This is a genomic window from Gordonia aichiensis NBRC 108223 (genome assembly GCF_000332975.1).
In the GTDB taxonomy this organism is placed as follows: domain Bacteria; phylum Actinomycetota; class Actinomycetes; order Mycobacteriales; family Mycobacteriaceae; genus Gordonia; species Gordonia aichiensis.
In genome coordinates, this window is sequence record NZ_BANR01000025.1 from 1 (window position 1) to 57,671 (window position 57,671).

At 66.9% G+C, this 57,671-nt stretch carries 42 protein-coding genes, 1 pseudogene and 1 riboswitch (1 of these 44 running past the window's edge); of the genes and pseudogenes, 22 read left to right on the top strand and 21 right to left on the bottom strand.

The features are described from left to right. The first annotated feature begins 67 nt into the window (after positions 1-67). The gene (dmpG, locus tag GOACH_RS18855; RefSeq protein WP_005178286.1) at positions 68-1,114 is read left to right on the top strand and encodes a 4-hydroxy-2-oxovalerate aldolase; all 1,047 of its coding nucleotides are present in this window, start codon (positions 68-70) and stop codon (positions 1,112-1,114) included. 74 nt (positions 1,115-1,188) lie between these two features. Here the strand turns inward: dmpG and GOACH_RS18860 are convergent, their stop codons facing one another. The 5 genes from GOACH_RS18860 to GOACH_RS18880 all read right to left on the bottom strand — a co-directional run bounded on the left by GOACH_RS18860 (position 1,189) and on the right by GOACH_RS18880 (position 7,940). Continuing rightward, complete coding sequence (locus GOACH_RS18860) at positions 1,189-2,145, bottom strand: R2-like ligand-binding oxidase (RefSeq protein WP_005178287.1); 957 nt, start codon at positions 2,143-2,145, stop codon at positions 1,189-1,191. Between the two features lie 89 nt (positions 2,146-2,234). Next, entirely contained in the window at positions 2,235-4,469 is a 2,235-nt protein-coding gene (locus GOACH_RS18865; protein WP_005178289.1) for an MMPL family transporter, read from the bottom strand. A 135-nt stretch (positions 4,470-4,604) separates the two neighbouring features. Further along, complete coding sequence (locus tag GOACH_RS18870; RefSeq protein WP_005178290.1) at positions 4,605-5,147, bottom strand: potassium channel family protein; 543 nt, start codon at positions 5,145-5,147, stop codon at positions 4,605-4,607. Further along, positions 5,131-7,125: a M13 family metallopeptidase gene (locus tag GOACH_RS18875; protein ID WP_040519134.1), complete on the bottom strand. Its 1,995-nt coding sequence runs from the start codon at positions 7,123-7,125 to the stop codon at positions 5,131-5,133. Before GOACH_RS18875 ends, GOACH_RS18870 begins: the two co-directional genes overlap by 17 nt. Positions 7,126-7,157: 32 nt before the next feature. Beyond that, entirely contained in the window at positions 7,158-7,940 is a 783-nt protein-coding gene (locus tag GOACH_RS18880; protein WP_005178292.1) for a pirin family protein, read from the bottom strand. Between the two features lie 333 nt (positions 7,941-8,273). Here GOACH_RS18880 and GOACH_RS18885 point away from each other — a divergent pair, with 333 nt between their 5' ends. Then, positions 8,274-9,926 (top strand): NTF2-like N-terminal transpeptidase domain-containing protein, encoded by a 1,653-nt coding sequence (locus tag GOACH_RS18885; RefSeq protein WP_083859108.1) that lies wholly within the window; start codon positions 8,274-8,276, stop codon positions 9,924-9,926. On the opposite strand, the gene GOACH_RS18890 is transcribed toward GOACH_RS18885, so the two are convergent. Both GOACH_RS18890 and GOACH_RS18895 read right to left on the bottom strand, forming a co-directional pair. Beyond that, on the bottom strand, positions 9,902-10,345 hold the full coding sequence (locus GOACH_RS18890; protein WP_005178295.1) for a DUF3054 domain-containing protein: 444 nt from the start codon (positions 10,343-10,345) through the stop codon (positions 9,902-9,904). The two genes, GOACH_RS18885 and GOACH_RS18890, sit on opposite strands and share 25 nt — an antisense overlap. A gap of 89 nt (positions 10,346-10,434) precedes the next feature. Beyond that, positions 10,435-11,622 (bottom strand): lysylphosphatidylglycerol synthase transmembrane domain-containing protein, encoded by a 1,188-nt coding sequence (locus GOACH_RS18895; protein WP_005178296.1) that lies wholly within the window; start codon positions 11,620-11,622, stop codon positions 10,435-10,437. Positions 11,623-11,725: 103 nt separating this feature from the next. Between GOACH_RS18895 and GOACH_RS18900 the strand changes: the two genes are divergently transcribed. From GOACH_RS18900 to GOACH_RS18910, 3 genes are read left to right on the top strand one after another with little or no spacing between them, the layout of a single operon-like run. Then, entirely contained in the window at positions 11,726-13,054 is a 1,329-nt protein-coding gene (locus GOACH_RS18900) for an AI-2E family transporter (protein WP_040519137.1), read from the top strand. Beyond that, a complete protein-coding gene (macS, locus tag GOACH_RS18905; RefSeq protein ID WP_005178298.1) occupies positions 13,051-14,184 on the top strand; it encodes a MacS family sensor histidine kinase in 1,134 nt (377 codons plus the stop codon). Before GOACH_RS18900 ends, macS begins: the two co-directional genes overlap by 4 nt. Before the next feature lie 13 nt (positions 14,185-14,197). Next, positions 14,198-14,863, top strand: a complete 666-nt coding sequence (locus GOACH_RS18910) for a response regulator (RefSeq protein ID WP_005178300.1) — start codon at positions 14,198-14,200, stop codon at positions 14,861-14,863. Between the two features lie 45 nt (positions 14,864-14,908). Here the strand turns inward: GOACH_RS18910 and GOACH_RS18915 are convergent, their stop codons facing one another. From GOACH_RS18915 to trmB, 3 genes are all read right to left on the bottom strand, one after another. Further along, entirely contained in the window at positions 14,909-18,034 is a 3,126-nt protein-coding gene (locus GOACH_RS18915; protein WP_005178301.1) for an MMPL family transporter, read from the bottom strand. A 134-nt stretch (positions 18,035-18,168) separates the two neighbouring features. Continuing rightward, complete coding sequence (locus GOACH_RS18920; protein ID WP_005178302.1) at positions 18,169-18,945, bottom strand: NYN domain-containing protein; 777 nt, start codon at positions 18,943-18,945, stop codon at positions 18,169-18,171. Further along, a complete protein-coding gene (trmB, locus tag GOACH_RS18925; protein WP_052004073.1) occupies positions 18,942-19,775 on the bottom strand; it encodes a tRNA (guanosine(46)-N7)-methyltransferase TrmB in 834 nt (277 codons plus the stop codon). Before trmB ends, GOACH_RS18920 begins: the two co-directional genes overlap by 4 nt. Positions 19,776-19,890: 115 nt before the next feature. On the opposite strand from trmB, the gene GOACH_RS18930 reads away from it, so the two are divergent. The 8 genes from GOACH_RS18930 to GOACH_RS18965 all read left to right on the top strand — a co-directional run bounded on the left by GOACH_RS18930 (position 19,891) and on the right by GOACH_RS18965 (position 30,033). Further along, positions 19,891-20,730, top strand: coding sequence for a hypothetical protein (locus GOACH_RS18930; RefSeq protein WP_005178304.1), 840 nt, complete (start codon positions 19,891-19,893; stop codon positions 20,728-20,730). A 1-nt stretch (position 20,731) separates the two neighbouring features. Then, positions 20,732-22,078 carry a hypothetical protein gene (locus tag GOACH_RS18935; protein ID WP_157227850.1) on the top strand — a complete coding sequence of 449 codons (1,347 nt, stop codon included), beginning with the start codon at positions 20,732-20,734 and terminating at the stop codon, positions 22,076-22,078. Next, positions 22,075-22,413: a DUF6802 family protein gene (locus tag GOACH_RS18940; RefSeq protein WP_005178307.1), complete on the top strand. Its 339-nt coding sequence runs from the start codon at positions 22,075-22,077 to the stop codon at positions 22,411-22,413. The genes GOACH_RS18935 and GOACH_RS18940 overlap by 4 nt, the downstream gene beginning before the upstream one ends. Positions 22,414-22,630: 217 nt before the next feature. After that, entirely contained in the window at positions 22,631-24,457 is a 1,827-nt protein-coding gene (locus tag GOACH_RS18945; RefSeq protein ID WP_005178308.1) for a phosphoenolpyruvate carboxykinase (GTP), read from the top strand. A gap of 44 nt (positions 24,458-24,501) precedes the next feature. Continuing rightward, positions 24,502-25,524, top strand: a complete 1,023-nt coding sequence (locus GOACH_RS18950; RefSeq protein ID WP_005178309.1) for an esterase-like activity of phytase family protein — start codon at positions 24,502-24,504, stop codon at positions 25,522-25,524. A gap of 99 nt (positions 25,525-25,623) precedes the next feature. Beyond that, positions 25,624-26,532, top strand: coding sequence for an ABC transporter ATP-binding protein (locus GOACH_RS18955; protein ID WP_005178310.1), 909 nt, complete (start codon positions 25,624-25,626; stop codon positions 26,530-26,532). 3 nt (positions 26,533-26,535) lie between these two features. Continuing rightward, positions 26,536-29,094: an ABC transporter permease gene (locus tag GOACH_RS18960; protein WP_005178311.1), complete on the top strand. Its 2,559-nt coding sequence runs from the start codon at positions 26,536-26,538 to the stop codon at positions 29,092-29,094. Between the two features lie 126 nt (positions 29,095-29,220). Then, complete coding sequence (locus GOACH_RS18965; protein WP_040519139.1) at positions 29,221-30,033, top strand: hypothetical protein; 813 nt, start codon at positions 29,221-29,223, stop codon at positions 30,031-30,033. A gap of 51 nt (positions 30,034-30,084) precedes the next feature. Here GOACH_RS18965 and GOACH_RS18970 read toward each other — a convergent pair whose 3' ends face one another. Further along, complete coding sequence (locus GOACH_RS18970; protein WP_005178313.1) at positions 30,085-30,813, bottom strand: class I SAM-dependent methyltransferase; 729 nt, start codon at positions 30,811-30,813, stop codon at positions 30,085-30,087. A 98-nt stretch (positions 30,814-30,911) separates the two neighbouring features. Here GOACH_RS18970 and GOACH_RS18975 point away from each other — a divergent pair, with 98 nt between their 5' ends. Next, complete coding sequence (locus GOACH_RS18975) at positions 30,912-32,054, top strand: glycosyltransferase family 4 protein (protein ID WP_005178315.1); 1,143 nt, start codon at positions 30,912-30,914, stop codon at positions 32,052-32,054. A 32-nt stretch (positions 32,055-32,086) separates the two neighbouring features. Here the strand turns inward: GOACH_RS18975 and GOACH_RS18980 are convergent, their stop codons facing one another. Both GOACH_RS18980 and GOACH_RS18985 read right to left on the bottom strand, forming a co-directional pair. Further along, positions 32,087-33,880: an MmpA family trehalose lipid delivery protein gene (locus tag GOACH_RS18980; protein WP_005178316.1), complete on the bottom strand. Its 1,794-nt coding sequence runs from the start codon at positions 33,878-33,880 to the stop codon at positions 32,087-32,089. A 29-nt stretch (positions 33,881-33,909) separates the two neighbouring features. After that, positions 33,910-34,875, bottom strand: coding sequence for an HpcH/HpaI aldolase/citrate lyase family protein (locus GOACH_RS18985; protein ID WP_005178318.1), 966 nt, complete (start codon positions 34,873-34,875; stop codon positions 33,910-33,912). Positions 34,876-35,039: 164 nt separating this feature from the next. Between GOACH_RS18985 and GOACH_RS18990 the strand changes: the two genes are divergently transcribed. Further along, on the top strand, positions 35,040-36,266 hold the full coding sequence (locus GOACH_RS18990) for a polysaccharide biosynthesis protein (RefSeq protein ID WP_005178319.1): 1,227 nt from the start codon (positions 35,040-35,042) through the stop codon (positions 36,264-36,266). Here GOACH_RS18990 and pgfA read toward each other — a convergent pair. Continuing rightward, positions 36,157-37,428 carry a cell envelope lipid trafficking protein PgfA gene (pgfA, locus tag GOACH_RS18995; RefSeq protein WP_005178320.1) on the bottom strand — a complete coding sequence of 424 codons (1,272 nt, stop codon included), beginning with the start codon at positions 37,426-37,428 and terminating at the stop codon, positions 36,157-36,159. The two genes, GOACH_RS18990 and pgfA, sit on opposite strands and share 110 nt — an antisense overlap. Before the next feature lie 58 nt (positions 37,429-37,486). On the opposite strand from pgfA, the gene GOACH_RS23490 reads away from it, so the two are divergent. After that, positions 37,487-38,881 (top strand): acyltransferase family protein, encoded by a 1,395-nt coding sequence (locus tag GOACH_RS23490; protein WP_005178321.1) that lies wholly within the window; start codon positions 37,487-37,489, stop codon positions 38,879-38,881. Positions 38,882-39,753: 872 nt separating this feature from the next. Here the strand turns inward: GOACH_RS23490 and GOACH_RS24375 are convergent. From GOACH_RS24375 to GOACH_RS19010, 3 genes and pseudogenes are all read right to left on the bottom strand, one after another. Next, a pseudogene (locus tag GOACH_RS24375) lies at positions 39,754-43,233 on the bottom strand (alpha-(1->3)-arabinofuranosyltransferase domain-containing protein); the annotation flags it as partial. Then, positions 43,175-43,372, bottom strand: a complete 198-nt coding sequence (locus tag GOACH_RS19005) for a DUF2613 domain-containing protein (protein ID WP_005178324.1) — start codon at positions 43,370-43,372, stop codon at positions 43,175-43,177. The pseudogene GOACH_RS24375 and the gene GOACH_RS19005, both read right to left, overlap by 59 nt. Before the next feature lie 31 nt (positions 43,373-43,403). Next, on the bottom strand, positions 43,404-43,994 hold the full coding sequence (locus GOACH_RS19010; protein WP_373279113.1) for a universal stress protein: 591 nt from the start codon (positions 43,992-43,994) through the stop codon (positions 43,404-43,406). A gap of 29 nt (positions 43,995-44,023) precedes the next feature. Between GOACH_RS19010 and GOACH_RS19015 the strand changes: the two genes are divergently transcribed. Next, a complete protein-coding gene (locus GOACH_RS19015; RefSeq protein WP_174320851.1) occupies positions 44,024-45,229 on the top strand; it encodes a glycoside hydrolase family 3 N-terminal domain-containing protein in 1,206 nt (401 codons plus the stop codon). A gap of 125 nt (positions 45,230-45,354) precedes the next feature. Continuing rightward, entirely contained in the window at positions 45,355-45,999 is a 645-nt protein-coding gene (locus tag GOACH_RS19020; RefSeq protein WP_005178329.1) for a TetR/AcrR family transcriptional regulator, read from the top strand. A gap of 66 nt (positions 46,000-46,065) precedes the next feature. Here the strand turns inward: GOACH_RS19020 and GOACH_RS19025 are convergent, their stop codons facing one another. Both GOACH_RS19025 and GOACH_RS19030 read right to left on the bottom strand, forming a co-directional pair. Beyond that, positions 46,066-46,968 (bottom strand): MaoC family dehydratase, encoded by a 903-nt coding sequence (locus GOACH_RS19025; protein WP_005178330.1) that lies wholly within the window; start codon positions 46,966-46,968, stop codon positions 46,066-46,068. After that, on the bottom strand, positions 46,968-48,332 hold the full coding sequence (locus tag GOACH_RS19030) for a 3-oxoacyl-ACP reductase (protein WP_005178332.1): 1,365 nt from the start codon (positions 48,330-48,332) through the stop codon (positions 46,968-46,970). Before GOACH_RS19030 ends, GOACH_RS19025 begins: the two co-directional genes overlap by 1 nt. 165 nt (positions 48,333-48,497) lie before the next feature. Between GOACH_RS19030 and GOACH_RS19035 the strand changes: the two genes are divergently transcribed. The 4 genes from GOACH_RS19035 (at position 48,498) to GOACH_RS19050 (ending at position 54,220) form a co-directional block, all read left to right on the top strand. Beyond that, a complete protein-coding gene (locus tag GOACH_RS19035; RefSeq protein ID WP_005178334.1) occupies positions 48,498-49,793 on the top strand; it encodes an acetyl-CoA C-acetyltransferase in 1,296 nt (431 codons plus the stop codon). A 230-nt stretch (positions 49,794-50,023) separates the two neighbouring features. Further along, positions 50,024-51,727, top strand: coding sequence for a VanW family protein (locus GOACH_RS19040; RefSeq protein ID WP_005178336.1), 1,704 nt, complete (start codon positions 50,024-50,026; stop codon positions 51,725-51,727). Positions 51,728-51,801: 74 nt separating this feature from the next. Then, complete coding sequence (locus GOACH_RS19045; protein ID WP_005178341.1) at positions 51,802-52,578, top strand: SDR family NAD(P)-dependent oxidoreductase; 777 nt, start codon at positions 51,802-51,804, stop codon at positions 52,576-52,578. A 132-nt stretch (positions 52,579-52,710) separates the two neighbouring features. Further along, positions 52,711-52,856, top strand: a riboswitch (cobalamin riboswitch). Positions 52,857-53,008: 152 nt separating this feature from the next. Continuing rightward, positions 53,009-54,220, top strand: a complete 1,212-nt coding sequence (locus GOACH_RS19050; RefSeq protein ID WP_005178343.1) for a cobalamin-independent methionine synthase II family protein — start codon at positions 53,009-53,011, stop codon at positions 54,218-54,220. Between the two features lie 45 nt (positions 54,221-54,265). Here the strand turns inward: GOACH_RS19050 and GOACH_RS19055 are convergent, their stop codons facing one another. Together GOACH_RS19055 and GOACH_RS19060 are read right to left on the bottom strand one after the other, a co-directional pair. Then, complete coding sequence (locus GOACH_RS19055) at positions 54,266-55,960, bottom strand: hypothetical protein (RefSeq protein ID WP_005178345.1); 1,695 nt, start codon at positions 55,958-55,960, stop codon at positions 54,266-54,268. A gap of 268 nt (positions 55,961-56,228) precedes the next feature. Continuing rightward, positions 56,229-57,671, bottom strand: partial view of an acyl-CoA dehydrogenase gene (locus tag GOACH_RS19060; RefSeq protein ID WP_005178347.1) — the 3' portion only. 387 nt of this gene lie beyond the right edge of the window; the window shows 1,443 of its 1,830 coding nt (coding positions 388-1,830); its start codon lies off the right edge, out of view; it ends in the stop codon at positions 56,229-56,231.

Below are 57,671 nucleotides of genomic sequence, written 5' to 3' on the forward strand. Positions count from 1 at the left end.
TTATGACGTCCGCGGCCCTTCAAGTGGCCGAACGGCTTGCAGGACGATTCGAACTGGAGCCCACCTCATGACTACTCACACAGCTCGCCCGACAGTGGCTGAAGGCGCGCCGCTCTACATTCAAGACGTCACCTTGCGTGACGGGATGCATGCCACCCGCCATCGCATCACTCCTGAGCAAGTCGCCAAGGTCGCCCGTGCTCTCGACGCAGCCGGCGTTGACGCCATCGAGGTCACACACGGGGACGGACTTGCCGGACACAGCCTCACCTATGGTGTTGGCAGCAATACCGATTGGGAGTGGATCGCTGCTGCTGCCGAAGTCGTGAACCGGGCAACTCTCACCGCGCTACTGCTGCCGGGTGTCGGGACGGTCGCCGAACTGGCTCGCGCCCACGAACTGGGTGTTGAATCGATTCGAATTGCGACGCATTGCACTGAAGCCGATGTCGCCGCACAGCACATCTCTACTGCGCGCGAACTGGGCATGGATGTGTGTGGCTTCCTCATGATGTCTCACCTTGCAGAGCCCGCCACTCTAGCCGAACAAGCGAGGCTCATGGAATCGTTTGGAGCACAGTGCGTTTACGTCGTCGACTCGGGCGGACGGCTGACCATGGACGGCATTCGTGACCGGGTTCGCGCATATCGCGACGTGCTAGACGACACAACCCAGGTCGGGATCCATGCCCACCAGAATCTGTCTTTGGCGGTGGCCAACAGCGTGGTCGCAGTAGAGGAAGGAGCGATTCGCGTCGACGCGTCGCTCGCAGGGCACGGTGCGGGCGCGGGCAACTGCCCGATCGAAGCCTTTATCGCCGTCGCTGAACTCAACGGGTGGAAACAGGGTTGCGAACTCTTCGCTTTGCAGGATGCAGCCGACGACATTGTTCGACCGCTTCAAGATCGCCCAGTCCGGGTTGACCGCGAAACACTCACGCTAGGCTACGCGGGCGCCTATTCCAGCTTCCTTCGCCATGCCGAAACTGCAGCCGAGAGGTACGGATTGGACACCCGTGACATCCTTATGGCAGTCGGCCGACGGGGCTTGATCGGCGGACAGGAAGACCTCATCGCCGATATCGCCCTGGACCTGGCGGCAGAGCATGCTTAGTCATCGTCGCCCCATCTGATCCGCACGCGACTGGTGACAGCGCGGGGCCACACGAACGGACTCGAGGCGGAAGGTCAGGTGCCGAGCGCTTCGGCGTCCTCCTCGCCGAAGCGTTCCTCGAGAAGTTCCGGCGAGACGTCGAGGTCGATCTCCTCGACCGGCCGGCCACGCGCGGACTCGATGGCGCTGAGTCGACGCTGCGCCCGGTCGGCGGCGTAGGAGAGGAACTCGGAGTTGTCGATGCCGAACGGCGGTTCGTCGAACTGGGCGTTGACCCACTCGATCATGCCGAGCGCGAGGGGCATCAGTTCGCCCATCCGGACGCCGATCGCCTCCCAGAGGCTGTCGTCGGCGGCGACGTGGCGGCGGCAGGTGAAGGTGCCCCAGGCCATGTGGCGGCGTTCGTCGTCGCCGATGAACTTGATGATCCGCTGCATGCCGGGGAGGATTCCGCGCTGTGTGCAGATTCGCTGCCATGCGTAGTAGCCGGTGAGTGCCAGCGATCCCTCGATGACGTGGTTGTAGGTGACACTGGCGCGCACCTGGTTGAGCGGCGACGGATCGGTGTCGAGTCGGTGCAGTGAATCGGGGAGCTCCTCGTAGAAGAGCTGGCGATAGTAAGGGTTCTCGGCGACGTAGGGATTGAGGTCGTCGGTCAGGCCGACGGCATCCATCCAGAGGCGGAAGACCTCGGTGTGCTTGGCCTCTTCAAAGCAGAACTGCGACAGGTACATCTCATCGCCGAACCGGCCTTCGGCGGCCATGGCCTTCATGAAGGGCTGGATGTCCTGCGTGACCGCTTCCTCGCCCGCCACGAACTGGGCGACGAGGAACGTCGCACTGCGTTGCTGCTCTGCGTCGAGTTCGTACCAGTCGGCAGCGTCGCGGGTCATGTCGATGGCAGTGGGATCCCAGAACCGCGCGTTGCCCTTCATGAACAGACGCAACGGCAGTGACTGCCAGTTGAGGCCGCCGCGTCGCAGGGACGCGAAATCCTGACGAGTGACGGGTTGGTGGTCGGCGAGAGTCATGACGCACCGATCAAGGATCGTTCGGGACTCATGAACTGACGTTAGCCCCGCGATCGACCGAAATCGGTTCATTTCGGCGAACTCTCAGGTTACTCGTGCGTCACTTGCGCCACCGCGTCGTCGGACGCCGCGGTCGTCCCGGTGTCGGTCTTCCCGGTGTCGGGATCGTGCTTGCGGGACAGGGCGCTCGGCCACCAGATCCACCGGCCGATGTCGATGGAGAGGGCGGGTACCAACAGCGTGCGGACGATGAGTGTGTCGATGAGGACACCGAACGCCACGAGGAAGGCCACCTGGGCGAGGAACAGCAACGGGATCACCGCCAGCGACGCGAACGTCGCGGCGAGCACGACGCCAGCGGAGGTGATGACACCTCCGGTAGCGGTGAGGCCGCGGATCACCCCGTCACGCGTGCCGTGTCTCTTCGACTCCTCTCGCACCCGGGTCATCAAGAAGATGTTGTAGTCGATGCCCAAAGCCACCAGGAACACGAACGCGAACAGCGGTACGACGGGGTCGGCCCCGGGGAAGCCGAACGGCCCGTTGAACAGCAGAGCCGCGACACCGAGCGTCGTCGCGAACGACAACACGGTGGTGCCGAGAAGAATCACCGGGGCCACGATGCTCCGCAGCAGCAGGATCAGCACCGCGAGGACCACGAGCAGAACGATCGGGATGATCAGGTTGCGGTCGTGCTGTGCGGTTGTCCTGGTGTCGAGGTCGGTGGCCGTGGTCCCGCCGACGGTTGCGTTCGCGTCGGCGATGGGGTGGACGCGCTCACGGATGCGGACGACGGTGTCCTGTGCGGCGAGCGAATCCGCATTGTCGGTCAACGTCGCCTGGATGGCGACGCGGTTGTCGCGGACGAGGGGAGCCTGGTCGGCCATCGGGTTCTGGCTCGCGGTGTAGAACTGCGCTTCGGCGACGCCGTCGACGGACCGCACGGCGTCGAGGACAGCGGTGGACTGTGGGGCGTCGGCGATGATCCAGGTCGGCGAACCGCTACCGGCGTCGAAGTGACGAGCCTGGACGTCGGCGCCTTCGACCGATTCGACGCTGCCGAGGAAGAAGTCGGTCTGTGCGATGCCGTCTGACTTGAACATCGGCGCGAATGCGGCACCGATGAGCAGCACGATCAGGGTGGAGGCCCAGATCACGCGGGGTCGGGCGGCGACCTTCTCCGCGATGGCGTGCCAGAAGCGATGAGTCGAGTTCTGGGTGCCCGTGCCGGCCATGTCGGTCGCCCCGTCAGCCCCGTCAGCCGTGTCGGTCGACGTCGTCGTCGGTTGCTCAAGGCGGGGACGGACCGGCCAGAACGCCGCCCGACCGAGCAGTGCGAGAACCGCGGGCAGGAACGTCATCGAGGCAAGGAATGACGCCACGATGCCGATCGCGGCGACCGGACCGAGGCTGCGATTGGAGTTGAGGTCGGAGAACAGCAGGCACAGCACACCGAGGATGACGGTGCCCGCCGACGCGGCGACCGGCTCGATGGTCGCTCGCCACGCGACCTTGATCGCGCGGTATTTGTCGGCGGTCTGCGTCAGTTCCTCACGGAAGCGCGACACGAGTAGTAGGGCGTAGTCGGTGGCAGCGCCGAACACGAGGATGAACAGGATGCCCTGGCTCTGCCCGTTGAGCTCGAACGCACCCTGTTTCGTCAGGAAGTAGACAGCACCCGACGCGAGTCCGAGAGCGAAGACCGCCGAGATGATCACGACGAACGGGAGGATGGGACTCCGGTAGACGATGATGAGGATGACGATCACCACCGCGCCGGCGACCAGGAGCAGCAGTCCGTCGATACCCGCGAATGCCTCGCCGAGGTCGGCGATCTGACCGCCCGGGCCGGTTACGTAGACGCTCAGGCCATTGGGCGGGTTGGCCAGCGCGTCACGGAGCTTTTCGACGGTGTCGGACGGCTCACCCTTGGTGGAGATCGGCACGACGAGTTCTGCGGCCTGGCCGTCGGACGAGCGAATGGCGGGAGAGAACGCCTGGCCGAAACCCTCTGTACCCGCGAGCGGCTTGGTGATGTCGGCGAGGTACGTCGCGTCGGCGTCGGTGCAACCCGACGACCGCTCGGCGATGACGATGGCCGGGACGTAGCTGGTGTCCTGGAACTTCGCGAGCTCGTCGTTGACCTGTGTCGACTCCGCGGAGGCGGGCAGGAAGGCCGTGTTGTCGTTGGTCGACACCGAGGCGAGCTTGCCCGCGAACGGACCGGTGAAGGAGCCGAGCACGATCCACGCGAGGATTCCCAACGCCGGGATGAGCCAACGGAGACGATGAGTCGACGACGCGGTCCGCTGCTTACTCGTCATGTCCACATCCTTGCACGTCGGATTTGCCGGGGTCGGGAGGCGAGAGGATCGTCGTATCGGTTCGCCTCCGAGAGGGTCTTCGGTGCGTCGACGTTCCTGGATGGGATACGGGCCGACCGTTGCACATGCCGACGATCAGTCAACTGTGTTGCGTCGCGCGGAGATGAGCAGCGTGAGGAAATGGATGCCCAGCGCGATCAGGACGAAAGCACTCGCCATCTGGACCGAGACGACGACACGTGCGGCCTGCGATGCCGGGGCTATGTCGCCGAATCCGGTTGTGGTGAACACCGTCAGGCTGAAATAGAGTGCGTCGATCCTTGTCAGCCTCATGTTGAAACTGTCGACGCCGTACTCGGAAATCAAGAAGTAGGTGGTGGCAAACGCGACGATGTAGAACGTCGCAAGCGCAGCCAGCATCTCGAGAGCGGTCGCGATCGGATACGGAGAGCGGATGAAGTGACGAATTTCCCAGCCGCAGAACGCGATCAGCAGCAGAGCGTCGATCACGAACCCGATCATCTTGAAGTCGCTCGTGTGGTCGAGTGGCAGGAGGAAGTAGCCGACCAGCAGGACGCACCCCGCGAGCGCCGGACGGATCAGTGCGCTCGCGAGGCGTCGGCCACTGAGCGGAGCGCGAATGCGCTCGCCGGGTGGTCGGCTACCAGATCCGGACACGGTCTGTGTCCGGAAGGAAGAGTGCATCGCCCTGCGCGACGTCGAACGCGTCGTAGAAGGCATCGATGTTGCGAACCACGCCGTTGCAACGGAATTCGGGTGGTGAGTGCGGGTCGATGGAGAGTCGACGGATCGCCTCGGCGTCGCGGGTCTTGGTGCGCCAGATCTGCGCCCAGCTGTAGAAGACCCGCTGGATGCCGGTGAGCCCGTCGATGGTCGGCGGTTCGACGCCCTCGGTGGCGAGACGATAGGCGACGAGTGCGATCGAGAGGCCACCGAGGTCGCCGATGTTCTCTCCGATGGTGAAGTCGCCGTTGACCTTGTACTTCTCGTCGAGGCCCTCGGGTGTGAACTTGCTGTACTGTTCGATCAACGCCCTTGTGCGCTTGGCGAATTCGGTACGGTCGGCGTCGCTCCACCAGTCGACGAGGTTGCCGTCGCCGTCGTACTTTGCGCCCTGGTCGTCGAATCCGTGTCCGATCTCGTGCCCGATCACCGCGCCGATACCGCCGTAGTTGGCGGCGTCGTCGGCGTCGGGATCGAAGAACGGCGGCTGCAGGATCGCCGCCGGGAAGACGATCTCGTTCATTCCTGGGTTGTAGTAGGCGTTGACCGTCTGCGGTGTCATGAACCACTCGTCGCGGTCGACCGGGGAGCCGATCTTGGCGAACTCACGTTCGTTCTCGAATGACGCTGCGCGGGCGTAGTTTCCGATGAGATCGCCGCGGTCTACTGCCAGTGCGCTGTAATCGCGCCACTGCGCCGGGTAGCCGATCTTCGGCGTGAACTTGTCGAGTTTGACCAGTGCGCGTTCACGGGTGGACGGCGTCATCCACGGGAGGTCGGAGATGTTCTGGCGGTAGGCCGCAACCAGGTTGGCGATGAGCTCGTCCATCCGAGCCTTCGCCTCGGGCGGGAAGTGCTTCTCGACGTAGAGTTTGCCGACCGCGAAACCCATTGCACCCTCGACGAATCCGACTCCACGCTTCCAGCGGTCGCGGATCGTCTCGGCCCCGGTGAGGGTGCGGCCGTAGAACGCGAAGTTCTCATCGACGAACTTCGACGACAGGTAGGGCGCGGCCGAGTGCAGCAGACGCCACGTCAGCCACGTCTTCCAGTGGTCGAGCGGCGACTCGGTGAACAGTGTGGTTGCGTCGTCGACGAACGACGGTTGACCGACGACGACCTCGGCGAAGGTGACGTCGCCGACGGTGCCCAGTCCGCCGAACCACTCATGGACGTTGAAACCCGAAGCGAGTGAGTCGAATTCGCCGAGCGAGAAGAGGTTGTAGGTGAGGTCGGCGTCGCGTCGTCGAACAACGTCCCAGTGATGGCCCGCGATGGCGGTCTCGAGGTTGAGGACGGTCGCGGCGCGCTCGTCCGCATCGTCGTAGCCGGCGAGCGAGAACATGCGTGAGATGTGATCGCGGTAGGCCTCACGTGTCTGTGCATGGGTCTCGTCGCGGTAGTACGACTCGTCGGGTAGCCCAAGACCCGACTGCACGATGTGTACGAGGTAACGGTCGGAGCGCTTGGCGTCGGTGTCGACATAGAAGCCGAACAGCCCGCCGACGCCGTGCCGCTGCAGACGACCTATCTGCTTGGACAGCCCGTCGGTCGACGTGATGGCCTCGATCGCCTCGATCTCGCCGCGGATCGGGCCGATCCCGAGGGCCTCGATGTGGTCGGTGTCCATGAACGAACCGAAGAGGTCGCCGATCTTCTGGGCGTCGGACCCGCTGGGCGGATCCGCCTCGGCGCATTCGGTGATGATGTCGCGGACGTTCTCCTCCGCGCGGTCGCGCAGCACGTGAAAAGCGCCGTCGACCGAACGGTCGTCGGGGATCTCGTGGGTCTTGAGCCACTTGCCGTTGACGTGGGAGAACAGGTCGTCCTGAACGCGGACGGCGTCGTCGACCCACTCGAGGTCGATGCCGGAGGGGAGGGAATCGGTCTTCGAAGCAGTCACGGCTTCCATCCTGTCACGCCGTGCCGTGGCCGTCAGTCGCGTCAGGCTTCTCCGAGGGACTTGTCCATGACCCAGATCAGGGCCTCCGCGCCGGAATCGGAACGCAGCGACGATCCGGAAGTGTCGACGCCCCGGGCGGCGTCGCCCGCACCGAGCGAGACGTCGGGGTCCTCGGACTCGGAGCCGGAGCCGGAGCCGTGTCGGGTTGTGAGTGTGGCTGTGCCGTCGACGACGAGGAGGTGGGTGAACCTGGCGTCGGGGATGTCGATCGAGGTTCCCGGCGCGATCCGAGCGGCGAACAGGGTCGCGGCACGATTGTGTATACGGATCGCGGCGTCGACGGAATCGTCGCCCGAGGCCACGGCGACGAGGCCGCCCTCGGCGAGCCGGGAGGAGATGTCGCGCTGCTCGTACGACGGTGAGATTCCGTACTCGTCGGGCACGACCCACATCTGTACGTAGTGGACCGGCTCGGTCCCCGATCCGGGCAGGTCGGGCCACGGGTCGTTGCGCTCGGTGTGCTCGATGCCCGAACCCGCGCTCATCCGTTGGGCGAGCCCGGGGTAGACGACCCCGGTGTGACCTGCGGAGTCGGTGTGGACAAGTGTGCCGGAGACCACCCATGTGACGATCTCGGAATCCGAATGATGGTGCGCGTCGAATCCATGTCCAGGTAGTAAAACTTCTTCATTGGATGCAATGAGAAGTCCATGATGGGTGTTTGATGGATCGTAGTGATCGCCGAATGAGAACGAGTGACGGGAGGTCAGCCAATCGGTCGACGTCACCTCCCGGATTCCGGCCCGGAACACCGTGAAGACCATGACCCATTATGGACATCGTCTCGTTTGCGGAGTTCAGGCCGGCACCGCGCCGCTGCTGAGGTCGGCCCCGGCGCGTCGGAGGGTTCAGGCCACCGTGTCGACACCGTCAAACGGGTCGACGATTCCGACAGCGAGAAGCTGATCGATTCCGACGCCGCGAAGTCGCTGATCGACGCCTCTGACAAGGCAGTCGCGGGCGGCGGAGGCGGGCGGGCCGCAGGCGGCCGGGACAGAGGGGCCGCGGGCGGCCGAGATGAGATCGTGACGACTCCGAGTTCTGACTGGAAGCAGGGGAGTGATGTAACTCGTGTGACTAGAGTGAAAAATGGGACTATGAAGTATTGCTTGCGGTGGGTGGCTCTCGTTGCCTGCGTGGTTCTCGTCGGTGCCGGGGGTTTCGTGACCTGGCGGATGCTGTCCAGTGGTCCTGATACGGGTGCCGCAGCGGCGGTTGACGAGTTCGCCAGTGCGTTGAGCAGGAAGGATGCGGCTGCGGCCGCGTCGTACACCACTGCCCCCGGTCAAGCGGCCGACGCATTGTCACAGACGGTCACGGCGATGAATCCCGACTCGATCGACGTCGACGTCGACAAGCCGGAGGAGTACAGCGACGGTACTGCGTCGTTCAACCTGAAGACCACGTGGCGATGGGACAAGAACCGGTCCTTCGAGTCCTCGACCTCCGGCACGGCGAGGCACCTGAGTTCGGGCTGGAAGATCACGTGGGACCCCAGCGTGATCGCACAGGGGCTGCCTGTCGGTGGCAACCTGCGCGAGATCCGCACGGATGCCACTCCTGCCCCGACGGTCAACAGCGTGAGCGGCAAGCCGTTCATGGTCTTGGCGCCGGTCAACGAAATCGTTCTCGATCCGTCCAAGACCAGGGATCTGAGCGCTTCGGTGCGTGCACTGTCGCGGACGCTGGCGCCCATCGCGCCGCTGATCACACCCGAGGTGATCAATGCGAAGATCGCCGCCACGCCGGGCAAACCCATCGTCGCGGTCACGCTGCGCGACCCCGACATGGGAGTGATGACCAGTAATCCGGCGAAGATCCCCGGGGTGTCGATCAACAAGACGGGAATGCTGGTGATGGCCGACCGTCGGCTGTCGTCGCCGCTCGAGCCCGCGCTCACCAACTATTGGCAGGCGATCCGCGACGCGACCGCCGGCTGGCAGGTGCAGATGGTCGGCCCCGGCCTCAAGCCGCGCAAGCTCGCAGGCGAGCAGGGCCCCGCGGGCCCCGACGTCGCGACGTCGATCAATCAGCAGGTGCAGTTGACGCTCGGTGATGCTGCCGTCGAGGTGGGGCAGCCCGCCACCATCATGGCCCTCGACGCCGGCACGGGGCGGATTCTCGGCCTCGCGCAGAACGACTACGCCGCCGAGCGCGGGAACAGCGTCGACCAGGCGTATCCGGTCGGAGCGACACTCGATCCCGTATTCTCCTCCGTCGACAAGGCCACGTCGTCGGGGCAGGCGTCGAACAAGGAGTCGGCGGACACGGCGCTCGACCGACTCGGACTCGGTGTCACGTTCACAGTTCCGGGAGCGTCCACCCCCACGCCGCCGAAGCCCGGTGTCGCGACCATCGATTACCGCCCACAGGCGGCCACCGCGACGATGCTGAACATGGCCGCTTTCGGGGTGTCGATGGCGCGGGCACAGGCCGGCGATCAGAGTTCGGTCGCACCCGCTGTGATCACGGGAGCCAAGACCAAGGTCGACGGCGGCTCACTCGGCCCGATCGACACGTCGGTCAGTGCGCCGATTCTCGCCGCGATGACGACGACCGCCAAGACCGGCGACGCCAGCGATCTGACGCGGGCGCCCGGTCTCAAGGCGCTCGTCGGGACGAATGGGCCGCAGGGACCGGGCTGGTTCGTCGGAATCCAGGGCGGCAAGGTCATCGTGATCTACACCGAAGGGGAGAAGTCGGGGACCGCCGCGCTGCAGGTCGCTCAGAAATACTTCCGCATCGCGTAGGCGACGATCGCGCGCCAGCCCAGGAGGAACACGCCGAGCGCGATGGTCGCGACGATGATGAAGCTCAGCGCGACACCCTGGTGCAGGAGATAGCGCAGCACCATCCCGATCGCGACGGTACACACCCAGATCACCAGACCCGCAGGCACGATGCGCGCAGGCCGGAAGTCGCTGCCGAACCATTCGCTCGAGCCGATATGTGAGTAGACGTAGGCGATGGACCAGCCCGCCGCGGCGCCGATGAGGAACGGCCACAGTGTCTGCAGTACCCCGATCAGCGCGAAACCGTCGTGGTGATTTGCCCTGCCGATCAGCACGAACACGACGACGGCGACGACGTCGCACAGCGCTGCCGCGCCGAGTGGGAACGTCGCCGCGGGCCGACTGCTGGTCGGATCGCTCACGTCAGACTTCGACATGGGTATCCACGGTAGCGCGACCGCGGGGCGTCGACGTCTCGCGGGTATGGGGTCTCACTGCGGGTATGTCTCACTGCGGGAATGGGGTGTCACGATGCCGGCGGATCGGAGCCCGGGCGCTTGTGCGGATCCGGATTCTTCTGCGTGCCCGAACCCGGCATGATCTCCGAGTTCGGCTGGCCGGACTCGGGGTCCGGAACGAAATCGCCTGACTCGACGTCGCGATCGATCTCCGCGCCGATCGAATCGTCGGGGCGAATGCGCGATTTGAACAGGAAGAAGATGACGATCCAGCCGATCGCGGCGATCAGGATGTAGCTGACGATGCGGTAGACCAGTACCGCAGTCAGAGCGTCGGCGGCGGGCATCCCCGCGCTGGTCAAAGCGGGTACGAGTACGGCGTCTACCACCCCGATACCGCCTGGCAGCAAAGGGATGGCGGTGCCGACGGCCTTGCCTGCCGCATACGCGACCATCAGACCCGAGATACTCGGGTGTGCCCCGACCGCCCAGCACGCGAACATCAGACAGGCGACGTCGGCAACCCAGTTGAAGAGACTCCAGCCGAAGGCGACGCTGGTGTCGCGTCGTGTCAGCTGGACGGCGCGCAACTGCTCGAGCGTTTCGATCAACCGGGTCATCCCGTGATCCGACGGTTTGCTGCGCACCTGGTTGATCCAGCCGAGCACGCGCTCGCCGGTGGACCGCAACGACTCCGGATGGCTCGCGAGGTACTGCAGCACGACGGCGACGGCGATGAACCCGGCCGCGGAGAAGAACACCGAGAACGGGCTGGTCTTGGCGCCCGCGAGCAACGCGCCGCCGAATCCGAGGACTGCCAGACCGATCCCGGCGAGCAGCCCGGACATGACCACCTGCCAGGACGCGACGACGGGCGTCGCGCCCCACTTCCGTGTCTCGCGATAGGTGAAGGCGGGTGCGAGGACCTGTCCGCCGGGCAGTGTCTGACTGACGGAGTTCGCGGCGAGGACCACCGACAGCGACTTCCACTCGGAGACCCGGACCCCTGCCGAGCGCAGCAGCGCGCGCTGTACCTGTGCGAAGCTGTCCATCGAGAGCAGCGCGGCGACGACGCAGGCGACAAGCCAGACCCAGTCGAGATCGCCGATCCGGTGCGCAGCCTCTTCGAGTTTCGGCCAGATCAGCACGATCTCGACAGCCAGGATGATCACCACGATCACCAGGAGCAGCCACCGAACCCACCAGAAGCGAGAGCGCGTGACGGTGCCGTGGACCGCCGGTGTATCCGACGTCATACGGCCAAGGGTAACGACAGCTAATGTGACTTCCGTGGACCATGCCGCCCAAACGCACGACGGATATCCCGAGGATGCAGGCGCGCGTGCGTCGCACCGGCCACTGTCGGACGTGGATCGGTCCAAGGTCCACCCGTTCGTTCGTGCCACCGCCGAGTGGACGTGGCGCGTCGTGCTCATCCTGTTCGGGTGCTATCTGCTCATGCGGATCTTCCTCGAATTCGAGCAGGTGCTGGTGCCGGTGGCGCTGGCGATCCTGGTGTCCGCGTTCCTCGTTCCCGGTGTCGACTGGCTCGACCGGCGGCGCGTGCCCCGCTCGCTTGCCGTCGTCATCATGCTTCTCCTCGCGCTCGGCGTGGTCGCCACGGTGTTGACGTTCGTCGGGCGCGCGTTCGTTCACGGGTTCCCCGCCCTCACCGCCGAGATCACCGAGACCATCGACCGCACCCGGCAATGGCTGGTCGACGGCCCGCTCGGAGTCGACGAATCGCAGGTGCGCAACTTCGGGTCGAACATCATCTCGTTGATGGAGCACAACCAGGCCAAATTGGCGGGTGGTGCTCTCGCCACTGCCACAACGGCGACCGAACTGGTCACGGGAGCGCTGCTGACGCTGTTCCTGGCCATCTTCTTCCTCTATGGAGGCGGCCAGATCTGGGAGTTCTGCTGTCGATTGGTGCCTCGGCGTACGCGGGGCCGTGTGGCGGCGGCGGGTGTGGCGGGGTTCGGCACACTCGTCGGGTATGTCCGGGCGACCGTGATCGTGGCGCTGGTCGATGCGGTGTGCATCGGTATCGGACTCGCCATCCTGCGTGTACCTCTCGCACTGCCGTTGGCCACGGTGATCTTCCTGTTCTCCTTCATCCCGATCGTCGGCGCACTGATCAGCGGCTCGCTGGCCGTGGTCATCGCGCTCGTGACGCAGGGCTGGTTGACCGCGGTGATCGTGCTCGCGATCCTCATCGGCGTGATGCAGCTCGAAGGCCATGTGCTGCAACCGTTCCTGCTCGGCCGGTCGGTGCGGCTGCATCCGGTGGCAGTCATTCTCGCGATCGCCGCGGGAATCGTCGCCGCCGGTATCGTCGGCGGTCTGTTCGCGGTACCGGTGATCGCGTTCGCCAACACCGCGGTCCGATACCTCTCAGGCCACCGGGACCTCGCGGTGAGTGAGGGTGACGGCTCGTTTCATTACGCACAACCAGACGAACCGCATTGGGACACAAAGAGTATTGACGACGCCACGGCGTCGGCGGGCCTGTCCGTCGAGGAGGCGCTCGGAGTGTCGCCTGCCGATGCCGAAGCCGACGTCGAGCGTGGACTCGACGGAAGCGCGAGACGGCCGCGCCACGATTCGCACACCCGACCCGATGCCGACGAACAGCGCGGCAGCGAAGACGAGGCGAGTGGAACGGACTCCGACGAGCGGCCATGAGAAGTGATCCGGTCACTCCGCTGTGGCGCGGGGCGCAGGTGTTGCGGCTGTTGTCGTATCTCTACGCGCTGGGGTTCCGGATTGCCATCGACGATGGTCTGGTGCATCCCGGTGTCGCGTGGGTGCTGTTCGGGTTCCTCACCGTCTGGACCGTGGCCTGTGGAGTCGCGTACTACGTAGGCTTCGGACGCAACTGGTACTGGGTCGGTGCCGAACTGGTGATCGCGTGTGGGCTCATGTTGTCGACGTCGTACGTCGCGAGCGAGTCATGGGCGCTGAACAATCAGACCTGGCCGACGACGTTGTGGGCGACCAACGCGGTGATCTCGGCAGCCCTGCTCGCGGGACCCATTGTCGGACTGGCGGCTGGTCTCGTCGTGGGTGGCACGAGCGCCTTCGTCAAAGGCTGGCTCGACCTGAACTTCGGCCGCAACGCGTCGATCATCGTGATGCTCGTGTCCGGCGTCGCGGTGGGTCTGGCCGCGGTCAACGCCCGGCGGGCGCACGCGGAGCTCGCCGCTGCGGCGCAGATCGCCGCTGCCGCAGCCGAACGAGAGCGACTCTCCCGCGAGGTGCACGACGGTGTGCTGCAGGTACTCTCGTTCATCTCCAAGCGTGGTCGCGAGCTCGGCGGCCCGACAGCGGAACTCGCCGAGCTCGCCGCGACCCAGGAGGCCGCGCTGCGGCGCCTGATCACCGATGTCGACGGCGGGGCGGAAGCGGCCTGCGGCACCGCGGATCTGACCGCACTACTGCGTGCCGCCGGAGGCGATGGGACCGCGGTGAGCGCACCGGCCGAACCCGTTGTGATCGATGCGACCACTGCTCGCGAGATCAGTGCGGCGGTGATCAACGCGCTCGACAACGTCGCACATCACGCGGGGCCGGGCGCGCGAGCCTTCGTGCTCCTCGAGGACCTCGACGACACGGTGGTCGTCAGCGTCCGCGACGACGGTGTCGGCATTGCCGCAGGCAGACTCGACGAGGCGCGTCGGCAGGGCAGGCTCGGCGTCGCGCAATCCATTGTCGGAAGAATCGAATCCCTCGGGGGCACAGCGATACTCGACTCGGATGAAGGAATCGGCACGGAATGGGAACTGACCGTACCGGTGACACGGGTGACACGGTGATTCTGGAGAAGATATGAGCGAGACAGGGATAGACGCGGGTTTGCGGGTGATGGTCGTCGACGACCATCCCATGTGGAGGGACGGGGTGGCGCGTGATCTCGCCGACGCGGGATTCGACATCGTGGCGACGGCCGATTCAGTGGGCGCGGCCGGCCGTCGAGCGGGAGCGGTACGCCCCGACGTGGTGTTGATGGACATGCAGCTGCCCGACGGCAATGGTGCGGAGGCCACAGCCTCGGTGCTCGAGGTCTCACCGGCGACGCGGGTGCTCGTGCTGTCGGCGTCCGATGAGCGCGACGACGTACTCGATGCCGTGAAGGCCGGTGCGAGTGGCTATCTGGTGAAGAGTGCGTCGAAGGAGGAACTGATCGAGGCCGTGCGCGAGACGGCCGCGGGGCAAGCGGTGTTCACGCCGGGGCTCGCGGGACTCGTGCTCGGCGAGTTCCGTCGTATGTCGGCAGAACCCGACCGCCCCGAACAGGCTCCGGTACTGACCGACCGGGAGACCGAGGTGTTGCGCTACGTCGCCAAGGGCATGAGCGCCAAGCAGATCGCACGAAAGCTCACCTTGAGTCACCGCACCGTCGAGAACCACGTGCAGTCGACGCTACGAAAACTCCAACTCGGCAACCGCGTCGAGCTCACGCGCTACGCGATCGAGCACGGCATCGACGAGTGAGTGCAGGGCTGACCACCTGATGCAGACTGTGTGCCGCGGTGCGACTCACTCGCCGGAGCGACTGCGGCGCAACAACTCCTGAACACTGATCTGCCGGTTCTCGCCGGGGTTCTCGTCGGCGCGCGCGTGTCGATCTGCCCGGCTCTGCCTGTCGTCGGGGCGCTGACGCCGCGGCGGCGGGGTGCGGCTCTCGAGTCCCTCGCCTGGCGCAGCGGGTTGCGGTGCGGGTCGCCCGGCGTCCGGGGATAGTCCCCGATCCATGGGCGACTGCGGGCGCTCCGGAGTGCGTCGTTGCGCGGTTCTCGCCTGCTCCGGCGACAACGAGGCGACGAGCGGACGTTTACCGGTCCGATCGAGGTCGGGGCGTCGGCCCAGCGGCGACGGGCCTGCAGTGCCGCCCTGCGGCTGGTTGAGGCGAATGCCGCCCTCGCCGAGCATCCAGCGTCCGGTGTCGGGACGATCGGACTTCACTCGACGCGGTGTGGGGCGTGCCGTGCGCGACGAGCGGTCGCGCACCGGCTCGATCTCGTCGAGCGTCTGGGCGGGGCGCTGATCCCGCAGTGCGGGTCGGCGATCCGACGGCGGCTGCGACGGGCCGACACGTGCAGGCGGTGGCTGTGTACCCCGACGCTGGGCCGGGTTCGGCGCCGGCCGCACGGGAGCAGGTGTCTGCGGGGGAGCCTGTCGACCGGCCGGCGCTGATACGGCGCGCGTCGACCTGGTCGCAGCGCCCGCCGGGACCGTCGCGGCCGCTCGGGGAGCTGCGCGCATCGCCGTGGTCGGCACCTCCGAGATGAGCGTGCCCGCACGCCTGCCCTGTGTGCCCGCGCCCGCCGTGGCGAGCTTCGCATCCGGCTCGTCGTCGAGGATCGTCTCGCCGAGCCCGATCTTGCGCTGGACCGTCTTCATCCAGCGCGGTGCCCACCAGCAGTCGTCGCCGAGCAGCTTCATCGTGGACGGCACGAGCAGCATGCGGATGATCGTGGCGTCGAGGATGAGGGCCGCGATCATGCCGTAGGCGATGTACTTCATCATCACGATCTCCGATAGCCCGAAGGCGCCGGTCACAACGATGAGAATCGCTGCCGCTGCGGTGATGATGCGACCGGTGTGCGCGGTACCGACGCGCACCGCCTCGGTGGTGGTCGCGCCCTTCTGTCTCGCCTCGACCATGCGGGACAACAGGAATATCTCGTAGTCGGTCGACAGGCCGAAGACGATCGCGATGATCAGCACGAGTACCGCCGCGAACAACGGACCAGGGGTGAAGTTGGCGATGGAGGCGCCATGGCCGTCGACGAAGATCCACGTCAGGATGCCCAGCGTCGCGCCGAGTCCCAGCGCCGACATCAACGCCGCCTTGATGGGCAGCACCAGCGAGCCGAACGCGAGGAACATCAACAACCCGGTGACCAGAACGAGCAGGATCGCCATGAGCGGCAATCGGGTCAGGAGTGCGTCGATCGAATCCTGGACCAGTGCGGGCGTTCCGGCCACCCACATCTGGATGCCTGCGGGTTTCTGGATGGCGCGAAGATCCTTGACCGCCTCGCCGGCGGTGTCGCGGTTGACCAGCCCGGCCGACATCTGAATGACCTGTGGCCCGTTGAATCCGTAGGTGCCGGTCAGTGCGCCGTCGTCGGCCGACGGGCTGAACTGTTTGGTGAAGCCGGGGATCTTGTTGGCCTCGTCGGCGATCTGCTGGATCTTCGTGCCGCTCTCCGGGTCGTTCACGTCGTAGGAGATGACGAGTTTGACCTCTTCGGTGCGCTCCTTCGGGAACGCCTTGTCGAAGTCCTCCTGCGCGACTCGGCTTGCGTTGTCGGGGGGCAGATAGGCCTCGCTGATGCCACCGAACTTGATGCCGCCGATCGGGATGGTCAGCAGTAGCAGGATCAGGACCGTCGGCACGGCGGTGGCGACGGGGTGCCGCATGACCCAGCCCGACAAGCGCCCCCAGAATCCGTTCTCGATCTCGGCCTTGGTCTTGGTGCGACGTAGGAAGGGCAGTCCGAAGGCGTCGATCTTCGGGCCGAGGATGCTCAGGATGGCCGGTAGCACGGTGATGGACAGGATCGCCGCCAGCGACACCGAGAAGATCGCACCGTAGGCGACAGACTTCAGGAATCCCTGCGGCATCATCAACAGACAGGCGATGGCGGCGACGATGATCGTCGCCGAGAAGACCACGGTTTGCCCCGCGGTCATCACGGTTCTTCGTACCGCTGCCTTGGTGGTGTACCCCTCTGCCAGTTCTTCTCGGAATCTGCTGACGATGAAGAGGCCGTAGTCGATCGCGATGCCGAGTCCGATCAGCGTGACCACCGACTGCGCGAAGATGTTCAGTTCGGTGAGCTGGGCGATGATCGTCATGATGCCCAGCGAGCCCGCGATGGTCAGACCGCCGATGAACACCGGGAGGCATGCGGCGATGACACCGCCGAAGATGAAGAACAGCATGACCGCGACGAGCGGGAGCGCGATCAGTTCGGCGCGCCGGATGTCGTCGTCCATGCCGCTGGCCATGGCGCCCGCGACCGGCTGCAGACCGGCGAGCTGGAAGCGGGTGCCGTCGAGCCCGTACTTACCGGGATCGTCGACGACGCCCTGCAGGAACGGTTCGATCTTCTGGTAGTTCGCGAGTACCGCGGTGTCGTCGTTGCCGGCCACACCGATGCTGATGAAGGCCTGTTTCTTGTCGGCGGTGAAGGTCCGCGACCTGATGGTGTCCTGCGCGGCCTTCTGCGCGACCGTGTTGTCCTTCAGATAGAAGGGGTCGATGATCTCCTGGTTGTTGCGCAGTGCGTTCTCGTAGGCCTGCTTGTCGGTCGAATCGGGAGCGGCTGCGGCACGCTGTACGACGTCGGGGTGCTGTTGCAGCAGATCGTCGACGACCTTCTCGACCTTGGTGCCGAACTGCTTGTCGTCGACTCCGGTGCCCGCGGGCGGGGTGATGAGCAGGATGACGTCGGAGCGGTGGTCGCGGCCGAAGGAGGTGTCGGCGACGACCGAGCCCTTCGACGACTGAGCGGTCGGATCGAACCAGCCGCTCTGCGAGAGGTGGCTGCCGAGTCCGAGGCCGTAGAGGCCGAGGCCGCCCATGATGACGACCAATACGGCGATGACGGCAAAGCGCATCCGGAAGACGAATGTGCCGATGGCTCCGAACACGCCGACTCCTTTCGGGAAAGGTCTCGCCTCGGGAAAAGTCTCGCCGAGATTGTTTCAGTGGTGCCTGAGTGCTTGCTGAGGTTTGGGCGCTCTGGGTTCAGACGCTGCGCGCATCACGAGCCGCAGCCGTCATCTCAGCGGAGAAGCGCCCGCAGTGGCCGGAACGGGGTGAGCCACGCGCCGTCGTCGGGCAGCGAGTCGAGTCCGATCCGAGGCAGCGGCTCCCGGAAGACGCCCGAGATCTCCTCGAGATCGACGAACTCGAGCCCGTCGGTCGACAGCGCCCAGTTCACGTGTTCGCGGAATCCGATCACCGTCACCGGCACGCCCTCGGCGGCGATCTCGACAAGCGGGTCCCGGAACGCCTGACCGTCGGCGGATGCGACGATCAGCCCGGCTAACCCAACAGTGTGCCTGCGAAGCTCGATGTGGTCGAGCATGTCGGGGTCGACGTCGCTGTCCTCGGACAGCTTGGGCTTGGCGAACACCGCGTACCCGACGTTGCGCAACGCGTCGACCCACGGCCGCACGACATCGGCGCTACCAGGCACGATGTTGGTGAACACCGTGGCTTCCGGCTCGATGTTGACCGCGGTGTCCGGGTCTCGCGCGGTGTCGCCGACATCACCGTCATCATCGTCGTGTCCGACACCGTCATCATCGTCGTGTCCGACGGAGTGATCGTAGGCCGCGACGGCTGCCTGCGCCGAGAGGTCGGCGGTCCGCTGGAGCAGCCAGCGGCCCAGGGCGTCGAACCGTGGGCGGTGCGCAGCGGTCGGGCGTCCCCCGAGGATGGCTCCGAGGCCCATGTCCATGTTGGGCGCGTCCCAGACCAACAGGACGCGTTGTGCGCCGCTCTGGCCTGAGATCGTGTCGGCGAAGCGGGTGGCCGATCCATTGGTGTCGGTCATGAGTGCACGCCGCCTGTCGCAGTGTTCGAGGGCTGGTTGTGTGAGTCGGGTGCGCCGGTAAGGGTTTCGTTCGGGCGCACGTACACGAACTCGTTGACCTCGCGGCCCTCGCGTTCGGCTCGGCCCTCGAATTTGGTGGTCGGACGCTCGAGGGAGACGGGGACCGCAGCGGTCGCGGGGACGACGTGGAGGTTGTCGGGGTTCTGTGTCGCCAGGATCTCGGCGATCCACTCGGCGTAACCCGCATGGTCGGTGGCGATGTGCAGGACGCCACCGGGCCGGAGTCGGTCAGCCATGAGTTCGATCGTGCCCCGCTGGACGAATCTGCGCTTGTGATGGCGGGATTTCGGCCACGGATCGGGAAAGAAGAGTCGGATCGCCGTGAGTGACCCCGACGGGATGAGCTCGCGCAGCACGACGACGCCGTCGCCGCGGATCATGCGCACGTTGGTCAGTCCGGTGCGGTCGACGAGGCCGAGGAGCTGCGCGAGGCCGGGCTTGTAGACCTCGACCGCGATCACGTCGACGTCGGGCTCGTCGGCGGCCATCGCGGCCGTCGAGACGCCGGTTCCGCTGCCGATCTCGAGCACGCGTGGCGCCTCGCGGCCGAACAACGCGGTGAAATCGATGGGCGGCTCGGGCGTGTGGGCGGGATCGGTGGCGAGATCGCGTCCGAGGACCGGCCAGAGCGTCTCCCAGTTGCGCTGCTGGCCCGGCGTCAGCGTGCCGCGGCGGAAGCGGAAGCTGGTCACGCGCGGGTAGAGACGTGACGAGTCGCCTTCGGCGTTGGCCGATCCGGGGGAGGAGTTCACCGGTCCATCGTGGCCCATCGAATCGGCCATGCACACTCCGACACCCGCTTGTGCAATCTGCTGCGCCGCCCCGCCCAACTGCGACTACCCTTCCACCAGGGAAGATCGACCGGTCTCGAGCGGGGGTGAGTGCGTGATCGATCCATCGGGTCCGCTCGCGCTCGCACTTTCGTCGGGGGCGATCGGAGGGCTTGTGGCGCCCGATTCGCCCGCTTTCGACACTCTCGACGCCGCCGCCCGCCGCTACGTGCGGCCTGTGTCGGTCGCGGTGACCGGACGTCGAGGGGTCGGCCGCGACACGATGGCCGATGCGCTCCACCGGCGGTTCGGCGTGACGGCATCCGTCACCGGCGACGGGCGGGATGTGCTCGCAGCTGATCTCGTGGTCCACGTGCTCGCCGGAGCGCCGCGTCGCTCCGACCGGCAGATCCTCGCCGCGTCGCCGCGCGAGCGGACCGTCGTCGTACTCGGCAAGGCCGACACGCTCGACGCCGATGCCGTAGACAGAATCGTCCGCGCTGCCTGCGATTCGCTGGGTACGCCGGTCGTCGCGGTCTCGCAGTTGTCGGCGAGCGTCAAGGTCTCCGAGGCCGATCTCGAGTTCCTTCGCGGGCTCGTCGAGGCCGGCGAGACACTGCCGTCGATGTCCGGGCGTTTTCTCGCGGCGGCACCGGCGCACTCGCCGTCGTGGCGGATGCGCTCCGACATGCTTCGCCGACTCGACGCCGCGGGTATCCGCTGTGCGCTGAGCCTGATCGCCCGCGACGATGCGGCGGCGGCCGACGCTGCGACGCTCACCGAGTACCTCTGGGGAACGAGCGGATTCGACGGCCTGAGCGTCGAGCTCGGGGCACGCATGCCAGCGGTCGCGGAGCATCGGGCCGCGCATGTGCGTGCATCTCTGGAATCGGCTGCCGCAGCAGGTGCCGATCGCGACAACATCGAACTACTCCTTCGTACCGGAGGTGGATGACGTGCGTGCTCAACCGTCGACGCTCGACGCCGTCGGTGCGCAGTCGGGGCAGACCTCGGTTTCGGCCGGCGGACGGGTCGTCGTCGCAGCCGCCGGGGGAGTCGACGTCGAGGCGCTCGTTGAGGCGTGTCGGGAGGTAGGCGCATCGCGCGGGGCGCCGACGATCGACTTCGTCGGGTTCGATTCGGACCACGGCCACGCAGCCACCAGTGCGGCGGTCTTCGTGATCGATCCGGCCTCGGCCGTCGTCGACGACGAGGAGATCGCGGTCCTGCACGAGCTGACCGCTGCCGTGGGCAACGTGGCCCTGGTGTGCGGCCGCATCGAATCGTTCTGGGACTGGCCACGGATCGTGCGTGGATACCGGGCAGAACTCGACCCGGACGAACTCCTGCCCGTCTTCGCCGTCTCCGCGACTGCAGCCCTTGCGGGTGCCGTCGACGAGTCGGGCATCGGCGACCTGATCGAGTGGTTCTCGACGCCCGCCTCCGCGGTCGGGGACGGGGTCGCCGCAGGGACACCGACCCCGGCGGGCGAGGTGATGTCGGTGGGCGATGCGCGCATGCGCGCCGACGCGTTGGCGACCAGGCGTGCACGACTGCTCGCACAGAGAGACAGAGGACGGTCGGATCGACTGGCGTCGCTGCGCGCGGGCATCGTCCGGGTGCGGGCGCAGAGCAGCGCCGACATCGCCACGCGGGTTCGTGAGCTCGCCGCGGGCGCCGAGCACCGCAGCAACGCGGTGACGAATGCCGACGTCGAGGCCACCGCCACCTGGCTCGACCGGGAGATCGCCGGACTCGTCGCCGACATCGACGCCGTCACCCACGCCCGACTCGACGCCGTCGCGTCGTCGACGCTCGTCGGACTCGACGTCGACGATCCGCCCGTCCAACGCGCCGACGAGCCGATGGGTACCCGTCGCGACGTTCCGTCGGGAAGACGCACTGGTGAGGACGCGATGGTGTTGGTGATCGGGGCGTCGACGGGCATCGGGATCGGGCGGCTGGCCGTCGCGCCGCTGGCGTCGGTCCACACGCTGCAGTGGATCAGCATGCCTGCGGCGCTGCTCCTCGGGCTCGCCGTGGCGGTGTGGGTGATCCGCATGCGGCGCGCGGCCACGACGCGCGCACAGGTGCGGACCTGGGTCGGCGAGGTTCTCGCCGACGCCCGCACGCGCGTCGAACGCCGGGTCGCCATGGTGCTGTCGGAGGCCGAATCACGTATCGGTGGCCAGTTGCTGCGTGCCTACGAGCGGCAGGGGCGTCGGATCGCCGACGAGGTCGCCGAGATAGATGAACGCCTGCGAGAGCTCCGCACGGCGGTGACGGGAAGGAGCGAGAAGTGAACATCGACCCGTTCGAGTTCGGTGACGACCACCAGGAGTGGGCAGGCCCGCTCGTGCCGGGTGAGCAGACCGATTCACCCATCGACAACCTGCTCATGCACGACGACGGCCGCATCTGGGACCTCGGTCCCGCCGATGTCGACACCGACGCCGATGGCGTGGCCGATTCGCTGACCCACAGCGGCCCCGGAGGCCTGACGGTGTACACCGACACCGACCACGACGGCCAGGTCGATCGCATCACCCAGGTGGGCTCCGACGGTTCGTTCGCGTCGCAGGCGCTCGACCGGGAGAGCGGCAGGTGGGTGGCGACCGACTCCGGCAGGCTCGACTGACCTGTTCGCGTTCGGGTGAAAGTCCTGGTGGTCAGTGGGTTGCGCGGCATGGGAAATCCGGTTTCGGCGGCCTTGCAACCCCTTCTGACGTGTGCGAATGTGGCCTATACCGCATCTCCGAACCCCAGGCCCTAGCGCACGCTCGGTCACAGTATCCTGGGGGCAAGCAACCCATACAGGGCGGCCGATGCGGGTCGCCACCTCGGAGGAGGAATTCATGACCGCCGCCACGATTCCGGGCCTGGAACCCGGCACCGCTCCGACCACACACGAAGCGCTGTTGGCATGGGTGGCCGAGGTCGCCGAGCTCACCCAACCCGACCGTGTGGTCTGGTCCGACGGCAGCGACGAGGAATGGGAGCGTCTCACCGCAGAACTCGTCGAGTCGGGCACCCTGGTCAAGCTCAACGACGAGCGCAAGCCCAACTCCTACCTCGCCAAGTCCGATCCCGCCGACGTCGCACGTGTCGAGTCGCGCACCTTCATCTGCTCGGAGAAGGAGGAGGACGCCGGCCCGACGAACAACTGGGTCGCTCCGGATGAGATGCGCGCAACCCTGACCCCGCTCTTCCGCGGCAGCATGCGCGGCCGGACGATGTACGTGATCCCGTTCTGCATGGGTCCGCTCGGCTCCGACGATCCCAAGCTCGGCGTCGAGATCACCGACTCCGCCTACGTCGTCCTGTCGATGAAGATCATGACCCGCGTCGGTCCCGAGGTGCTCCGACTGCTCGGCGACGACGGCTTCTTCGTCAAGGGCCTGCACTCGGTGGGAGCTCCGCTCGAGCCCGGCCAGGCCGATGTCCCGTGGCCCTGCAGCCCCGACAAGTACATCACCCACTTCCCCGAGACCCGCGAGATCTGGTCCTATGGATCGGGTTACGGCGGCAACGCGCTGCTCGGCAAGAAGTGCTACGCGCTGCGTATCGCGTCGGTCATCGCCCGTGACGAGGGCTGGATGGCGGAGCACATGCTCATCCTCAAGCTGACGAGCCCGGAGAACAAGGTCTACTTCGTAGCCGCGGCGTTCCCGAGCGCGTGCGGTAAGACCAACCTCGCGATGATCCAGCCGACCATCCCGGGCTGGAAGGCCGAGACCGTCGGCGACGACATCGCCTGGATGCGTTTCGGTGAGGACGGCCGCCTCTACGCCATCAACCCGGAGTTCGGCTTCTTCGGCGTGGCACCGGGCACCAGCATGGATTCCAACCCGAATGCGATGAAGACCATCGACGCGGGCAACACCCTCTACACCAACGTCGCGGAGACCGACGACGGTGACATCTGGTGGGAGGGTATCGGTGGCGAGAAGCCCGCGCACCTGACCGACTGGCTCGGCAACGACTGGACACCCGACTCCGATCAGCCTGCAGCCCATCCCAATTCGCGCTACTGCACGCCAATCTCACAATGCCCGTCACTGGCATCGGAGTGGGACGACCCGCAGGGTGTGCCGATCTCGGCGATCCTGTTCGGCGGACGTCGCAAGACGACGGTCCCGCTGGTGACCGAGGCGCGCGACTGGCAGAACGGCGTCTTCATGGGAGCGACGGTCGGCTCGGAGCAGACCGCTGCGGCCGAGGGCAAGGTCGGCACGGTGCGCCGCGACCCGATGGCGATGCTGCCGTTCATGGGCTACCACGTCGGCGACTACTTCCAGCACTGGATCAACCTGGGCAAGAACGCCGATGCGTCGAAGCTCCCGAAGGTCTTCTACGTCAACTGGTTCCGTCGTGGCGACGACGGCCGCTTCCTGTGGCCGGGCTTCGGTGAGAACAGCCGTGTGCTCAAGTGGATCATCGGCCGCATCGAAGGCGAGAACGAGGGAGTGCAGACCCCGGTCGGCATCGTCGCGAAGCCCGAGGAGATCGACGTCACCGGACTCGACGTGCCCACCGAGGACCTCGAGGCCGCGCTGGCCGTCGATCCGGAGGAGTGGCGTCGTGAACTGCCGCTCATCGAAGAGCTCTTCGAGTTCGTCGGCGAGAAGCTTCCGACCAGCCTGCAGGACGAGCTCGACGCCCTCAAGCAGCGGCTGGGCTGACGTCACCTTCTGTCACTCCTGTAACTGAGGTATCGTTGCCCCCTATGAGTCTTCGCTCGTGGGGGGCAACGATCGTCTCTGTGCTCCTGGGAACCTCGGTACTTCTCGGTGTGTCAGCTGTGTCCGCCGGATCGGCGCGTTCCGCGACGCCGATCATCGCGCGCTACACCGATACCGGCTTCGTCAACGGGGTGCCGACATTCGGTGCCATCTCGGGCATCGACAGGATCGGCGCCAACCGGTTCGCGATGATCTCGACCGACGTGGGCCGCGGCGGTCCCGCACGGTTCTTCACCAGTCAGTTCAACTACACATCGGGTGTTGCCGGGTTCACGTCGAATCCCGGAATCGACGGCGGCGGAGTACTGCTCGGGCCGGGCAACATCCCGCCGCTGCCCGGTTCGGCACAGTACGAGGGACTGAGGGCCACGAGCAGCGGCTACGTCGTCGTCAGCGGAGGCGATCACCAGTTCGTCCGGTTGCAGGGTTCCGGGCCGGTCGCCACATTCACCCGCGACCTCGGGCTCCCGGCTGCCTGGCGCCCGTCGAAGAAGTCGGGTCTCGCCGGACAGCGCGGACTGACCGGTGTCGCCGTCGGGCCACGTGGGCAGATCAGCGTGATCACCGCGGGTGGTCTTCGCCAGGACCCGGCGACCTCGGCGCGGTTGCTGACATTCGGAAAGACCAACTCGGAGTTCGTGTATCGCACCGATCCGCAGAAGAGCGTTGCCGATGTGCTCGCGGTCAACAACACCGACTTCCTCGTGCTCGAACGCGGCAAGGGCCGCAGCACGGCGATCTACTGGGCCACCACTCGAGGTGCCGATCAGGTCGGTGGCCGCGCCACACTCTCGGGCGCGGAGAAGGCCATGCCGAAGCGGTCGATCTTCACCACCGACTCGACGCCGCGACTGGCCACCGGCAACATGTCATCGATGGCGTGGGGGAACTGGCAGCCCGACCTCCCGTGGCAGGACTACCGGACCCGCACGTTGTTCGTCGTGACCAACAACGCGTTCGCCGGACCCACCCGGGTGCATTCTTTCGAGGTTCAACTGCCCCGCTGACTGTCGGTCTCCACCGTCTCCACGTCGAGCAGCGATCTCAGGGGGTTGTCGGGGATTCACCCGATGGCAATGAGCGCCCATTTTTGGCACGGTTGACCCATGACATCAGAGCAGGGCGCAAGCGCGGGCGCCGAGGATCTCATCAAAACGTACGGATCCGGCGACACGGAAGTCCACGCACTGCGTGGCGTCTCGCTCTCCTTCCGGTCCGGTGAGTTCACCGCAATCATGGGCCCCTCCGGGTCGGGGAAGTCGACGCTGATGCACTGCCTCGCCGGGCTCGATGTCGCCACCAGTGGTCGTGTGTACATCGGCGACACCGATCTGACCGGCCTGTCCGACAAGAAGATGACCCTGCTGCGTCGCGACCGGATCGGCTTCGTCTTCCAGTCGTTCAACCTCGTGCCGACCCTGACAGCGGCCGAGAACATCACCCTGCCCGCCGATATCGCCGGCCGCAAGGTCGACAAGGACTGGTACGACGCCGTGATCAAGCGTCTCGGCATCGGTGACCGACTCGACCACCTGCCCAGCGAACTGTCGGGCGGTCAGCAGCAGCGCGTCGCATGCGCCCGTGCGCTCGTCGGACGGCCCGCGATCATCTTCGGTGACGAACCCACCGGAAATCTCGACTCCCGATCGTCGGGGGAGGTGCTGTCGATCCTGCGCGCGGCAACAGACGAGTTCGGGCAAACGGTCGTCATCGTGACGCACGATCCGCGCGCAGCCTCCTACGCCGATCGGGTCGTCTTTCTCGCCGATGGCAGGATCGTCCGCGAGTTGCCGCGCCCCTCGGCCGACGACGTGTTCGAGGTGATGAAGCACCTCGACGATGTCCCCGCCCCTGCTGACCCTGATGCTTCGCGGCCCGGCGGCGCGGGCGAGGTCGCCACGCGATCGAGCACCGAGTCGGGTCGGCATGAATCGGGCTCCGTCGCACCGGAATCCGGCGTGGGCAGGCACGCGGCGGACGCCGGGTCCGGTGCGGACTCGGCACAGGCGGGCTGACGCATGGCCTCCTCCTCGGTGATGCGGAAGGTGTCGCTGCGCAATCTCCGTGCGCACAAGTTGCGGCTCGCACTGACGGTCTTCTCGATCGTGTTGGGTACGGCGTTCGTCGCGGGATCGATCGTGTTCACGTCGACCATCTCGCAGGCGTTCAACTCCATCTTCGACAACGCGGCGCCCGGCGTGTCAGTCGAAGTGACGCCGGAGGATTCGAACTCTGCGGGAGTGCCGAATTCTGTTGTCGACAAGTTGAATTCACAAAAGAAGGAACTCGGCGTCGACAAGCTTTCGACGAACTACACGGGTCTGGTGACCATCGCCGATTCACGCGGCAAGGCGGTGCAGACCGGCGGAGCGCCCAGTCTGGGATCTGCCTACGTGCCGCCGAACGAGTCGCTTGCCCCCGACGACGGGAAACTGCTGCCAGGCGGACGGGCGCCGACCGGTTACCAAGAGGTGGTACTGAACGAGTCGGCGGCCGAGAAGGCAGGCCTGAAGGTGGGTTCGACCACGAAAGTGGTTGTCGGACAAGGTTCGAGCCAACCAATGGATGTGACGGTCGTCGGCATCAGTCAGCTCGAGGGCGACACAGGCGGCTATGTGAACGTCCAGTTCGAGCGCGAGGCGGCGAGCAATCTGTTCTCCGACGGCGAGCACGTCGCAACGGTCGACATGTCGGCCGTCGAGGGTGTCAGCGACACGCAGTTGCGTGATCGCGTGCAGAAGCTCGTCGGTTCGGATGCGTTGAAGATCCGTACGGGAGACCAGGTTCGCCAGGATGAGAAGGACCGGGTCAACCAGTTCCTCACGATCTTCACGGGCATCCTGCTGGCGTTCGCCGCCATCGGCCTGGTGGTGGGCACGTTCATCATCTACAACACGTTCTCGATGATTGTGGCGCAACGCAATCGCGAGCTCGCGCTGCTCCGGGCGGTGGGCGCTACCGAACGACAGGTGTCGCGGTCGGTGTTGTTCGAGGCGCTCGTCGTCGGCGTGATCGGCGGTCTCGTGGGCCTCGGCGTCGGTATCGGACTCGCTGCTGCACTCAAAGCCATCACGTCGTCGACCTCGGGATTGCCCGAAGCATCGCTCAACGTGAGTGTGTGGGCGGTGCTCGCGGCACTGTTCGTCGGCGTCGTGGTGACCATGGTCAGCGCCTGGGTCCCCGCGGTCCGCGCGGCTCGTGTGCCGCCTGTCGAGGCGATGCGCGCCAGCGACGCCGAGCGCGCGTCGTCGTTGCGCACACGCACCATCATCGGCGCGGTCTTCGCGGTGATCGCCGTTGTCGTGATCCTCTGGGGTGCGATGGGTGAGGGCATGCTGCGTGCGGTCATCGTCGGACTCGGGGCGGGAGCCGCGATCATCGCGGCGGTGCTCGCGGGTCCCGCATTGCTGCGGCCGGTGGTTGCGGTCCTCGGCCGCGTGCTCGGTGCGCCCTTCGGCGCCATCGGGTATTTGGCCAGGACGAACGCGATGCGCAATCCACGACGCAGTTCCGCTACGGCCTTCGCGCTGACTCTCGGCTTGATCCTCGTAGCCGTGATCGGCACTCTGGGAACGTCATTCAAGGGCACGGTCGACACGGCAGTCGATACGGGAATCACCGCCGACTACATCGTGACCGGAACCAACAATCTGCCGATCTCGCCAGCTGTCGGCGATGCGGTGAAAGGCGTACGCGGCGTCGAGGATTCGGTCAGCCTGGGTGTGGTTCAGGCGCGGGTGGGCGAGTCCAAGGTCAGTGGCTTCGCCCCGCTGGGCGGTAGGATCGACACCGTCGCCAACATCTCGATGCTCGACGGCGCGTCGCCGACACTGCCGGACGACGGCATGTTCGTCAGTCAGCGCACCAGTAACGACAAGGGCTGGAAGCGTGGTGACACGGTGACGTTCACGTCGTCGCTGGGTCAGCAGATCGCGACACGGGTCGACGGTGTGTACGCCGACAACGAGACGCTGCAGCCGTGGTTGGTTGGCAGCAAGGTCTATGACTCGCTGATGCCGGAACCCGCCCGGATGAGCTACGGGGTCTTCGTGAAGGCGAAGTCGGGAACCGACTTGTCAACGCTGCGTACGGATCTGGAAAACGCGACGAACTCGTTCCTGACCGTTCAGGTGCAGGATCGTGATCAGTTCAAGAGCAGCCTCTCGCAACAGATCGACCAGATGCTCGGTGTGCTCTACGCGATGCTCGGTCTCGCGTTGCTGATCGCCGTCCTCGGCATCGTCAACACTCTGGCGCTGTCGGTGGTGGAACGACGCCGCGAGATCGGCATGCTGCGTGCCGTCGGCATGGTGCGTGGCCAGGTCCGGCGCAGCATCTACCTCGAGTCGGTGTTCATCGCCATCTACGGTGCGCTCGTCGGCGTGGTGCTCGGTGTACTCGTCGGCTGGGCACTGGTGCGCACCCTGGCGCGGTGGGGTCTTGGTGACCCGGTTCTCCCGTGGACCCTGATCGTCGTGACGATCATCGGGGCGGGCGTCGTCGGAGTGCTGGCGGCGCTGTGGCCCGCCAACCGCGCCGCACGCACCCGGCCGCTCGAGGCGATCGCCGAGGCGTGATCAGTGGGCAGGTAGTTCACGCGGTGTGCCGGGCGCGAGGATGCGACGACGGCTGCGCCGAGTCCGCTGGCAGCCATGTCGCCCGGTGTCGCATGCGACCGGCGGCCATTTGGCACAATCGGCGCCATGACGCGACCACCCGACGACCCGAACGACCCGCAGGAGCACCCGCACACCCGGGCGTTCGACCCCGGCGAGGATCCGTCCCAGGGCGGTGACCCGACAGCCCGCACCGAGGCGTACTCCCAGCACGATCCCTATACCGACCGGCCCTATGGCGACCAGCAGTACGGGTACGAGCAACAGGGTTACGGCACCCAGGGTTACGCGGACCAGGGCTACGGCGAGCAGGGCTACGCGGACCAGGGCTACGGCGAGCAGGGTTACGCGGGCCAGGGGTATGGCGAGCAGGGGTACGGGGGCCAGCCGCCCACCGGGCAGGAGACCAATTCGTCGGGCGGCGGCAAGCGTACCGCGATCCTCGTCGCGGCGATCATCGCGGTGATCGCACTGATAGCAGTGGTCGCGTATGCGATCGTCCGCAACTCCGGTGGTAACGACGGCACAGCGGCGACCACCGCGCCGGCGACCACGACCCTCACCACACCGCCGACCAGCCGGCAGACGACCACCCAGGAAACAACCACCGAGGAAACCACTACCACGACGACCAATGCGCCGGCTGCAGGCGCGGTGACCTACCAGATCACCGGTAACGGCGACGTCGTGGCGCTGCGGTTCCGCAAGGGCAACGACTTCGAGATCGTCGCCGCAACCGGCACACCCTGGTCACGCCAGGCCACGGTGTCGGGCGACAACGCAGAGCTCACGGCCGTCGTCGTGCGTGGTCCGGTCACCTGCAACATCCTGCGCGGTGAGGAACTGCTCGCCTCGGCGACCAGCAACGGGGGAACTTTGCGCTGCGCTGCCGGTGTGTGAGGGCGGCCAGGACGTGAGGGGTGCAGGGTCGTGAACCCTGCGCCCCGAGCCTCAACGGGGTTCGAGCACCAGCACCAGGTTGGTCGCGGCCACCTCGCGTAGCAGTGGCACACGGAGCACCCACCACGCCCAGCTCGGCAGGTAGCGCGGGAACGCGGCGACCAGCCGCGCGCGGTCGCGTCGTGATCTGGCCCAGCGCAGACCGTCGTCGGCGGTCACGGCGAACAACGATGTTCCGTAGAGATTCTTCGGCGGGTGGCCGTGGCGGCGGGTGTACCAGCGCGCGGCCCTGGCGCCGCCGAAGTAGTGCCGCAGACCCATCTCGTGTCCGCCGAAGGGGCCCCACCACAGCGTGTAGCTGACGATCACGACGCCACCCGGTCGCGTCACACGCAACATCTCGTCGGCCATCTCCCACGGACGGGACGTGTGCTCGACGACGTTCGACGACACACAGATGTCGATGGACCCATCGGCGAACGGCAACTCCTGGCCCGATGCCCGGACGGATCCCCGGTGTTCCAGGCCTCCCGCGTGCATCTCGGACGGGTCCGGCTCCACCGACAGATACGACGCCCCGCGGCGGCGGAACGCGTCGGCGAAGTAGCCGGGCCCGCCGCCGACGTCGAGCACCACCGAACCGTCGAGTTTGCTGAACGCGCCCACGAGATCGGCGGTGTCGTCGGCGAGCGCGCGGTAGAAGCGGGCGGGATCGGACTGCTCGTAGCGGAAGTCGTTCAGCAGGCCAGCGGCACGTCGCAGCGTGGCGAGCCGGGACATGGCGGCGTCGGCACGTGTCGCCGTCGAGGCTGGTCTGTTGATTCTCGGTCGCGGCACGGGAGGAGATGCTACCGGGGAGGTGCGTAGCATGGGCGTCGATGAACACCCCGCCCGACGTCGTGCTGCTGTGCTGGCGCGATACCCGCCACCCCCAGGGTGGGGGAAGCGAGACCTACCTCGAACGGGTCGGCGCTGAGTTGTCGCGACGCGGCATGAGAGTCACCTATTTGACCTCGTCGTATCCGGGCGCATTGCGGTCCGAGGAGCGCGACGGCATGCGGTTCCTGCGCGCTGGGGGACGCCTTACCGTCTACCCGCGCGTTCTGGCACTACTCATCGCCGGTCGGCTGGGGTTCGGTCCGATGGCCGGGATCACCCCGGTCGCGGTCGTCGACACCCAGAACGGGATACCGTTCTTCGCCACGTTGGTCGCCTCTGCCCCGACCGTCGTCCTCGTCCACCACTGTCATCGCGAGCAGTGGCCGGTGGCCGGGCGGTTACTCGGCCGACTGGGGTGGTTCCTGGAATCGCGGGTGTCGCCGTGGGTTCATCGACGCAACCGCTATGTCACGGTGTCCGCGCCGTCGGCACGTGAGCTCGTCGAGCTGGGCGTCGACGCCGAGCGGATCACCGTGGTGCACAACGGCATAGATTCCATACCCGATGCCATCGGGCCTCGACAGCGCGTCGACCGCGGCGCCGCGCGACTGTGTGTGCTCTCCCGGCTTGTCCCGCACAAGCAGGTCGAGGACGCACTGCACGTGGTGGCCGACCTGCACCGTGCCTGCGACCGCGAGGTGCGCCTCGACGTCATCGGCGACGGGTGGTGGTCATCTCGATTACGTTCGGCTGCAAGCGAACTCGGAGTCGATCGCATCGTCACCTTCCACGGGCACGTGCCCGATGAGCGCAAGTACGAACTCCTCGCCGACGCCGACGTGCATCTGATGCCGTCGCGCAAGGAGGGGTGGGGCCTAGCGGTGATCGAGGCCGCGCAGATGGGTGTGCCGACCATCGGCTACCGTCACGCCACCGGACTGGCCGAATCCATCGAGGACTCCGAGACCGGCATCCTTGTCGATGGGGTTGACGAAATGGTCTCCGCCACGAGAAAACTGCTCGACGATCCGGCCGAGCGAGCACGTCTCGGCGCGAATGCGCGCGCCCGGGCGCAGCGCTACTCCTGGGCGGCGACCGCCGACGGCTTCGCCGCGATCTTCGATCAGCCTCTCGCCCGCTGAGCCCTGCTCCGCCGGCCCCGATCGGCGGAACCTTATCCCGCCGAGCCATGCCCCGCCGAGCCTTGCCCCGCTGGGTCCGGCCCTGCCGGCGTCGCTCGACGTCGTCGCGGCCACCACGCGGCCAGGGCGCCGACGAGAATCAGTCCCGCCCAGACGATGTGCGCAGTCCATGCGATCGCTCGTTCTGTCGTCGAGGCCCGTGCGACACCCGCGGGATTCTCGACTCGGAACAGTGTGAGGTCGCGTCCGGCGAAGACCATCTCGCCCCTGCTCGACAACTTCTGAGGCACAGCAGGAGTGGTTGCCTCACCCGGATGTGTTGTCTCTCCCGTGTTCTCCACGAGCACCCAGCCGATCCCGAGTCGCGCGAGAACCGTCGGATCGCCGCCTGCCGCAAGCGCATCGGTCACCTGGCGCGCGCGCGGAGCAGCGGCGTCGACCTCTTCTCCATCGACGGTCAACTCGCCCGATTCCACGACGGGTGCGCGCTGCATGCGTGCAGCGGGATCGAGCGACGGCGACTCGGTGAAGGCGTACTGCCGCACGGTACCCGGCGGCCACAGTGCGACGTCGCCTGCGTCGGACGGAACGAGCCGGGTGACGCGTGCCCAGTCGTCGGGGTACTGCACCGTCGACAACCGTCCGCCGACTCCCCATGCGAGGTCGGGGAGAGGTGCCACGACGAGCAGAAGCACCGCTGCGAGCGCGAAACCGGAGGGGACGATATCGCGCAACCTCCACACCGCAGCGGCCGTCGCCACCGCGACGATCGGCATCGCCAGCGCAGTGAACTTCGACGAGTCGCGCAGCAGACCCCCTCCGGGGATCGTGTCGACGACCGCGGCGAGGGCGGTGCGGCCGGGCCCCGTCGCCGTGACCGCGAGCACGAGCACCACCACGACGCCGAGGATCGCGAGCGCTGCACCAAGCCGATTGCAGGCTAGCCGGTCACGTCTGCGCCACAGCGTGATCGAGCCGACGCCGACGAGCGCGACCAGAGCGGCGGTCGCGACCGCGGCCCACCAGAAGGTACGGCTCGCGGGTACGGCGTCGGCGTTCCAGATTCCTCCGAATCCCAGCACGGTACCGAGCGGCCCGAGAGCGGGCTCGGACCGCAACCCGAAGGCGCGTACGCCCGCGATGCCGTCGGTACCGGTCGAGGCCGACGTCAGCGCGGCAGCGGCGAGCCACGGCAGCGCCGAGATCACCCACGCCACGAGTACCCCGGTCATCCGCCGCGCGCGAGCCATTACCGGTCCGCTGACAGCGGACCCGCACACCACGGCGACGGCGACACCGAGAAGTGAACCGCTCGGCGTGAATCCGGCCACCGCGAGCAGCGCTGCCAGAACGCACCATCGGCGTATCGACGGCAACACACCCCACCGCGCTGCGGCCAGTGCGATCCAACCGAGGGCTCCATACCCGACGAGCAGACCCCAGTGACCCTGGAGAAGCCGTTCTGCCACATACGGATTCCAGAGCGAGACGATCGCTGCGGCGACGGCCCCGGTCGTCCCCGCACCGGGAACGAGACGAGCTGCGAGCCTGCCGTACCCGACACCGCCGAACGTCAGCGCCGCACACAGGATCGCGGTGACGAGAAAGCCTCCGTCGACGACGGAACTGCCCACGGCGACAGCCCAATCCTGCGGAACCGCGCGCGGAGGGAGGTTACCGATGCCCAGGGTCGCGTCGGTGACGTATGACCTCGGCGTCGACACAGCGTCCCGGTAGAGCAGGTATCCCGGGCGCAGCAGCGGACCGAGGATCAGTGCTGTCGACGCCGCGCTGACGACCCAGAGCGTCGGCGACAACCGTGACATGGCGTGCCGTCCGATCCGGTCGGCCGAACTCAGTAGTGGTAGGTGTCCGACGGCGCCGAGGCGTGGCCGGGGTCGACCTCGTACTCCGTACCGGTCACCCCGTAGGCGCGGGCGAGGTCGAGGATCTTGGTCGCACGCGCGATGCGCGGCAGGTCCGAGCCGTTGCGGATCTCGCCGCCCTCGGCCTCGAACTCGGCGAAGAACTCCTTCGCCCAGGTGATCTCGTCGATCGACGGGGTGAGGCCCTCGTTGACCGGCGCACACTGGTCAGGTGTCAGACAGATCTTGCCGGTCATACCGAATTCGACGCTGACAGCGGTCGCCTCGCTGAGCTTGAGCGCACTCGATCCGACCGTCGGCCCGTCGATGGCGCTCGGCAGGTGCGCGGCCTTGGCTGCGATGGTGAACCGAGACCGCGCGTACGCCAGCGTCATCGGGTTGTCGCCGAAGCCGGTGTCGCGGCGGAAGTCGCCGATGCCGAAGGCCAGCCGGAAGGTACCCTTCGCCGCCGCGATCTCACTGATGCGTTCGAGTCCGCGTGCCGTCTCCACGAGTGCGACGATCGGTACATCGGGTAGCCGTTTGGCGGTCTCGGTGACGTGATCGACGGACTCGACCATCGCCAGCATCACGCCGCCGACGGGGGTCGCCGAGAGCGCCTCGAGGTCGTCGGCCCACCACGGGGTGCCGAAGCCGTTGACCCGCACCCAATCGCCCGCACCGCCGGGCGTCTGCGCTGCGTCGTCGATGCCCGGTTCGGTGTCGGGTTCGGAGGTCAGCCAGCGCACAACGTTGTCGCGGGCCGTGAGCTTGTCCTTGGGCGCCACCGCGTCCTCGATGTCGAGCACCACGATGTCGGCGCGCGACCGCGCTGCCTGCGCAAACCGGTTGGATTGGGCGCCGTTGACCAGCAGCCAACTGCGCGCGAGAACCGGGTCGATGCGGAAGCCGACGTCGGCGCTCTCGACGTCGGTCTGCGTGTTCTGGTCATACATCGGTGTCTATCGTTCCACACCGTAGAGGCACACTTGACCACATGGTGCGTTCCCCACTTCCCGGCCGCGCACCCATAGGTGGCCTCGATCGCGGCCCGAAGGGCGCCCTTGATCGCGTCCCGAAGGGCGCCTTCAGTGCCGTCGGGTGGGTGGCGGTCGGTTCGATGCTCGCCAACGTCTGCGCATACGCCGTGCATCTCGGTGCGGGCCGCTGGTGGCTGGGGCCCGCGGAATACGGCGAACTCGCCGTCCTGCTGTCGGCGCAGTTGGTGTTGACCGTCCCGGCCCTCGCGCTGCAGGCCGTGGTCGCGCGCGAGGTGGTGCGGGCTCGCGGCGATGCGCCGTCGGGTGGCGGCGACAGGCGGATAGGCGGTCTCGTCGTGCGATGTGCACTTGCCGTCGCTGCGCTCGTCGCCGTCGCCGTCCCGGTCGTCTCGGTCGTGGCATCGACGTCGTGGCCACAGACGCTTGCCGGGCTGTCGGCGGCTCCGCTACTCACAATCATCGGCGGCGGGCAGGGCATCCTGCAGGGGCGCCGACGATTCCGCACACTCGGCGTCGTCCTCGCTGCGGTCGGAGTCATGCGCACTGCGCCGATGATCGCGGCGCTCGCCGTGGGCGCAGGCCCGGCCGGAGGACTGCTCGCTGGAGCCGTCGGCACAGCGGTCGCTGCTGTCGTGGTGTGGGGAATCGCAGGGGCATCGAGGTCGGCCGGGCCGCTGCCGACGGCGACTGTGGCCGCCCCCAACCTGCTCACCGTCATCCGCGCCTCGCAGGTGCAACTGGTGCTCGTCGTCGCCGTCTCGCTCGACGTGCTGCTCTCGAGGGCAGTCCTCGACCCGCGCGAGGCGGGGGTGTACGCCTTCGGTGCGATCGCGACGAAGGTCGCCTTCTGGCTGCCGCAGGCCGTCGGCGTCGTCGTCTACCCACGACTCGCCGATCCGGCGACGTCACGTCGTTCGCTGCGGCAAGCGGCCGGGGTGGTGGCCGCCATCGGCCTGATGCTCACGGTGCTCGGCGCACTCGCCGGGCCGTTGCTCCCCGTGCTGATCGGCGACGACTATCGCCAACTGAGCCGGTTGCTCGGGCTCTTCGCCTACACCGGCGCCGCATTCTCGGTGCTGCAGGTGGGGCTGCTCGCGGCCATCGCACACGACCGCACGCGCATCTCGGCGCTCGCGTGGCTGTTCCTCGGTGTCGAGGCCGCCGCGATCGGGCTCCTCGGGCACAGCGTGACTGCGCTGGCAGTGATCACCGCGGTCGCGGCGACCGTCTCGGCGGTCACGACGACCCTTGTGGCTCTTCAGGTCTCGCATCCGGCCGCGCACCACGCCCTCGACGTCGGGGCCGGTGATCGTCGACCCAGCGCTGCCACCGACCCGGGAACGTGAGCACCGCGCCCGCGATCAGCGCGAGGACCCCGACGATGCCCGCGATCAACGGCACCACCCGGCCCCAGAGGACGACGGGACCGGCCAGCGACGAGGCGGTGTCGGCCATCGCACGTTGTGTGGGCACGTCGAAGCCGAAGGTCGCGCGCAGATTGGTCAGCGACGCTCCGGCGTCCTCGGTGTCGGTACCCGCCACGCGGTAGGTCTGCTCGACGTCGACCCGCTCATCGAGGATCACTCCGGTCGCGGCGTCGACCGAGATGTCCCAACGCGCTCGATGATGCAGTGTCGCGGTGACCTGCCTGCCCGGGTCGCCCCCGGTGATGCCGAACCACGACGCCGGACGGGTGATGCGCGTGGCAGGGGTGCCGTCCGGTGCTCCGGAGCCGATTGCGGCGAGGTCGGTGTCGGGGATGTCGGCGCGATAGCGGATCGCGGTCCGACCGCCGACCTGTGACTGTCCCGCATCGACGAGCGGGACGGTTCGACGTGTGGTCACGTCGAAGTACTGTGCGCCAGACGTCGGTGGATCGAAGGGCAGCACGTAGGTGTAACCACGTCGATCCGACGCTGCGACCGGCGCCGAGTTGGCGTCGTACTGGATCTCGGAGTTGCCCCGCGCCCCGTCGACCGCGCCGAGGTCGGGCAGTGCGGAGCGTCGGTTCAGCGTGATGCGGTCGGTGACAGCCGACACCGTCGGCGAGGTGCACGCGTCGGCACCTCCGGCAGGGGCAACGTCGCTGCCCGGGCGCGCGGCGTCGGACTCGGCTTCTTTCCCGTCGAGCCAGATGCGGTCGGCCTGCACGGACGCGCCCGCCTGCAGCGTGACCCTCCGCGAGTCGGCAGGGCGCACCGCGACGACGCGCTGCTGGCGTACAAGAGTTGCGTCGAGGAGTCGAGCACGCGGGGTGTTCAGTGAGCACCTGTCGAGAATCTGCGCGTGCCGGTCGTCGGACATCCCCGCTGTCGAGACAGTGGTCTGGTCGGTGCTCAGCGGAATGCTGCGCAGCCGATCGACGAACAGCGTAGGCAGCGCGATGGTGACCGCGATCAGGAATGCGCCGAGGAAGATGAGGGTCGGGCCGATGAGGTCGGCCGTGGTGAAGCGGCTCGGGGTCGATGGGTCCGGGCTTGACGGGCTCGGGGTCCGGGCCTCTGGCATGGGCACGACACTACTGTTCGACCTCGGGACGCAGGCGTGGTGGCCGTATTCTGGTCTGATGCCAGCTGGACCGACGACGCCGAGCACACCGGCGCGCCGATTCTTCCCTCAGCTCGAGGGCATGCGCGCGGTGGCTGCGCTCGGAGTGCTCACCACGCACGTCGCCTTCCAGACCGGGGCCGTCGGGCTGCCCGTGCTCGGCCCGATCCTCGGCCGTCTCGATCTGGCCGTCGCCCTGTTCTTCGCTCTGTCGGGTTTTTTGCTGTGGCGGCCCTGGGTGGCGAGCGCACACGGCTGGTCGAACGGACATCGTGTGGCGCGCGCGCCGCACCCGCCGATCCGCCGCTATCTTCGCCACCGCGTGGTGCGCATCTGGCCCGCGTACCTGGTTGTGGTCGTCGTCGTCCTCACACTGCTGCCCGAGGCGCAGGGGGCGGATGCGACGGTGTGGCTGGCCAATCTGACGCTCACGCAGGTGTTCGTGCCACTGTCGTTGACCGCGGGCCTGACCCAGATGTGGAGCCTGTCGGTCGAGGTCGCCTTCTATCTGCTGCTGCCGCTACTCGGCCTGGTCCTGTTCGCCCTGCGCGGTCGCAGCGTCGCCGCACGCATCCCGGTGTTGCTCGCGCTCGGTGCGGTGAGTCTGTCGTGGGGGTGGATCGCCGAGTTCCTCCCGACACCCGACGGGGTCGAACCGACGAACTGGGTCGTCGGACATCTGCCGTGGTTCGTCGCGGGGCTGATACTCGCCGAGGTGGCGGGCGCCGACGAACTGGGCAGCGCGACCCGATTCACTCGTGTGGTCGCGGCGATCGGGTCACGGCGCCGCTCGATGCTCGTCGTCTTCGTCATCGCCTATGGCCTGGCATGCACGCCCATCGCGGGTCCCACCGGACTCGGCGTGCTCGCCCCGTGGCAGTTCGCGGTGAAGATGGCACTCGGTGCGATCTGCGGCTTCGCGCTCCTCGCCCCGCTGATCTGTTCGGACGGAACGCGCGGGATCGGCGCCCGATTCTCCGATCGGCCATTCCCCGTCCTCACCTCGCCACCGATGCTCGCACTCGGGAGGTGGTCGTACGGCATCTTCATCTGGCACGTCGCCGTGCTCGCGGTGGTGTTCGGGCTGTTCGGGATCGTGCCGTTCACCGGCCACACCGCGGTGGTCTGGCTCATCACCGCCATCCTCAGCATCGGGATCGCCGCGGCGAGCTACGCCTTCGTCGAGGAGCCGTCGCGCGACCGGCTGCGTCGTCGAGAGTCGCGCCATCGAGAGGAGTTGCGGCGTCAGGAAGAATCGGGCCGAGACGAATCGCGGCGTCGAGAAGCGGCGCGTGCCGTGCGCAGCCATCGGGAGAGCGCTGGTGACGGCGAGTCCGACGACGGCGGGCCCGGAGCCACTGCGACAAGTGCCGAGGAGACCACACTGGCCACCGCGACGAACGCCGGTAGCTGAACCCACCACGCGAACCCGTTGTAGCCCGCGTCGGCATGCCACGGCCCCGCTGCGAGGCCGACTGTCGCGCCCATCATCGACACAAACGTCAGCACCACTCGCGCCTTCGGTCGCAGCACCGCGACGACAGCACCGACCACCACCGAGGCCACCAGGCCCCACCAGCCCGCCAGCAGCCAGGACATCGACAGCCAGCCCACACCGGCAAGCACCACGAGCGGTGTGGACATCGGGCCGGGTGACTGCGTCGCAGCGTCCGGCTCGCGGCGACTGCGGGCAGGCCAGAGCGCGGCCACGAAGAGCAGTGCGAGCATCACGAATCCGATGAGCAACGCCCAACGGTATGGCGAGTCGTAACGGAACTCGAGAGCAACGGTCCCCGACGCTCCGGCAGGTACCCGGTACCCCTGCTGCCAGCCGTTCACCACGACCGGCTGAAGCTCGGTCGTCCCCAGCCGCGCGCGCCACCCGGGGTTCTCGCTCTCCGGGACGACGAGCAGCCGAGGTGTGTCGGAGGCATCGACGTGCACCGAACGCGACGTCGCCGACCAGGTCAGCACGCGCGGCTGCGTAGTCGCCGCTGCTCGTCCGGCACCACCCTCCGACGTCGCCGACGTGCCGTACCCGCCACCGGCGTCGAGTCCGACGGTGTCGACGGTGAATGCGCTGCCCGGATTGGCCGACAGTTCCTGTTCTCCCGCGCCGAGCTGCACGGTGGGCGTACAGGGACGTGCGACGACCGGCTCACCGCTGCGTAGCGCGCCGGCGGTCGTCGTGATCTGCATGCCGATCACCTGGCCGGACACCGTGATCCCCACGCCGCCATCGCATCCCACGGAGATCGGGCGGTCGTCGTCGGTCGCCTGCGCTGTCGGTCTCGGTTCCACCTCGACCTCGGCGATCCCGGTCGGTGCGGTGCTGGTGAAGCCGAGGCTGTTGACGTCGATGAGGTCGCGCCGTTCGAGCACGGTCAACGAGATGTGGTCGGTCACGGCTGGTTTCAGCTCGACGACGCCGTCGCCGGTCACCGTGTGTTCCTGTGGCCCGTCGCCGAGATCGACCGACACCCGCGTCGGTGCCGCGGGGTAGTCGCGCGGCACGACGAGGCGCAGGCGCTCGACGCGTTGGGCAGCGGGGAGGGAGATGTCGAGTCGGGGCCGTGAGGTACGGCCGGGCCTGTCGTCGTCGCGAGCGGTCCAGACTGTTGTCGGATCGCCGTCGACCGCGGCCTGCGCAGACCCGCGGGGGTCCGACACCGCGGACGGGCCCCGCGCGGTCACGGCTCCCGGTCGAGCCAGCAAGGCGTTGAGCCCGTCACCTGGTCTCGGGCGCAGCACCATCACGGGCGCGACAGTGGTCTGGCGGGGAACCGATAGTGCCCGCGTCATCACCCCCGGCGTCTCGGGTGAGAGTCCCAGGCCGCCGGCGCATCTGACGACGTCCGTGGCGGACGAGTGCGCACTGCCCGGGGTGTTGTCGAGAAGGCAACTCGACCGCCCCGAGAGCTCCTGGGAGAGCACCCAGCTCGATACCGTTGTGTCGGAGCTCAGCGCCGGCAGCACGACGCGGTGCCGGATGGTCAGGGGCATACCAGACGAGAGGTCGGTGAGGCCGACCTCGCCGAGCGCGAACTGGTTTCCGGCAGTACCGTTCTCGGTGCTGATCGCACGGATCGAGACCCAGCGGGTCGCACCGCTCGGAGCCGTCACCGTCACGGGCTTGTTCGGTTTGACGCCCTGCGCAACGGTCGTGCCCGCCTCGGTGGAGATCAGAATCGACGACACGTCGGGTCCCAGCGCCTTGGCGGTGGTCAGGCGGATGGCGAGATCGCTTCGCGGACGGGTGAAGTCGAGTCGCAGCCACTGTCCGACCGCGGATGACAACCCGCTGCTGGCCCACGCCGTCGCCGTATCACCATCGAACGCTGCGGCCGGGGAGTTGGCGGGTGAGGTCTGGCCGGGCTGCGTGGCGTCCGATGCCGAGCCGGAGGTCGAGACCGACACTTCGCCGGGTGCGTTGTCGAGGAGCCACTGGCCCTCGACGAGTGGCTGCCCGTCGACCGGATAGTCCGGCGCCGCATTATGCGTCCGGCGCGCATCACCGGGCGCACGGACGGCCGAGCTGTGATCGTCGACGCGTCCGAAGTCGGTCTCGCGGTCGGCGGGGGTGTCGGTCACGACCACAGGTGCCGGGCCGAGATCTGCGCGACGGGCATCGGCGGAGAGGATCGAGGGACCCAATGGTGCCATCCCGAGTCGCGAGCGCAGATCCTGCACCGCGGCAACCGATTCCGGTCCACCGGAGATTCTCGTGGCGTGCCCGGCGTCGGTCAGGACCGGTCCGGTGCCGGGGAACGCCGCCACATCCGCGCCGCCGGCGTGCTCGACGGCGAAGATCTGGATCGCGGGCATGTCAGGACGTAACCCGTTGTCACGCACCACATCACGTGCCGACGGCGGGCCGACGCGCGGCCCGAAGATCGCGACGCGTCGCAACCCTGGCGAGCCCGTCAGTGCTTGTTGAGCCAGCAGTGGACGGGCCGACCGTGACGTCTCGGGGTCGAGATCGGCTCGGAGGACCACGAAGTCGATGCCCTGCCCTGCCAGTGTCGCGGCCAGGCCGGGAGACGATCGCCCTGCGGCGATGTCGCGCTGGACCGAGTCCATGGCCCGGATGGTGCCCGGAGGGGTCAGCGGGATCGCGTCGCGCACCGACCAGGGCGTCGTCGACAGCGGCTGGAGGGGTTCGTCGCGGGTCAGTCCCCACAGCTGGTCGGCGAAGGGGGAACCGGGAACGACGAGGGCCCGCCCGGGATGGGCTGCGCCGTCCGCATCGTCGGCGGCACCGGTGTCCTCGGCGTTGGCGTGCTCGCGTAACCAGTCGGCTGTCTGCTGCCAGTATCCGGGGATGGACCGGTAGGTGCCGTCTGGGGCGAGTTGCCCGGTCCACACCAGCGACCCCGCGCCGATCAGGGCGACGACGAGCACCATCGTCGCAGCGACCGGGCGCGAGCGCTGCGGATGGGCGAACGCGGAGAACGTCTCTGGAAGCGAGGCTGTGCCGGGTAATGGCACGCGGGCGAGAAGGTGAGCGAACCCGAGTACCAGGGGGATCCGGACGAACGGCTCGAACTTGTGGATGTTGCGGAGAAAAGCGCCGGGGCCGTCGAGGAAGACGCGCACCGGTTCGGCGATCGGTGATCCCCATCCGCCCGCATAGCCGACGCACATCAGTACGAGGCCGACGACGAGGATGGTCACCCACCGACCGCGAAACGGCATGCGTCGCATGCACAGTCCGGCAAGCCCTGCTGCCGCGAGTGTTCCGGTGGCGAGCACCGCGGCCGGTTGTGTGGTCAACACGGCCCCCGCGACACGCTCGGGCGAGACGAATGGCGTCCACGAACTCGTTCCGCGCAGAACCTCGGTGAGCGATGTCCATTGCGTTGTCACGCGCGAGGATTCGATGAAGTCGAGGAAAGGCGGTGACACGCGCGAGAGGATCAGCAGCGGCACCGCCCACCACGCGCACGCGAGCACGAGCCCCCCGGCCCACGCCGCGCCGAAACGAAGAGCGCGTGTGCGATGACTGGTCGTGGCGCTCTGCCCGGACGAACCAGGTGTGCGGGCCGACGCGATCGAGAGAGCCCACCACACGACGGCGACCCCGAGCGCGGCCATCGTGGCGACGGCGTTCACTGCTCCCATCAGCGCAACGGCGACCGCCGATCGGCACGCATCACGCCACAGCGGATAGGGCGATCCCCGATCGGCGTCGAGTGCGCGGACGACCGGGATCAACACCCACGGCGCGAGCATCATCGGCAGTGTCTCCGACGAGATCGAACCCAGCGTCGTCAGGACCCGTGGACTGAGCACGAAGACCAGAGCGGCGAGAAATCGTGAACCGGGTGAGCCGATCCGGAGCAGTTCGGCCAGCCGCACGATGCCCACGAACCCGACCGTCAGGAGGATCGCCCACCACAAACGCTGGGTGATCCACGGCGGGATGTGCGCCAGCTCGCCTGCCGCGAAGAACGCGCCGTGCGGGAAGAAGTATCCGTATGCCTGATTCTGTACCTGGCCCATCGGCGCCGTGGGCGTCCACAGGTGGGCTGCCCTGGCCAGAAAGCCGAGCGGGTTGGCGGTGAGGTCGAGTTTGGTGTCGGCCGAGATCCGTCCCGGCGACTGCAGCAGGCTGACGATCAGCGCCACGAGAAAGACGACGCCGACGCCGCGTCGGCCTACTTGCTTCTCCGCTGCGCGGTCGAGAGTTCTCAGTTGCGAGGTGCGCTCACTTGTCGTCGGCGGTCTGGCGCGAGCCGTAGTCGACAGACCCCTGGACGAAGCCACTGTTGGGGTTGATGTTGTTGACGTCGGTCGACGGACTGTTCTCCGACGCGATCGCTCCGCCGAGGAAGACCGCACCCAGGCCGACGAGGATGCCGGCGATACCGGCCACGGCACCGGCGATCAGGCGGTTGTTGCGCATGCGGACGAAACTACCATTTCACGCGGCGAGGTCAGATGGTGATCTCCGGGCGTGGCTGCGACTCGCACTTCGCCGGAACGACGAAGACAGGCCGGTGACAGTGCTTGAGTACCCGCTCGGCGACGGACGAGCGCAGCAGGGCCTTGAAGCCGGTGGCGCCGCGGGTACCGGTGACCAACAGGTCGACGTCGAGGGAGTCGGCAGCGGAGATGAGCGCTGCCCATACCGTCGAATCGGCTTCGACCAGCGTTCCCGTGGCCTGCAGCCCGCACTCGGTGGCGAGTGCGACGCCGCGCGCGTTGGTGTCGACGGCCTCGCGTTCGAGCGCCTCGTCGACCTCGATCTCTGCTCTCGTGTCCAGATACGGCTGCATCCCTGCGGCCAGTGACGACACCCGGGGCGCGCTCATCGCGCCCGGCTCCCAGGCGGTGACCACGTGGGCCATGCGGGCGCGGAGGAAATGTGCGGCGTAGCGGATGGCGCGATCGGCGTTGGGAGAGCCGTCATAGGCGATCATCAGTGTCTGCCCGTGGTCGGGTTCACCGGATGTGACCTTCTCGCGCTTACCAGCTCCACCGGGGCCATGTGGGCCGGTGGGGGAGGGTGACGACCCCGCAGCCATGGGGAAATCGTACATGCCAGACTCGATACATGCGCCTTGATCGACGACGTTTCGCAGGTGTCCGTACGGCCGGCATCGTGCTCGCTGTCGCCGCAACGCTGACGGCATGCCAGACAGGCTCCTCCGGTGGCGGATCCTCGGTGACGTCCGCGTACGCGTCGACTCATTCGTCGACGAGCAGTGCGGCGTCATCGGCTGCGGCGCCGGAGGCGGTGGCCAACGGCTGTGGCGCGCCGGAACTGTCACGAATGACGTTGCGTCAGAAGCTCGCTCAGCTCATCGTCGTCGGTGTGACGGGAACCGCCGACGCAACGCAGGTGGTGCAGCGCGAACACATCGGCGGCATCTTCGTCGGAAGCTGGACGGACAAGTCGATCCTGACCAGCGGCGCGGCCTCGCGGCTGTCGCGTTCGCAGCCCATCCCGCTGATGGTGACCGTCGACCAGGAGGGCGGTCGCGTGTCGCGTCTGTCGTCGCTGGGCATCGACAGCCCCTCGGCACGTGAACTGGCCCAGACCAAGACGCCCGCGCAGGTACGCGCCGTGGCGGCGTCGGTCGGCCGACAACTCAAGAAGCTGGGCATCACCGTCGACTTCGCTCCGGACGCGGATGTGAGTGACGAGAGTGCCGACGAGGTGATCGGCGACCGTTCGTTCAGCAACGATCCGCAGGTGGTCGCCGAGTATGCGGGCGCCTTCGCCGCCGGCCTCGAGGACGCGGGCATCATGCCGGTCTACAAGCACTTCCCCGGCCACGGACACGGCTCGGGCGACTCGCACACCGGCGTGGTGCGGACACCGCCGCTGTCGTCGCTGATCACCAGCGACCTCGTGCCGTACAAGACGCTTCTCCGCAACCCGGGCAACGCAGGCGTGATGGTCGGGCACCTGATCGTTCCCGGGCTGACCGGCGCGGAGACCCCGTCGAGTATCAGTCCGCGCGCGATGACCATGCTGCGGACGGGCAAGCCGTACGGGGGCCCGGCGTTCAACGGCGTCATCTTCTCCGACGACCTTTCGGGCATGGCGGCGATCAGCGAGCGGTACCCCATCGAGCAGGCGGCCCTGATGTCGATCAAGGCGGGCGGCGACATCGCGCTGTGGATCACCACCGACCGCGTTTCCGCCGTTCTCGACGCCATGCAGCGCGCCGTGTCTGCCGGAACACTCACGCAGGCCCGCGTCGACCGCTCCGTGGTGCGCATCCTGCGTGCGAAGGGCGTGCTGCACTGCTGACCGCGCGGTCCGCCTTCAGCACCGCGAATCGGGCCGAGGGAACCGGGTTCGGGCACCGCAGAAACTTACCCACTGGTAAGGTTTGTGGATACTCGACGTTCGCGGCGTCGCAAAGGAGATGAACGATGGCAGGCGGAACCAAGCGGCTCCCACGCGCGGTTCGTGAGCAACAGATGCTCGACGCCGCGGTCAAGGTGTTCTCGGAGAATGGCTTTCGCGAGGCGTCGATGGATTCGATCGCTGCCGAGGCGCAGATCAGCAAGCCGATGCTCTACCTGTACTACGGGTCCAAGGACGAACTGTTCAGCGCATGTATCGCGCGTGAGTCCGGCAGGTTCATCGACGCGATGGCCGTCGGCTTCGACCCCACACTGCGCCAGCGGGATCAGGCACGCACGGTGGTCCGCGAGTTCCTGGGGTACGTCGATGAGCACCGGCAGTCGTGGAAGGTGCTCTATCGCGTGGCGATCGGCACGGCCAATTTCGCACAGATCGTGCGCGACAGCCGCGATCGCGTCACCGACATGGTTGCCGAACTGATCCGTCGCGGAACCACCATCGAGGGCGCCAGCGATATCGACTTCGAGCTGACCGCCGTCGCTCTCGTCGGCGCGGGAGAGGCTGTTGCCGACCGCATTTCGGAGGGCGACGTCGACATCGACACGGCCACCGACCTCCTCGTGGGCATCACCTGGCGCGGTTTGAAGGGCGTCGGTAGTGATCACGTCGCCGACGGCGAGGAGACGACACCCTCAGAGACAACGGCCTGAAAGCGGCACTGCCGCCCACACGTTCCAGAGTGTGGGCGGCAGCGCTGTGCAGGGGGCTTGCTCTCCTCAGTCGCCGCGCGTGGTGGCGGTCAGGTACGGATACCCCTTGCGCCGGTGGAGGATCGAGATGTCGAAGTTGCCGGACGATTTGCCGCCCACCCCGTCGATGCGCCGGACGTACAGGTTGATCTTCGCCGGTAGCAGGATCGGCTTGCCCCACTTGACGGTGTAGGTGACATGGTCGGGCAGCTGTGCCTCGACATTCGCGATCGCCGCTGCGGCACTCCACATCCCGTGGGCGATAGCCTTGGGGAACCCGAAGGCCTTGGCGCTCAGATCGCTCATGTGGATCGGGTTGCGGTCGCCAGATGCAGCTGCGTACTCGCGGATGCGTCCGAGATCGACTGCCAGAACCGCATTCGGCGGTGGCGGAGCCTGCTCGCGCGGCGCGGGTCCGCGCGGTTCATCGGACAGGCTGGTGCGTTGCTGCGAGAGGAACGTCGCCACCTGGCGGGTGACCGGCTCGGTACCGACGCTGAACTCCGACACCATGTCGACGAGGATGCCCTTGCGATGTTCGCGCAGATTCTCCGCGTGTGTCTCGATGGTCAGCGGCTCGTCGACGCCGATCGGCCGGAACCGCTCGACGGTGTTCTCCAGATGCACCGAACCGACTGCGCCGAAAGGAAAGTCGGCGTCGGTCATGATCTTCATCGCCAGCGGGAACTGCAGGACGAACGGGTACGTGATCGGCAGCACAGGGCCGAACTGCTGCCCGGTCGCGAGCGTGTAGGCATGTAGCCGCTCGGGGTCGACCCGCACGTTCTCGAGGCGATAACGCGTGTCGGGTAGGGCCGTATCGGGACGTACCGGCCCCGCCTTGCCGATCACCGGAAGCATTGCGGTGACAGCCTTCGAGTAGACGTCGAGCGTGCTCGGCGGTCCGTCGAGTGTGATCGTCTTGCTCATCAGGCCCCCAGGAATCCCTGGCCGCAGACGCGGACCACGTTGCCGGTGATGGCGTTGCTCGCAGGGTTGGCGAAGTAGGCGACGGTCTCGGCGACGTCGACGGTCTGGCCACCCTGCTGCAGGGAGCTCATCAGGCGACCGGCCTCACGCGTGGCGAGCGGGATGGCCGCGGTCATCTTGGTCTCGATGAAGCCAGGGGCCACCGCGTTGATGGTGATGCCCTTCTTCTTGAGGATCGGCGAGTACGCGTCGACGAGTCCGATCACGCCGGCCTTCGACGTGCCGTAGTTCGTCTGACCGCGGTTGCCCGCGATACCTGCGATCGAGCTCACGTCGACGACGGCACCGCCCGAACGCAGCGCATCCTTCTCGACGAGTGCGTTCACGAGCGACTGCGGCGCAACGAGATTGACCGAGATCACCGAGTTCCAGCGACCCTCGTCCATGTTGGCGAGCAGCTTGTCGCGGGTGATGCCTGCGTTGTTGACGATGATGTCGATGCCGCCGTGACGTTCGAGTGCGTGCTCGGCCAGCTTCTCACCGGCGTCGGGTGCGCTCACGTCGAGCGGGAAGGCTGTGCCGTTGACCTTGTTCGCGGTCTGCGCGAGTGCCTCCCCGGCAGCCGGGATGTCGGCGCAGATGACGTGGGCGCCGTCGCGGGCCAGGACCTCGGCGATGGTGGCACCGATACCGCGCGCGGCACCGGTGACGACCGCGACCTTGCCGTCGAGGGGCTTGTCCCAATTCGACGGCGCGACCGAATCGTCGGCGTCGACGCGGATGACCTGGGCGTCGACGAAGGCCGACTTGGCCGACAGGACGAAGCGCAGCGTCGACTCGAGCCCGGTGACACCGGTCTTGGCGTCGGGGGAGACGTAGACGAGCTGGACGGTCGACCCCTTCAGCAGTTCCTTGCCGAGTGAACGCGTGAAGCCCTCGAGTGCGCGCTGTGCGACGTGCTCGTCGGGATCGGAGATGAGTTCGGGGGTCGTGCCCAGTACGACGAATCGTGCGCAGCCCGCCGTCGACCGCATGACCGGCGCGAAGAACTCGTAGAGCGCGCTGAGGTCGGCGGGCTTCGTGATGCCCGTGGCGTCGAAGACCAGGCCGCCGTACTTGTCGGCGCTGCGACCCGAGGTCGCATTGTGGATCAGGGTGTAGTCAGGAGTGGAGAGGATCTCGCGCACCGGCTCGACGAGTCGACCGGTGCCGCCGAGCAGCACGGGGCCCGGCAGTGGCGGCTCGGACGGCTTGTACCGACGCAGCGTGGGCGGCACAGGGAGTCCGGCCTGCTTGGCGATGAACGATCCGGGGCCGGAATGGACAAAACTCGAATACAGACCGGCGGTTCCGTTGGAAGCCACGTGAATCTCCTCTGATCGTGATGTGCGGCTCGGCGTAGAGCTGAGTGAATAACAGTGGGTGTCTGGCTGTCGACGGCCTCTCGAGGTCCGAAGCAGTTCGACATCTAACTTACTCTGGAGTAAGAATACGCTATACGTGTCAACCCTCATCCCTGGGAGATCCAAGTGGCCTACACACCCAAGACCCGCGACGAGCGCCCGGTCGCGATCCTCGGCGGCAACCGCATTCCGTTCGCGCGCCAGGACAAGGCATACGCCAAGGTCGGCAACCAAGACATGTTCACCGCGGCCCTCGACGGGCTGGTGAGCCGGTTCAACGTCCAGGGTGAGCGGCTCGGCATGGTCGCCGGCGGCGCGGTGCTGAAGCACTCGCGTGATTTCAATCTCATCCGCGAATGCGTGCTCGGTTCCGCGCTCTCGCCCTACACGCCCGCCTTCGACCTCCAGCAGGCCTGCGGCACCGGCCTGCAGGCGATCACCGCTGTCGCCGACGGCATTGCCCGCGGCCGCTACGACGTGGCGGTCGGTGGCGGCGTCGACACCACGTCCGACGCCCCGATCGGTGTCTCCGAGGATCTGCGCCTCTCACTCCTCGAGGTCAACCGCGCACGCTCGCCCAAGGATCAGGTCCTCGGCATCCTGAAGGCGCTGCCGAAGCTCGGCATCGAGATCCCCAAGAACGGCGAGCCGCGCACCGGCATGTCGATGGGCGAGCACGCGGCCATCACCGCCAAGGAGTTCGGCATCAAGCGTGCCGATCAGGACGAACTCGCCGCAGCGAGCCACCAGAAGATGGCAGCTGCGTACGACGCCGGATTCTTCGACGACCTGATCACCCCCTACCAGGGGCTGATCCGCGACCAGAACCTCCGCGGAGACTCGACCGTCGAGAAGCTCGCCAAGCTCAAGCCGGTCTTCGGTGTCTCGTTCGGCGACGCCACCATGACCGCGGGCAATTCGACGCCGCTCACCGACGGTGCGTCGACCGTGCTGCTCTCGTCCGACGAGTGGGCCCAGGAGAAGGGGCTGCCGGTTCTGGCCTACTTCGTCGATTCCGAGACCGCCGCCGTCGACTACGTCAACGGCCCGGACGGACTGCTCATGGCGCCGACCTACGCGATCCCGCGACTCCTCAAGCGCAACGGACTGACGCTGCAGGACTTCGACTTCTACGAGATCCACGAGGCGTTCGCCTCGGTGGTGCTCGCGACGCTGCAGGCGTTCGAGAGCGAAGAGTATTGCAAGGAGCGCCTCGGCCTCGACGCCGCGCTCGGGCCGATCGATCGCAGCAAACTCAACGTCAACGGCTCCTCGCTCGCCGCAGGGCACCCGTTCGCCGCGACCGGTGGTCGGATCGTCGCCCAGGCCGCCAAGCAGATCAAGGCGAACGGTGGCGGTCGGGCGCTCATCTCGATCTGTGCCGCCGGTGGCCAGGGCGTGACGGCGATCATCGAGGGCTGAGCCGCTCGTGATCTGCCGTTCCCGTCGGTTCGGTCAAAGGTTTCCCAACCGCGTGTAACGAATCGGAACGCAGGGTAGATATACGTGTTAGCTCCGGTTGAGCTGTCAGACCCCCGACCCGACAGCTCGACCGGAGCGCCTGTTTTTCCCAGGTCGGTTACGGTTTTTCCGTACACGCCACCCTGGCGCAGTCCGCGGAGTCCGTTTCGCCCGCGCCCGAATTGTCCTGTATGACTGACACCGTGATCTCCAGCCCCGCACGTCGGCGACGTGTCGGCGCGCGTGCGGTCGTGGCTGTGGCGCTTCTCACAACTCTCGTGTTGGCCGGCGATCTGGTCGCGACGCAGTCGCACACGGCTCGCGGTGCGACCACCGCGGGTCTCGAGGTCGGAAACCTCTCTCGTACCCAACTGGCCCCTGCCGTCGCGGAGCTCCAGAAGCGCGCCGTCCGACCCGTCACGATCCGGACTCCCTCGGGAAGTCAGACGGTGGCACCACACGAACTCGGCCTGAGCTTCGACGCCGAGGCGACCACCGACCGCCTCATGCGGCAACCGCGCACCCTCTGGGACCGTGTCACAGCGCTCTTCGGACGTTCGCACGACGTCACGCCGGTCGTCCGGGTCGACCGCACCCGTTTCGCAGCTGCGCTCGATGCGCGCAGGGACGAACTGGAGAAGGCTGCGGTCGAGGGTGGCGTGCGCTACCGCGGCGCAACCCCGGTCCCCGAGATGCCGAGTCAGGGATTGCGTGTCGTACGCGATCGCGCCGCGCAGGTCCTGGCCGACCGCTGGCTCGACGGTGACGCCCCCATCGACCTGCCGATGGAACCGTTCTCACCGACGGTGTCGGCAGAGACCGTTCGACGCACGGTCGAAGGCCCGGCGGCGCGCGCGACGTCGGAGTCGCTTGCGGTGTCGGGCGTCGAGGGCGCGCGGAAGCGGTTGAGTCCCGAGGACCTCGGCGCGATCCTGCGATTCGAGGCCGACGGCCACGGCGGACTCGTCCCGCGCGCAGACGAGAAGGTGGTGGCGACTCGCGTCGGCGCCGATCTAGGACGCACGGAGCGAGCCCCCGTCGACGCGACATTCCGGCTGAGCGGTGGCAGTCCTGAGGTGGTGCCCGCGCGCGACGGTGCACGAATCGACTGGCGGAAGACGACGCAGACCATCGTCGACGCCGCGCTTGCCGACGACCGCCCCGATGCGGTCGACGCGACGTATCAGGTGCGGAAGCCGAAGTTGACGACGGCGAAGGCGAAGAGCCTCGGCGTCGACGAGGTGGTCTCGGAGTTCACCACCGGCGACTTCTCGTCGGCGTCGGGCGAGAACATCAGGCTCGTGGCCCACGAGGTCGACGGCGCGGTGGTGCTGCCCGGTGAATCGTTCTCGCTCAACTCCTACACCGGTCCGCGGGGTGAGGCTCAGGGGTACGTCACGTCGACGATCATCGACCACGGCAGGCCGTCGAAGGCGGTCGGCGGTGGGATCTCACAGTTTGCGACGACGCTCTACAACGCCTCGTACTTCGCGGGACTCGAGGACGTCGACCACACCGAGCACAGCTACTACATCTCGCGGTACCCCGAAGCGCGCGAGGCGACGGTCTTCGAGGGCGCGATCGACCTCGTCTTCCGCAACAACACGCGCAACGGGATTCTCATCGAGACCAACTGGACCCCGTCGTCGGTGACCGTACGGATGTGGAGCACCAAGACCGTCGACGTTCAATCGATCACCGGCGATCGGTACGCGTACACCTCGCCCGCGGTCGTCGAGTTGCCGGGCGGTCAGGATTGTATGGCCGCCACCGGGATTCGTGGTTTCACGACGTCGAACACGCGGGTCATCACCGACGCCGCGAGCGGCAACGAGATCAGCAGGCACACACGGACCGTCAAGTACGACCCCGAGCCGACGGTTCGCTGCGTCTGACATCGGCCCGACACCCCGAGCGATCGCTCGGCCCCTCTGTTATCCCCGACACATCCCGTCGTAGGCTGACCGGTGTGGATATCAATGGAGCAAGTGCAATCGTGACGGGTGGGGCGTCGGGCATCGGCGCCGCAGTGGTTCGCCAGTTGGCCGCCAAGGGCGCGAAGGTCGTCGTCGCCGACCTCAACGCCGACAAGGGCGGACTGCTGGCCAAAGAGGTGGGCGGAGAGTTCGTCTCGGTCGATGTCACCGACACCGCCGAGATCGAGACCGCGGTCAACCAGGCGAGTGAACTCGGGCCCCTGCGTGTGCTGGTCAACTCGGCGGGTATCGGTTGGGCGCAGCGCACCATCGGCAAGGACGGCGAGTTCGCCTCCGCGCACAATCTCGACGCGTACAAGAAGGTCATCGCGATCAATCTGATCGGCACCTTCGATGCGATCCGTCTGGCTGCGACCGCGATGAGTCGGCTCGAGCCCACAGAGACAGGTGAGCGCGGCGCCATCGTCTCGATGGCCAGTGTCGCGGCATTCGACGGTCAGATCGGCCAGGCCGCCTACTCGTCGTCGAAGGGCGGCGTTGTCGGCATGACGCTCCCGGTCGCCCGCGACCTGTCGGCCGTCGGCATCCGCGTCAACACCGTCGCACCCGGTCTGATCGACACCCCGATCTACGGGTCGGGCCCCGACTCGGATGCGTTCAAGGCCAATCTCGGCAAGAACGTCCTGTTCCCGAAGCGTCTGGGCGAGCCGGACGAGCTGGCGTCGATGGTCATCGAACTCGTCAGCAACTCGTACATGAACGCCGAGGTCGTCCGCGTCGACGGCGGCATCCGGATGCCACCGAAGTAATCGGGCACATGCCCTGGGTCGTGAACAGTCGGGTGCCCAGCGGCACCCGACTGTTCCGGCGCGACCCGCGTTCACCGAGCTGCCTGGCTGTCGGATAGCCTCGGAGAACAGTCGGTTCGTCCGTTCCGCCGTGTGGAGCCCCGACGTGTGGGCGGACGACGAGACACCGCGATGTGTCGAGGGGAACCCGGTGTGAGTCCGGGACTGTCCCGCAACGGTGAGTCGACGGCGAGTACGCGTCGACGAGTCCGATCACCTGCCGCTGTGCCGGATACGCCGTATCCGGCGGTCTGTCCGCCTCGAGGATGAGCGCGCGGCACTCCGACTACCCGGTTGCGGGTGGGGCTCTTGCAGATAAGGGTTCATGGGCGTGCACACGTGGTCGTAGGGCGGACGCCATCCGAACCGATCGAAAGTGTGCAGTAACCCGATGACTGGTATAGCCACGTCCCAGGCAGGAAGTCTTCCCCGTACGACGCGACTCGTCGAGGCCAACAAGGCGCGCCAGGAGTCAGCCGACGGACTCGAACTCCACACAAGCGCAGACTTCGAGTCGTTGCTCGCCGACGAGGTCGCCGCCCTGGTGAAGCGCCAGGTCGATCTGGGGATCACGATTCCCGGTGACGGCGAATACGGAAAATCGATGTCCAGCAACGTCGATTACGGTGCCTGGTGGTCGTATTCGTTCAACCGGCTCGGTGGCCTTGAGCTGACCGACGGCGGTCCGTTCGCCGACGAACCGAAACGTTCGACGCCGGGCCACGTCAGACTCACGACCTTCCCGGATCGTCGGGACTGGACGATCTTCGCCGACGCCTATCACGATCCGGACAGCGGTATCGCGGTGGGCGAGCGTGGGGCGCTGTTCCCGACTGCTACCGGTCCGGTCACCTACACAGGACACGATGCGATAGCCGCCGATATCGCGAATTTCACCGCGGCGCTTGCCGAATCGGATCAGAAGGCCGGATTCATCACCTCGCTGTCGCCTGGCTCGGCATCGCGGATCGGCAATGACTACTACGCGACCGAGGAAGAGTTCATCTGGGCCTGTGCCGACGCGATGCGCGAGGAGTACAAGGCGATCATCGACGCGGGCCTCATCCTGCAGATCGACGATCCGTCGATCGCGGAGAACTGGGACCAGATCAACCCGGAACCGACGATCGAGGACTATCTCGCATTCACCCGCATTCGCGTCGAGGCGCTCAATCACGCGCTGCGGGGATTTCCGGCCGAGCAGGTGCGTTTCCACCTGTGCTGGGGAAGCTGGCACGGGCCGCACACCACCGACCTGGAGTTCCGTTACCTCGTCGACCTCATGCTCGAGATCAACGCGGGCACATACTCATTCGAGGGCGCCAACGCGAGACACGAGCACGAGTGGAAGATCTGGCAAGACGTCAGACTTCCCGAAGGGAAGAAGATCGCACCGGGCGTCGTCAGTCACGCGACCAATGTGGTCGAGCATCCCGAACTCGTCGCCGACCGGATCGAGCGTTTCGCGACGCTGGTCGGACCGGAGAACGTCGTCGCGTCGACGGACTGCGGACTCGGTGGTCGTATTCATCCGCAGATCGCGTGGGCCAAGCTCGAAAGCCTCACGCGCGGTGCCGAGTTGGCGTCTGCCCGGCTGACCTGAGCTGCCGGGAGAGTGGGTCCTGTACGACAGTTGTGCCACGCCCGCTCAGCGGAATCGCGTCATTTCCACCATCTTTCGGTCCAGGGTGAACACCGTCATCCGCGACGTGTTCGCGGTGGCGATGATGTTCTCCATACGCTGATTGGGAATGAGTGAGCGAACCGCTGCGCGCAATCGCGGATTCGTGTCGACGCGGTGGCGGTCTTTGCCATCGAGCACCAGCATCCCCTGGTAGAGGCGCTGATATGAGGTCAACCCCTCAGGTGTCCAACCGGGCCGTGGTGTCGGTGCGAGGTAGCCGATGAGATCGGCGCACGTGCCGTCGACGCACAGGTCGTACTGCGCGGTGTCGGTCGCATAGTCGAAATTGCGCGTCGTCAGCGTCCATCCCGACTTGTCGGTGTATCGGTAGTTCACATCGGCGCCGGGAACCAGTGTGAGCGAGCTGGTGTCTCCCGTCCTGTTGTCGAGCAGTGGGCGCGCGAGTGAGTAGCCGCTGACCGGCGCGAACGACCACGATGCGTTCGGGTCGATCGGCTTGTACCAGTAGCCGTTCTGCCCGTTGCGTCGGCCCTCGACACGGAGTTCGCGCTTGTCTGATGAGAATCCGGTTTGCCGGATGGTGATGGCCGACGTGATCTCACCGGGAACCTTCGGCTGCCGGACCCACGCGGGCGGAGGTAGTTGGAACTTGGCGTAGGCCTGCGGAAATATGCTGCGCAGGAACGGATACTGCGCGAAGAATCCCTCGAAGTTGTTGGGGGCGCCCTGTAGATTCCCCTGGTTCTCCGGCGTGTACGAGAAGAAGAGGGTGTCGGCTCCGGAGATGTCGAAATCCCACAGACGTGTGTACATGTCGCCGTAGTCGTTGATCACGAAGGTCGTCGAACCCGACGACGACAGATTGCGCGATACGAACCGTCCGCCGAGCGGGCCAAGCATCTCGTAGCTGTAGTCGTCGGAGAAGCGTTTGTCGCTGGGTTTGAGCGGGTCTGCTCCGGGCAACCATGGGTCGAGGATGTGGATCCGGTTTCCGTTCTTGGACAGGGTGTAGACGGTTGTGACGCCTGCGCCGCCGACGGGCTGTTTGTGGCCCGCGCTGTCTGTCCACGTCGCCTCTTGGCGGAAAGGAATCACCGAGGTGTAAATGGGATCAAGCCACGAGAAGCTCCATGCGCGCTGGTCGGGTCGAACCTTGTTGCCTGCGGGGTTGAGCCAGATCGGCGAACCGAATCGTGTGGTCCACCACCACAGTTCAGGTGTCTCGTCAGCGGATTCCAAGGTGGCGATTCGGCCGCCGTACACCAGAACGACGAGCCGACTCCCGTCGACGGACAAGCCGGTCATCTGCCCCTGCAAACACTGAGGAACTGGCGCGATCCGCCAATCCCCCTGTGTCTTGGCAGATTTCGCATAGAGGTTGCCGCCAAAGAGTGCGTACTGCCAGATCGAGTTGAAACCGGTCTTGTCTGTCCGTAGGTGGATTCTCGGTGGAAGGGCGCGCTGTACACGGTCGTCGGCACGCGGCATGGTGAGTAGTCCGATTCCGGGATTCGGTGCGTGGAGGGGAACGGGCCACGCGCCCGCACGTCCGGGAAAGGTCAGCCAGGCGCAGCTGACCGGTTTCGGTAGGACCCCGATGGGGAGCCGTTCGTCGGCACGCGCACTCGGGGACAGCCCCATGGCGAGCGCCGCAGCGATGATCAGTCCAAGCGATACACGGCAGAAGCTCTTCGACATTGCGGTGGTCTCCGAGTCGCGAAATGAGTGGGATCGTGCACTGTTGAAGTCACTATATTGATTTCCGCCATTGTTGTTTGTGGTTACGGGAATCCGCCGACAAGTGGGTCGAATCGACAGATGTGGGTGCTGCAGCACCCACATCTGTCGATATGACACACATTCAGGTCGGGTGCGGGCGGCCCGTCAGCGGAGAAGGTTCGACACACAGCAGTGGCCCCGCAACCGAATCCGGTTGCGGGGCCGCAGTTGTCGTAAAATCAGCGAATCAGAACGCTGCTTCGTCAAGCTCCATGACGTCGTTGTCGATGTTCTCGACGACGCTGCGCACCGAGGTCAGCAGCGGCAGCATGTTCTTCGCGAAGAAGCTCGCCACGGCGATCTTGCCCTCGTAGAAGGCCTTGTCGGCGTCGTCGCCCGCATCGAGCTTGCCCAGCGCCACCTCGGCCTGCTTGAGCAGCAGCCACCCGATCAGCAGGTCGCCGACAGCCATGAGGTAGCGCACGGAACCGAGGCCGACCTTGTAGAGCTGCGTCGAGTCCTCCTGGGCGCCCATGAGGTACCCGGTCAGCGTCGCGGTCATCGACTGCACGTCCTCGAGAGCGGTCTTCAGCAGGGCACGCTCGGTCTTGAGTCGGCCGTTGCCCGCCTCCGAGTCGATGAACGACTGGATCTGACCGGCGACGTGTGCGAGGGCCTGTCCCTTGTCGCGGATGATCTTGCGGAAGAAGAAGTCCTGCGCCTGGATGGCCGTTGTGCCCTCGTAGAGCGAGTCGATCTTCGAGTCACGGATGTACTGCTCGACCGGGTAATCCTGCAGGAAGCCGGAGCCGCCGTAGGTCTGCAGCGACTCGGTGAGCGTGCCGTACGCGCGCTCGGAGCCGACTCCCTTGACGATCGGCAGCAGCAGGTCGTTGACCCGATGTGCGGTGTCCGCATCGGCGCCCGAGACGATCTTCGCCGCGGCCTCGTCCTGGTGCGATGCGGTGTAGAGGTACACGGCGCGCAGACCCTCGGCGTAGGCCTTCTGGGTCATCAGGGCACGACGCACATCCGGGTGATGGGTGATCGTCACGCGGGGAGCGGTCTTGTCGGTCATCTGGGTCATGTCGGCACCTTGGACGCGCTCCTTGGCGTAGTCGAGTGCGTTCAGGTAGCCGGTCGACAGCGTCGAGATGGCCTTGGTGCCCACCATCATTCGAGCGTGCTCGATGACGTCGAACATCTGCGCGATGCCCTTGTGTACCTCGCCGACGAGCCAGCCCTTGGCGGGAACGCCGTGCTGGCCGAAGGTGACCTCGCAGGTCGCGGAGACCTTCAGGCCCATCTTGTGCTCGACGTTGGTGACGAAGACACCGTTGCGCTCGCCGAGCTCACCGGTCTCGTGGTCGAAGTGGAACTTGGGGACGAAGAACAGCGACAGGCCCTTGGTGCCCGGTCCGGCGCCCTCAGGACGTGCGAGAACGAGGTGGAAGATGTTCTCGGTCATGTCCTGGTCACCGGAGGTGATGAATCGCTTCACACCGTCGATGTGCCAGGAGCCGTCCTCCTGCTGCGTGGCCTTGGTGCGGCCAGCGCCGACGTCCGAACCGGCGTCGGGCTCGGTCAGCACCATGGTGGCGCCCCAGCCGCGCTCGGCGCAGATCTGCGCCCACTTCTTCTGCTCGTCGGTGGCGTTGTCGTAGAAGATCTCGGAGAAGCCTGCACCCGC

Bases quoted from the DNA above. Each gene is read 5' to 3' on its own strand.
- dmpG (WP_005178286.1), top strand. From the start codon at position 68: ATGACTACTCACACAGCTCGCCCGACAGTGGCTGAAGGCGCGCCGCTC.
- GOACH_RS18860 (WP_005178287.1), bottom strand. From the start codon at position 2,145: ATGACTCTCGCCGACCACCAACCCGTCACTCGTCAGGATTTCGCGTCC.
- GOACH_RS18865 (WP_005178289.1), bottom strand. From the start codon at position 4,469: ATGACGAGTAAGCAGCGGACCGCGTCGTCGACTCATCGTCTCCGTTGG.
- GOACH_RS18875 (WP_040519134.1), bottom strand. From the start codon at position 7,125: ATGGAAGCCGTGACTGCTTCGAAGACCGATTCCCTCCCCTCCGGCATC.
- GOACH_RS18880 (WP_005178292.1), bottom strand. From the start codon at position 7,940: ATGGTCTTCACGGTGTTCCGGGCCGGAATCCGGGAGGTGACGTCGACC.
- GOACH_RS18885 (WP_083859108.1), top strand. From the start codon at position 8,274: ATGAAGTATTGCTTGCGGTGGGTGGCTCTCGTTGCCTGCGTGGTTCTC.
- GOACH_RS18890 (WP_005178295.1), bottom strand. From the start codon at position 10,345: ATGTCGAAGTCTGACGTGAGCGATCCGACCAGCAGTCGGCCCGCGGCG.
- GOACH_RS18895 (WP_005178296.1), bottom strand. From the start codon at position 11,622: ATGACGTCGGATACACCGGCGGTCCACGGCACCGTCACGCGCTCTCGC.
- macS (WP_005178298.1), top strand. From the start codon at position 13,051: ATGAGAAGTGATCCGGTCACTCCGCTGTGGCGCGGGGCGCAGGTGTTG.
- GOACH_RS18910 (WP_005178300.1), top strand. From the start codon at position 14,198: ATGAGCGAGACAGGGATAGACGCGGGTTTGCGGGTGATGGTCGTCGAC.
- GOACH_RS18920 (WP_005178302.1), bottom strand. From the start codon at position 18,945: ATGACCGACACCAATGGATCGGCCACCCGCTTCGCCGACACGATCTCA.
- trmB (WP_052004073.1), bottom strand. From the start codon at position 19,775: ATGGGCCACGATGGACCGGTGAACTCCTCCCCCGGATCGGCCAACGCC.
- GOACH_RS18945 (WP_005178308.1), top strand. From the start codon at position 22,631: ATGACCGCCGCCACGATTCCGGGCCTGGAACCCGGCACCGCTCCGACC.
- GOACH_RS18950 (WP_005178309.1), top strand. From the start codon at position 24,502: ATGAGTCTTCGCTCGTGGGGGGCAACGATCGTCTCTGTGCTCCTGGGA.
- GOACH_RS18955 (WP_005178310.1), top strand. From the start codon at position 25,624: ATGACATCAGAGCAGGGCGCAAGCGCGGGCGCCGAGGATCTCATCAAA.
- GOACH_RS18960 (WP_005178311.1), top strand. From the start codon at position 26,536: ATGGCCTCCTCCTCGGTGATGCGGAAGGTGTCGCTGCGCAATCTCCGT.
- GOACH_RS18965 (WP_040519139.1), top strand. From the start codon at position 29,221: ATGACGCGACCACCCGACGACCCGAACGACCCGCAGGAGCACCCGCAC.
- GOACH_RS18970 (WP_005178313.1), bottom strand. From the start codon at position 30,813: ATGTCCCGGCTCGCCACGCTGCGACGTGCCGCTGGCCTGCTGAACGAC.
- GOACH_RS18975 (WP_005178315.1), top strand. From the start codon at position 30,912: ATGAACACCCCGCCCGACGTCGTGCTGCTGTGCTGGCGCGATACCCGC.
- GOACH_RS18980 (WP_005178316.1), bottom strand. From the start codon at position 33,880: ATGTCACGGTTGTCGCCGACGCTCTGGGTCGTCAGCGCGGCGTCGACA.
- GOACH_RS18985 (WP_005178318.1), bottom strand. From the start codon at position 34,875: ATGTATGACCAGAACACGCAGACCGACGTCGAGAGCGCCGACGTCGGC.
- GOACH_RS18990 (WP_005178319.1), top strand. From the start codon at position 35,040: ATGCTCGCCAACGTCTGCGCATACGCCGTGCATCTCGGTGCGGGCCGC.
- pgfA (WP_005178320.1), bottom strand. From the start codon at position 37,428: ATGCCAGAGGCCCGGACCCCGAGCCCGTCAAGCCCGGACCCATCGACC.
- GOACH_RS23490 (WP_005178321.1), top strand. From the start codon at position 37,487: ATGCCAGCTGGACCGACGACGCCGAGCACACCGGCGCGCCGATTCTTC.
- GOACH_RS19005 (WP_005178324.1), bottom strand. From the start codon at position 43,372: ATGCGCAACAACCGCCTGATCGCCGGTGCCGTGGCCGGTATCGCCGGC.
- GOACH_RS19010 (WP_373279113.1), bottom strand. From the start codon at position 43,994: ATGGCTGCGGGGTCGTCACCCTCCCCCACCGGCCCACATGGCCCCGGT.
- GOACH_RS19015 (WP_174320851.1), top strand. From the start codon at position 44,024: ATGCGCCTTGATCGACGACGTTTCGCAGGTGTCCGTACGGCCGGCATC.
- GOACH_RS19020 (WP_005178329.1), top strand. From the start codon at position 45,355: ATGGCAGGCGGAACCAAGCGGCTCCCACGCGCGGTTCGTGAGCAACAG.
- GOACH_RS19025 (WP_005178330.1), bottom strand. From the start codon at position 46,968: ATGAGCAAGACGATCACACTCGACGGACCGCCGAGCACGCTCGACGTC.
- GOACH_RS19040 (WP_005178336.1), top strand. From the start codon at position 50,024: ATGACTGACACCGTGATCTCCAGCCCCGCACGTCGGCGACGTGTCGGC.
- GOACH_RS19050 (WP_005178343.1), top strand. From the start codon at position 53,009: ATGACTGGTATAGCCACGTCCCAGGCAGGAAGTCTTCCCCGTACGACG.
- GOACH_RS19055 (WP_005178345.1), bottom strand. From the start codon at position 55,960: ATGTCGAAGAGCTTCTGCCGTGTATCGCTTGGACTGATCATCGCTGCG.